General features: G+C 62.9%; 47 protein-coding genes and 2 pseudogenes (2 of these 49 cut by a window edge). 24 read left to right on the forward strand and 25 right to left on the reverse strand.

Annotated features, from left to right (window positions below; translation table 11 throughout):
- The 4 genes from ACHMW6_RS35525 to ACHMW6_RS35540 all read left to right on the forward strand — a co-directional run.
- A protein-coding gene (locus tag ACHMW6_RS35525) for an MFS transporter (protein WP_395404361.1) crosses the window boundary here: on the forward strand, window positions 1-1024 show its 3' portion. Its footprint begins 245 nt before the window's first position; 1024 of the gene's 1269 nt are visible here — the last part of the coding sequence; the start codon falls outside the window, past its left edge; the stop codon is at window positions 1022-1024.
- Between the two features lie 73 nt (window positions 1025-1097).
- Window positions 1098-1460 carry a nuclear transport factor 2 family protein gene (locus ACHMW6_RS35530; protein ID WP_395404364.1) on the forward strand — a complete coding sequence of 121 codons (363 nt, stop codon included), beginning with the start codon at window positions 1098-1100 and terminating at the stop codon, window positions 1458-1460.
- 10 nt (window positions 1461-1470) lie between these two features.
- Window positions 1471-2298 (forward strand): alpha/beta fold hydrolase, encoded by an 828-nt coding sequence (locus tag ACHMW6_RS35535; RefSeq protein WP_395404366.1) that lies wholly within the window; start codon window positions 1471-1473, stop codon window positions 2296-2298.
- Window positions 2295-3107, forward strand: coding sequence for a helix-turn-helix domain-containing protein (locus ACHMW6_RS35540; protein WP_395404368.1), 813 nt, complete (start codon window positions 2295-2297; stop codon window positions 3105-3107). The genes ACHMW6_RS35535 and ACHMW6_RS35540 overlap by 4 nt, the downstream gene beginning before the upstream one ends.
- A 17-nt stretch (window positions 3108-3124) precedes the next feature.
- Here ACHMW6_RS35540 and ACHMW6_RS35545 read toward each other — a convergent pair whose 3' ends face one another.
- Window positions 3125-4909, reverse strand: a complete 1785-nt coding sequence (locus ACHMW6_RS35545) for a methyl-accepting chemotaxis protein (RefSeq protein ID WP_395404370.1) — start codon at window positions 4907-4909, stop codon at window positions 3125-3127.
- A gap of 108 nt (window positions 4910-5017) precedes the next feature.
- On the opposite strand from ACHMW6_RS35545, the gene dinB reads away from it, so the two are divergent.
- The 3 genes from dinB to ACHMW6_RS35560 are packed head-to-tail and all read left to right on the forward strand — an operon-like array spanning window position 5018 to window position 7861.
- The gene (gene dinB / locus ACHMW6_RS35550) at window positions 5018-6172 is read left to right on the forward strand and encodes a DNA polymerase IV (protein ID WP_395404372.1); all 1155 of its coding nucleotides are present in this window, start codon (window positions 5018-5020) and stop codon (window positions 6170-6172) included.
- Window positions 6173-6178: 6 nt separating this feature from the next.
- Window positions 6179-6913, forward strand: a complete 735-nt coding sequence (locus ACHMW6_RS35555; RefSeq protein ID WP_395404374.1) for a hypothetical protein — start codon at window positions 6179-6181, stop codon at window positions 6911-6913.
- A 51-nt stretch (window positions 6914-6964) separates the two neighbouring features.
- A complete protein-coding gene (locus ACHMW6_RS35560; RefSeq protein WP_395404376.1) occupies window positions 6965-7861 on the forward strand; it encodes a recombination-associated protein RdgC in 897 nt (298 codons plus the stop codon).
- A 42-nt stretch (window positions 7862-7903) separates the two neighbouring features.
- On the opposite strand, the gene ACHMW6_RS35565 is transcribed toward ACHMW6_RS35560, so the two are convergent.
- Window positions 7904-9442 carry a class I SAM-dependent methyltransferase gene (locus ACHMW6_RS35565; protein ID WP_395404378.1) on the reverse strand — a complete coding sequence of 513 codons (1539 nt, stop codon included), beginning with the start codon at window positions 9440-9442 and terminating at the stop codon, window positions 7904-7906.
- Window positions 9443-9532: 90 nt separating this feature from the next.
- Window positions 9533-10018 carry an asparaginase domain-containing protein gene (locus ACHMW6_RS35570; protein ID WP_395404380.1) on the reverse strand — a complete coding sequence of 162 codons (486 nt, stop codon included), beginning with the start codon at window positions 10016-10018 and terminating at the stop codon, window positions 9533-9535.
- Between the two features lie 101 nt (window positions 10019-10119).
- On the opposite strand from ACHMW6_RS35570, the gene ACHMW6_RS35575 reads away from it, so the two are divergent.
- On the forward strand, window positions 10120-10872 hold the full coding sequence (locus ACHMW6_RS35575) for an L-asparaginase (protein WP_395404382.1): 753 nt from the start codon (window positions 10120-10122) through the stop codon (window positions 10870-10872).
- Here ACHMW6_RS35575 and ACHMW6_RS35580 read toward each other — a convergent pair.
- Window positions 10869-11822 (reverse strand): D-2-hydroxyacid dehydrogenase family protein, encoded by a 954-nt coding sequence (locus ACHMW6_RS35580; protein ID WP_395404384.1) that lies wholly within the window; start codon window positions 11820-11822, stop codon window positions 10869-10871. The genes ACHMW6_RS35575 and ACHMW6_RS35580 overlap by 4 nt on opposite strands.
- A 355-nt stretch (window positions 11823-12177) precedes the next feature.
- On the opposite strand from ACHMW6_RS35580, the gene ACHMW6_RS35585 reads away from it, so the two are divergent.
- Window positions 12178-14037 carry a phosphoenolpyruvate carboxykinase (GTP) gene (locus tag ACHMW6_RS35585; protein ID WP_395404386.1) on the forward strand — a complete coding sequence of 620 codons (1860 nt, stop codon included), beginning with the start codon at window positions 12178-12180 and terminating at the stop codon, window positions 14035-14037.
- 464 nt (window positions 14038-14501) lie between these two features.
- Here ACHMW6_RS35585 and ACHMW6_RS35590 read toward each other — a convergent pair whose 3' ends face one another.
- Window positions 14502-14915 (reverse strand): organic hydroperoxide resistance protein, encoded by a 414-nt coding sequence (locus ACHMW6_RS35590; RefSeq protein WP_395404387.1) that lies wholly within the window; start codon window positions 14913-14915, stop codon window positions 14502-14504.
- 162 nt (window positions 14916-15077) lie between these two features.
- Between ACHMW6_RS35590 and ACHMW6_RS35595 the strand changes: the two genes are divergently transcribed.
- A complete protein-coding gene (locus ACHMW6_RS35595) occupies window positions 15078-15692 on the forward strand; it encodes a TetR/AcrR family transcriptional regulator (RefSeq protein WP_395404389.1) in 615 nt (204 codons plus the stop codon).
- A gap of 200 nt (window positions 15693-15892) precedes the next feature.
- Window positions 15893-16498 (forward strand): 2-hydroxychromene-2-carboxylate isomerase, encoded by a 606-nt coding sequence (locus tag ACHMW6_RS35600; RefSeq protein ID WP_395404391.1) that lies wholly within the window; start codon window positions 15893-15895, stop codon window positions 16496-16498.
- 67 nt (window positions 16499-16565) lie between these two features.
- On the opposite strand, the gene uvrA is transcribed toward ACHMW6_RS35600, so the two are convergent.
- A complete protein-coding gene (gene uvrA / locus ACHMW6_RS35605) occupies window positions 16566-19415 on the reverse strand; it encodes an excinuclease ABC subunit UvrA (RefSeq protein ID WP_395404393.1) in 2850 nt (949 codons plus the stop codon).
- A 160-nt stretch (window positions 19416-19575) separates the two neighbouring features.
- Between uvrA and ssb the strand changes: the two genes are divergently transcribed.
- The 7 genes from ssb (at window position 19576) to ACHMW6_RS35640 (ending at window position 28740) form a co-directional block, all read left to right on the forward strand.
- On the forward strand, window positions 19576-20082 hold the full coding sequence (gene ssb / locus ACHMW6_RS35610) for a single-stranded DNA-binding protein (protein ID WP_395404395.1): 507 nt from the start codon (window positions 19576-19578) through the stop codon (window positions 20080-20082).
- A gap of 290 nt (window positions 20083-20372) precedes the next feature.
- Window positions 20373-21860, forward strand: coding sequence for a PKD domain-containing protein (locus ACHMW6_RS35615; protein ID WP_395404397.1), 1488 nt, complete (start codon window positions 20373-20375; stop codon window positions 21858-21860).
- Between the two features lie 651 nt (window positions 21861-22511).
- Window positions 22512-23756 carry an IS110 family transposase gene (locus tag ACHMW6_RS35620; RefSeq protein WP_395404399.1) on the forward strand — a complete coding sequence of 415 codons (1245 nt, stop codon included), beginning with the start codon at window positions 22512-22514 and terminating at the stop codon, window positions 23754-23756.
- 108 nt (window positions 23757-23864) lie between these two features.
- On the forward strand, window positions 23865-25061 hold the full coding sequence (locus tag ACHMW6_RS35625) for an IS256 family transposase (RefSeq protein ID WP_395404401.1): 1197 nt from the start codon (window positions 23865-23867) through the stop codon (window positions 25059-25061).
- A gap of 243 nt (window positions 25062-25304) precedes the next feature.
- The gene (locus ACHMW6_RS35630) at window positions 25305-25889 is read left to right on the forward strand and encodes a TetR/AcrR family transcriptional regulator (RefSeq protein ID WP_395404403.1); all 585 of its coding nucleotides are present in this window, start codon (window positions 25305-25307) and stop codon (window positions 25887-25889) included.
- Window positions 25890-25954: 65 nt separating this feature from the next.
- Entirely contained in the window at window positions 25955-26524 is a 570-nt protein-coding gene (locus ACHMW6_RS35635; protein ID WP_395404405.1) for a DUF308 domain-containing protein, read from the forward strand.
- A 335-nt stretch (window positions 26525-26859) separates the two neighbouring features.
- Entirely contained in the window at window positions 26860-28740 is a 1881-nt protein-coding gene (locus ACHMW6_RS35640; RefSeq protein ID WP_395404406.1) for an SPFH domain-containing protein, read from the forward strand.
- A 54-nt stretch (window positions 28741-28794) separates the two neighbouring features.
- Here ACHMW6_RS35640 and ACHMW6_RS35645 read toward each other — a convergent pair whose 3' ends face one another.
- Window positions 28795-29496 (reverse strand): PEP-CTERM sorting domain-containing protein, encoded by a 702-nt coding sequence (locus tag ACHMW6_RS35645; protein WP_395404408.1) that lies wholly within the window; start codon window positions 29494-29496, stop codon window positions 28795-28797.
- A 190-nt stretch (window positions 29497-29686) separates the two neighbouring features.
- The gene (locus ACHMW6_RS35650; protein ID WP_395404410.1) at window positions 29687-30079 is read right to left on the reverse strand and encodes a RidA family protein; all 393 of its coding nucleotides are present in this window, start codon (window positions 30077-30079) and stop codon (window positions 29687-29689) included.
- A gap of 97 nt (window positions 30080-30176) precedes the next feature.
- Here ACHMW6_RS35650 and ACHMW6_RS35655 point away from each other — a divergent pair, with 97 nt between their 5' ends.
- The 3 genes from ACHMW6_RS35655 (at window position 30177) to dmeF (ending at window position 32372) form a co-directional block, all read left to right on the forward strand.
- Window positions 30177-31091 carry a LysR substrate-binding domain-containing protein gene (locus ACHMW6_RS35655; RefSeq protein WP_395404412.1) on the forward strand — a complete coding sequence of 305 codons (915 nt, stop codon included), beginning with the start codon at window positions 30177-30179 and terminating at the stop codon, window positions 31089-31091.
- A 73-nt stretch (window positions 31092-31164) separates the two neighbouring features.
- Window positions 31165-31440 (forward strand): metal/formaldehyde-sensitive transcriptional repressor, encoded by a 276-nt coding sequence (locus tag ACHMW6_RS35660; protein WP_395404414.1) that lies wholly within the window; start codon window positions 31165-31167, stop codon window positions 31438-31440.
- Window positions 31437-32372, forward strand: a complete 936-nt coding sequence (dmeF, locus tag ACHMW6_RS35665) for a CDF family Co(II)/Ni(II) efflux transporter DmeF (RefSeq protein WP_395404416.1) — start codon at window positions 31437-31439, stop codon at window positions 32370-32372. Before ACHMW6_RS35660 ends, dmeF begins: the two co-directional genes overlap by 4 nt.
- Here dmeF and ACHMW6_RS35670 read toward each other — a convergent pair.
- The 17 genes from ACHMW6_RS35670 to ACHMW6_RS35750 all read right to left on the reverse strand — a co-directional run bounded on the left by ACHMW6_RS35670 (window position 32347) and on the right by ACHMW6_RS35750 (window position 50555).
- Window positions 32347-33108, reverse strand: coding sequence for a ThuA domain-containing protein (locus ACHMW6_RS35670; RefSeq protein WP_395404418.1), 762 nt, complete (start codon window positions 33106-33108; stop codon window positions 32347-32349). The genes dmeF and ACHMW6_RS35670 overlap by 26 nt on opposite strands.
- Window positions 33109-33118: 10 nt before the next feature.
- Window positions 33119-34039 carry an alpha/beta hydrolase gene (locus ACHMW6_RS35675; RefSeq protein WP_395404420.1) on the reverse strand — a complete coding sequence of 307 codons (921 nt, stop codon included), beginning with the start codon at window positions 34037-34039 and terminating at the stop codon, window positions 33119-33121.
- Entirely contained in the window at window positions 34023-37022 is a 3000-nt protein-coding gene (locus ACHMW6_RS35680; RefSeq protein ID WP_395404422.1) for a glycosyl hydrolase family 28-related protein, read from the reverse strand. The genes ACHMW6_RS35675 and ACHMW6_RS35680 overlap by 17 nt, the downstream gene beginning before the upstream one ends.
- A 7-nt stretch (window positions 37023-37029) precedes the next feature.
- On the reverse strand, window positions 37030-38346 hold the full coding sequence (locus ACHMW6_RS35685) for a gluconate:H+ symporter (protein WP_395404424.1): 1317 nt from the start codon (window positions 38344-38346) through the stop codon (window positions 37030-37032).
- A gap of 15 nt (window positions 38347-38361) precedes the next feature.
- Window positions 38362-41349: a TonB-dependent receptor plug domain-containing protein gene (locus ACHMW6_RS35690; RefSeq protein WP_395404426.1), complete on the reverse strand. Its 2988-nt coding sequence runs from the start codon at window positions 41347-41349 to the stop codon at window positions 38362-38364.
- 42 nt (window positions 41350-41391) lie between these two features.
- Entirely contained in the window at window positions 41392-41889 is a 498-nt protein-coding gene (locus ACHMW6_RS35695) for a gluconokinase (protein WP_395404428.1), read from the reverse strand.
- A 255-nt stretch (window positions 41890-42144) separates the two neighbouring features.
- Window positions 42145-42579 (reverse strand): DoxX family protein, encoded by a 435-nt coding sequence (locus ACHMW6_RS35700; protein WP_395404430.1) that lies wholly within the window; start codon window positions 42577-42579, stop codon window positions 42145-42147.
- Window positions 42580-42588: 9 nt separating this feature from the next.
- Window positions 42589-43884, reverse strand: coding sequence for an acetamidase/formamidase family protein (locus tag ACHMW6_RS35705; protein ID WP_395404431.1), 1296 nt, complete (start codon window positions 43882-43884; stop codon window positions 42589-42591).
- A gap of 17 nt (window positions 43885-43901) precedes the next feature.
- Entirely contained in the window at window positions 43902-44753 is an 852-nt protein-coding gene (locus ACHMW6_RS35710) for an alpha/beta fold hydrolase (RefSeq protein ID WP_395404432.1), read from the reverse strand.
- The gene (locus tag ACHMW6_RS35715) at window positions 44750-45499 is read right to left on the reverse strand and encodes a putative DNA-binding domain-containing protein (RefSeq protein ID WP_395404434.1); all 750 of its coding nucleotides are present in this window, start codon (window positions 45497-45499) and stop codon (window positions 44750-44752) included. Before ACHMW6_RS35715 ends, ACHMW6_RS35710 begins: the two co-directional genes overlap by 4 nt.
- Window positions 45496-46335, reverse strand: a complete 840-nt coding sequence (locus tag ACHMW6_RS35720) for a DUF692 domain-containing protein (protein WP_395404436.1) — start codon at window positions 46333-46335, stop codon at window positions 45496-45498. Before ACHMW6_RS35720 ends, ACHMW6_RS35715 begins: the two co-directional genes overlap by 4 nt.
- Window positions 46336-46389: 54 nt before the next feature.
- On the reverse strand, window positions 46390-46650 hold the full coding sequence (locus ACHMW6_RS35725) for a hypothetical protein (RefSeq protein WP_395404438.1): 261 nt from the start codon (window positions 46648-46650) through the stop codon (window positions 46390-46392).
- Window positions 46651-46682: 32 nt separating this feature from the next.
- Complete coding sequence (locus tag ACHMW6_RS35730) at window positions 46683-47459, reverse strand: alpha/beta hydrolase (protein WP_395404440.1); 777 nt, start codon at window positions 47457-47459, stop codon at window positions 46683-46685.
- Window positions 47460-47476: 17 nt separating this feature from the next.
- On the reverse strand, window positions 47477-47746 hold the full coding sequence (locus tag ACHMW6_RS35735) for a DUF2282 domain-containing protein (protein ID WP_395404442.1): 270 nt from the start codon (window positions 47744-47746) through the stop codon (window positions 47477-47479).
- A gap of 176 nt (window positions 47747-47922) precedes the next feature.
- Window positions 47923-48390 carry a MarR family winged helix-turn-helix transcriptional regulator gene (locus ACHMW6_RS35740; RefSeq protein WP_395404444.1) on the reverse strand — a complete coding sequence of 156 codons (468 nt, stop codon included), beginning with the start codon at window positions 48388-48390 and terminating at the stop codon, window positions 47923-47925.
- A 32-nt stretch (window positions 48391-48422) separates the two neighbouring features.
- Window positions 48423-49148, reverse strand: coding sequence for a substrate-binding periplasmic protein (locus ACHMW6_RS35745; RefSeq protein WP_395404446.1), 726 nt, complete (start codon window positions 49146-49148; stop codon window positions 48423-48425).
- Window positions 49149-49157: 9 nt separating this feature from the next.
- Window positions 49158-50555: a DHA2 family efflux MFS transporter permease subunit gene (locus ACHMW6_RS35750; RefSeq protein WP_395404448.1), complete on the reverse strand. Its 1398-nt coding sequence runs from the start codon at window positions 50553-50555 to the stop codon at window positions 49158-49160.
- 662 nt (window positions 50556-51217) lie between these two features.
- Here ACHMW6_RS35750 and ACHMW6_RS35755 point away from each other — a divergent pair.
- The 3 genes and pseudogenes from ACHMW6_RS35755 to ACHMW6_RS35765 form a co-directional block, all read left to right on the forward strand.
- Window positions 51218-55780: pseudogene (locus ACHMW6_RS35755) on the forward strand (beta strand repeat-containing protein); the annotation flags it as partial.
- Window positions 55781-55946: 166 nt separating this feature from the next.
- Window positions 55947-56048, forward strand: a pseudogene (locus ACHMW6_RS35760) (hypothetical protein); the annotation flags it as partial.
- A gap of 18 nt (window positions 56049-56066) precedes the next feature.
- Window positions 56067-57671: the 5' portion of a hypothetical protein gene (locus tag ACHMW6_RS35765; RefSeq protein ID WP_395408791.1), read on the forward strand. Its footprint extends 120 nt past the window's final position; only the first 1605 of its 1725 coding nucleotides appear in the window; the start codon lies at window positions 56067-56069; its stop codon lies beyond the right edge, outside the window.

The following is a 57671-nucleotide window of genomic DNA, read 5'->3' on the forward strand; positions in this document are numbered from 1 at the left end:
CGCGCGCATCATGGTGAGCTGGGGCGTGATCTCATCCTGCATGCTGTTCACGAAAGATGCGCACAGCTTCTACCTGCTGCGCTTCCTGCTCGGCGTGGCGGAAGCGGGCTTCTTCCCCGGCGTGATTCTCTACCTGACCTACTGGTATCCGGCGCGCCGGCGCGCGCGCATCGTGGCCATGTTCATGAGCGCGATCGCGGTGGCGGGCGTGCTGGGCGGGCCCCTTTCCGGCTGGATCATGAGCACGCTGGCGGGCCATTCCGGGCTCACCGGCTGGCAGTGGCTGTTCCTGCTGGAGGGCTTGCCTTCCGTGGTGGTGGGGGTGTGGGCGCTGTGGTACCTGGATGACTCGATCCGCGACTCGTCCTGGCTGGATGACGATGAAGTGGCCTTGCTGGAAGCGGAGCTGGCGGCCGACCCCGAGCCGCGCGCGCAATGGTCGCTGCGCCATGTGTTCGGCAGCAGCCGCGTGTGGATGCTGTGCCTGATCTACTTCCTGTTCGTGATGGGCCTTTATGGCGTGGGCTTCTGGCTGCCGCAGCTGATTCGCAACGCCGGCGTGCAGGATGTGTTGAACGTTGGCCTGCTGACGGCCATCCCCTACGGTATTGCCGCCGTCGTGATGATCGTGGTGGCGCGCAGTTCCGACCGCAGCGGTGAGCGCCGCTGGCATGCCGCCATTGCCGCTTTTGCCGGCGCTGCGGGCCTGGCGGTCACCACCCAGGTCCACGATCCCGTGACGGCGATGGTGGCGCTGAGCGTGGCCACGGCGGGAATCCTCGCCACCTTCCCCGTTTTCTGGAGCCTGCCAACCGCCATGCTGGGCGGCACGGCGGCAGCGGCAGGCATTGCCATGATCAATTCCGTCGGCAACCTGGCGGGCTTCGTCAGCCCTTATCTGGTGGGGGCGATCAAGGACATCACCCACAGCACCTCCCACGGCATGATGGTGCTGGCGGCGAGCCTGCTGGCCGGCGGCGTGCTGGTGCTCGCCTGCGTGAACCGGCAGAACGAGGTGCTTTGATTACCTGGCGGGTAATCGCCGGGACGTGCTGATTTTCCGAGAATGAAGTCACCAACTTCACAAGGAGATCACCATGAGCCAAGCCCTCAACATTGCCGAACAATACCTGGCTGCCTGGAATGAACGTGACGCCGCCGCGCGCCGCGCCAGGGTCGCGCAGTTGTTCACGCTGGAAGCGGACTACAAGGACCCCCTGATGAAAGGCACCGGCCACGGCGGCATCGATGCCATGATCGCCGGCGCCCAGGAGCATTTTCCCGGCCACCGCTTCGCGCTGAGCGGCACGCCGGACAGCCATAACGATGTAGTCCGTTTCTCCTGGAGCCTGTCCGCGCCGGGCGCCGCGCCAGTGGCGAAAGGCACGGATGTCGCCACCGTGCACGCGGACGGCCGCCTGTCCAGCGTGACCGGATTCATCGACTATTTCGCGCAATAAGGGGGCCGCCATGACCGCGTATGCAGCGTCGGGCGCCCGCATTGTGGAGCCAAATATCATCCGTACCTGCGATGGCGTGAACCTGTTCTACCGCGACTGGGGCGAGGGCAAGCCGGTGGTCTTTGTGGCCGGCTGGTCGCTGCCGTCAGACCAGTGGAATTACCAGATGCTGGCGCTGCTGGAACAGGGCTTGCGCGTGATCGCCTTCGACCGCCGCGGCCATGGCCGCTCCAACGATCCGGGTCGCGGCTACACGCTGGATACGTTGGCCGATGATCTCTCCGCCGTGCTGGAGGCGCTGGACCTGCACGAAGTCACACTGGTGGCGCACTCGATGGGCTGCAATGAGGTAATGCGCTACCTGAGCCGCCACGGCAGCGGGCGCGTGGAAGCGGCCGCGCTGCTGGGCACGATGACACCCGACTTCCGCGCTGCAGGCGACTTGATGGAGCACTTCCGCCGCGAGCAGTTGTCCCGGGACTTCCCGCTGTGGATCGCGGAAAACATCGACCCCTTCGTCCCCGGCGTAACGCCCGGCATGAAGGACTGGCTGCGCGGGCTGGCGCTGCAAACCTCGGCCCAGGCGCTGTACGAATGCAATCGCGTCATCCAGCATGCGGACATGCGCGACGAGATGCGTGGCATCGATATCCCCGTGCTGCTGATTGCCGGCACGCAGGACGCCAGCGCGCCCTTCGAACTGACTGCCCAGCCCAGCGCGCAACTTCTGCCCAATGCGCGGCTGCGCGTGTATGAAGGCGCCGCGCATGGTATGTTCCTCACGCATATGCAGCGCGTGAATGGCGACCTGATTGAGTTCATCAAGGGGAGAGAATGACGGAACAGTATTTCAGCGACTACGCAGCGGCCATGAAGTACTGGCGCACCAAGCGGGGCTTCAGTCAGCTTCGGCTGTCGGCGGAAAGCGGCGTGTCGCAGCGGCATATCAGCTTCCTGGAAAGCGGGCGCTCGCAGCCGAGCCGTGACCTGATCCTGAAGCTGGGCATGACGCTCGATATCCCGCTGCGCCAGCGTAATGTGATGCTGCTGGCGGCGGGCTTCGCGCCGGCCTATCAGGAGCGCAGCCTGTCCGATCCCGAAATGATGGCCGTGCGGCAGGCGCTGGATTTCATGCTGGAGCAGCAGTCGCCGTATCCCGCACTGGTGGTGGGCCGCTTGTGGAACCTGCAGATGAACAATGGCCCGGCGGCGACGATGATGGCATGGCTGCTTGGCCTGCCCGCCAATACTCCGCTACCCAGCGTGAACGTGATCAGGCTGACGCTGGACCCGAACGGCTTGCGCCCCTATATCGCCAACTGGGAAGATGTGGCGACCGACCTGCTGCAATGGATACAGCGCGAAGCGATGGGCGATGGCCCGGGCAGCGAAGCCACGCGCCTGCTGGAGGAATTGCTGTCCATGCCCGGCGTGCGCGCCGCGGCCGCGGCGCCCAATCTGGAACGCCGCGCGCTGCCCTTTCTGCCCTTCACTGTGCGCAAGGACGGCACGGAGCTGAACCTGTTCACCACCATCACCACGCTTGGCACGCCGCATGACGTCACGGTGCACGAGCTGCGGCTGGAGGCGTTCTTCCCGGCCGATGAAGCGACGGCTGAATGGTTCCGGGCGCGGGCGAAGCGGTGAGGCAGCCCGGCCCCGGCTCAGAATTCCTCCCATTCGTCGCCGTCCGGCATGGTCGCGTTGCGGCGGGCGGTTTCCACGTTGACGGCATCGCGAACACGTTCGCCATCGCGCTGCCGCCGCTCCTTCGCCACGCCGGTCGGCAGCCGGCTCGCCGCAGGTGAGCGGGGCAGGGCGGGCTTCGCGGCGGTGTGGACCGGCGCAGCCACGGCCGGCACGGTAGGCACGGACGCACGCGGCGCCTGGTCTGCGCCATGGCCGGCTTCCACTTTGAACACAGCCACTGCCTGCTGCAGGCGCACGGCCTCTTCCTGCATGCTGCGGGCCGCCGCAGCGGCCTGCTCGACCAGCGCCGCATTCTGCTGCGTCACCGAATCCATGTCCGTAATAGCGGTATTGATTTGTTCGATGCCGGAAGTCTGTTCGGCGCTGGCGGAGGCAATCTCGGTCATGTAAGCCGCCACCTGCTGCACCGATTCGACAATGCGCTGCATGGTGACGCCCGCCTGGTCCACCAGCCTGCCGCCGGCATCGACCTTCTGCACCGAATCGTCGATCAGTTCCTTGATCTCGCGGGCGGCCTGCGCCGAACGCTGCGCCAGCGTGCGCACCTCGCCCGCCACCACGGCAAAGCCACGTCCCTGTTCCCCTGCGCGGGCCGCTTCCACTGCGGCGTTCAGGGCCAGGATATTGGTCTGGAAAGCGATGCCGTCGATGACGCCGATGATGTCCTTGATGCGCGCCGAGCTGTCCTTGATGGCCCCCATGGTCTGCACCACTTCGCCCACCACCTGGCCGCCTTCGCCCGCATAGCTTGCGGCGGATTCCACCAGCTGGTTGGCCTGCTTCGCATGGTCGGCGTTCTGGCGCACGGTGGAAGTCAGCTGCTCCATCGACGATGCCGTTTCCTCCAGCGACGCTGCCTGCTGCTCGGTGCGGCGCGACAGGTTCAGGTTGCCGGCGGCGATTTCCGCCGACCCGGTGGTGATGGTATCGGTACTGCTGCGCACCGCGCCCACGGTACGGGTGAGGGAGGCCATCATATCTTTCAGCGCATTCAGCAGCCGCCCCGTTTCATCGCTGCGCTGCACGTCGATGCGCGCGGTCAGGTCGCCTTGCGCCACGGTTTCGGCCAGGTCCACCGCCTGGTTGATCGGCGCGGTGACGGAGCGGGTGATCAGCCAGCCCGCCAGCGCGGACAACGCCGTGGCCAGCACCAGCAGGCCGGCCATCAGCCACGTCGCATCGCTGGCCGCCTGCTCCGCGTGCGCGCCATCCTGGCTCATCAGGCGACCCTGGTAGGCGAGGATGGCATCGAGCTTCCCGAAGAAGGCGTTCTGCGCCGGGATCACGTCGCTGAACAGGCGCTGTACCGCCGCCTCGCGCTCGCCGGCCTGGAACTGGCGCAGCACGTCGTCGCGCTTTGCCTGGAATTCCGTATAAGCCTGGCGCTGGTCGGTGAACAGCTGCTTTGCTTCCGGCCGCACAAGAATCTTCTCGAGTTTCGAGGCGGCCTCGCTGCTCGTGCGCTCAGCTTCCGACATCGCCGTGAGGAAGGGCGCGGCGGCGGCAGCCTCGGGCGCCAGCATGGCATTGCGCAGCGCCTGAGCCGAGCGGTTGGCGTAGCTGCGCATATCGTTGGTGAGCGTCACCTTCAGGTAGCGGTCATTGACCAGGTTGTGCGTAAGGTTCGCGATCTGTTCGATGCGGCTGATGCCGGTGAGCGACATGGCCAGCATGATGGAAATCGTCAGCGCAAAGCCGAGGGCGAGACGGGCGCCGATTTTCAGGTTTGAAAGGGTCATGGTTATCCTCCCGGAGCGCCCCATCGTATGCCTTTTCGCGTGGGGCTGGCTCTCTCTTGAATACTGGATATAATTACAGTATTTCAACATCACTCCGACCACCCGCACATGAGCAGGCCGCGCCGCATCGCCCACCTCGACATGGATGCGTTTTACGCGTCGGTGGAATTGCTGCGCTATCCGGAATTACGCGGCCAGCCGGTGGTGATCGGCGGTGGCTCCAGGCATCAGCCGCGCATGAAAGAGGATGGCACGCGCGAGTTTTCCCGGCTACGGGACTATGTCGGCCGTGGCGTGGTGACCACATCCACCTATGAAGCGCGCGCGCTCGGCGTGTTTTCGGCGATGGGCACGATGAAAGCCGCTGCCCTCGCGCCGGACGCGATCCTGCTGCCGACCGACTTCGATTCCTATCGCAAGTATTCGCGCCTGTTCAAGGCGGCGGTCGCCAGCATCGCGCCGCAGATCGAGGACCGCGGCATCGACGAGATCTATATCGACCTGACCGACCTGCCCGAAGAAACTCGCGATCTGGGTATGCGGCTGAAGGCGGCCGTGAAGGAAGCCACGGGCCTGAGCTGCTCGATCGGCATCGCGCCCAACAAGCTGCTGGCCAAGATCTGTTCCGACCTGGAGAAGCCGAACGGGCTGACCATCATTTCCTATGACGATGTGCCGGCGCGGATCTGGCCGCTGGCCGTGCGCAAGGTGAACGGCATTGGCCCCAAGGCGGAGGCCAAGCTGATTGCGCTGGGCATCGAGACGGTGGGCCAGGTCGCGGCGGCCGATGCGCGCCTGCTGCAGGAGCATTTCGGGCTGAATTATGCGGAGTGGCTGCAGCGGATTTCGCATGGCCACGATGAGCGCGAGGTGGCCACGCGTTCCGATCCGAAGGGCATCAGCCGCGAGACGACTTTCGAGCGCGACCTGCACGCGAAGCAGGACCGCGCAGAGTTGTCCGAAATATTCACGCGCCTGTGCACCAAGCTGGCGGATGACCTGGCGCGCAAGCGCTATGCGGGGCGTACCATCGGCATCAAGCTGCGCTACAGCGATTTCCGCACGGTGACGCGCGATGTGACCTTGCCGCTGCCGACCTCGGACGCGGCTGCGATTCGCCGCGCTGCCGGCGAGTGCCTGCGCCGCGTGCCGCTGGAGTTGCGCCTGCGCCTGCTGGGCGTGCGCGTATCGGCCCTGACGCCACTCGATGAATTGGTCGCCGCGCCGTCGCCGAAGCAGGGCGATCTTTTTGCCGGGCTGTGAGTTTGCGTGAGTTTTCCAGCGTGGCCGCGACCGCATAATGCGGGCGCGAGCCGGGGCTTCCTGCCGCCGGTTGCGAACGTGGACTCGTCGATGGATCGAAAGCTGTCTTTGCCGCGCGGCGCGCTGCTGTTCGCGCTGGCTTTGTTGCACCTTGTGGTGCAGCTGATGTGGCGGCCCGTGCAGCGTCCAGCCGCCGACTGGCTGCCCCGGCGCGAGGGGGAGCTGGTATTCCTGCTGCCACCGCCGCCGCGCCCTCAAACGCCCAGCGCGCCCCCAGCCGAACGTGTCCGACGCGCCCCGGAGCGCGCGCGTCCGCCGCAGGCCGAACGGGACGCGGAAACGGGCCGCCCGACGCGGGGTGATGGCGTCGCGCAGGAGGCGTTGCCGCAGCGCGGGGATGATCCGTTTGCGGTACCGGAGGCGCCAGCGGGTGGGGCGTCGGCTGAATCGCTGCTCGCCCGCGCCCGCAGCGCAGCAGGCAAAGCCGACCGCGACCTGCGCAAGGAGCGTCGCGAAACGCTCGCCCTGCGGGAGCCCGAGCTGGCGCGCAAGATGGCCGCCGCCTACATTGACCGCAGCCACAAGATCACCGAGACGGTGTTGTCAAATGGCGACGCCATCATGAAGGTGCAATCGCCCTTCGGCACCTACTGCTGGATCAAGTGGGGCAGCCAGCCGGGCCCTGGCCGCGACCCTATCCGCGACGCCGGAAAACAATTCGCTGTGCCATGTCCCAAATGAGCAATGTAAAATGTCGTTCCTTTTAAATGCTCCGTAAGGCACACACCAAGTATGTGGTTCAAGAATCTCCAGATCTACCGTCTGCCCGCCCCGTGGGCATTTACTCCAGAACAACTCGAAGAAGCACTGCAATCGCAGGCGTTTACTCCTGCCAGCAGCAATGAGCTGATGCGCCAGGGCTGGGACAAGCCGCGTCCGAACGGCGGCCTGGTCCACGTGGTCAATAAGCAAATGCTGATCGTGCTGGGTACCGAGAAAAAACTGCTGCCGTCGACCGTGGTGAACCAGGTCGCCAAGGCGCGCGCCGCCGAATTGGAAGAACAGCAAGGTTTCGCTCCTGGCAAAAAAGCCATGAAAGAATTGAAAGAGCGCGTGCACGATGAACTGCTGCCGCGCGCGTTCACGATCCGCAGCAACGTCTGGACCTGGATCGACCCGGTCAATGGCTGGCTGGTGGTCGATGCGGCCAGCCCGGCCAAGGCCGACGATGTGATCAAGCTGCTGCTGAAGGCCGTGGACCGCATGCCGATCGAATCGCTGCGCGTGCAGCGCTCGCCGGTGTCGGTGATGACCGGCTGGCTGCACGAGGATGAAGCGCCGAACGGCTTCACCGTCGACATGGACACCGAATTGCGCGCCACCGGCGAAAGCAAGGCCGCCGTGCGCTACGTGCGCCACACGCTGGAGCCGGACGAAGTGCGCCGCCATATCGCCGCCGGCAAGCAGTGCACCCGCCTGGCCATGACCTGGGACAGCAAGATTTCCTTCGTGCTGACCGAAGCCCTGGCCATCAAGGGCGTGAAGCCGCTGGACGTGATCAAGGAAAACGAATCGTCGACTCGCAACGACGAGGAGCGTTTCGACGGCGATTTCATGTTGATGACGGGCGAGTTGTCGAAGTTGATGCAGGACGTGGTCGAAGCCCTCGGCGGCGAAGCCACCGCATAAGGTCGCGGCGGTGGCCCACCCCGGGCCACCGCTCCGCCTCGCTTAAAACGTCACCCCCAACGCCGTCAAAATCGGCAACTCCCTCTCCGCGAACTCCCGCGCCATGCGGTTCAGCTCGCGCAGCTGCTCCTCCTCCGATTCCACCGCCTTACCCTGCAGCGCCAGGCGTGTCCCCGTGCGCGACAGTATGGCGCTGGCGAAGGCCGCCCACTGCTCCGGCCTCTGGGCGCCATTAGCCTGCGACAGCAGGAACAGCTGCGGGAAACGCGGCACGATAATCGCCCCGCCAGTGGCCGGCGAGGCGAGATAAGCGACATCCGTGCTGTCCTTGGCCATTTCGCAGATATGGCGGTTCAGCCGGTCTGTCTGCGGCTTCGCAAGCGCAATGGCATCGGAAGGCTGCACAGCCTGTGCATAGCCCAGGCCTACCAGCAGGAACACTGCCTGAATCACCTGTGCCGCGTTGACACCGCGCGCCAGGCACACTTCTGCAATCTGGCCGATGGTGCGCGCCTGATGCCCGGCCAGGAATTCCACCACGGGCTTGTAAATGTTCTCCTGCAGCTGCAACTCGCCCAACTGCGTGGTGAGCTTGTACTGCACCTTGTCCGGCGTGACAACCAGCATCACGTTCTGCGCCATCAGCAGCTCGTGGCGCTGGAGCGGGCGCAAGGGCCGCGCACCGCGCACCCAATAGTCGCGGCGGAACTGCTGGTTCAGCATGAAATCGCGCACGGTCTGCGCGAAATGCACATCATCGATGTCCTTCAGCAGTGCGGATTGCTCGGGCGTGAAGTTGATCATATCGATCTGGTCCGGATAGTGCGCGGAGCAGGCGAAGCTGAGCTTAGCGGGCGCCAGCCATTTCGCCATCGCCGAGAAGGACATCGGTAGCCAGTCGCGGTTGAAGTATTCATGCGCCACATAGTTGCGGCTCATTTTCTTCATATTGTCCAGGCGCGGCTGCACGCCCGGATTCGCCTTCAGGTAGGCGGGCGAGGTCGCGAACAGGCGGTCAAGAAAATTCAGCGACTCTTCCACGCGCGGCAGGATGTTCTTGCCCGGCGCCGCCATGACCGAACTGTGCTCGGTCATCATCTCGCGCACCGGCACCATGCTGGCCCAGCCCTGCATCGTGTTGTAGGAGATGTAGAGCACGCCGCCCACTTTCAGCTTGCGCCGTACAAAGTCGACGATGATGCTGCGATTCTCGTCCGAGATCCAGCTCCAGATGCCGTGCAGGCCGATGAAGTCGAATTCCGGCAGGTCGTCGCGCTCGCAGAACTGCTCGAAAGACTGGTCGTACAGTTGCGCATTGGCGCCGGACGCCCTGGCCAACTCCTGCGCGAAGCCGGCCTGGGTGGGATTGAAATCGGTGCCGTGCCACTCGGTGACGGTGGCGGCAGCGTGGATGTTGACGCTCATGCCCTGGCCGAAGCCCAGTTCGCATGCCACGCCGTTTTCCGGAAACGCCAGGCCGGCGTGCAGGAAAGCGAGCTTCAGCCGCAGTGGGTTCAGCTCGCTATAGGTACCAAAGGTGTAGCCAATGTCGGCGACATAGCCGGAAGTCCAGTCTGTCATGTGCGCTCCAGATGAGAATTGGAAATTCTGTCCGGCGCCAGATATATATCAGTTTGACAAGCTTCGGCACACCGTTGGCATTGATCTACCTCAAAGAGGCTGGAATACGCCGGCGGCGCGGTTCTTCTGCACGTTATCCCAGGTGAAAACCTGGCCATTCATGGCAACGTACACGCCTGGCGGCAGCACTTGCGCCACGCCGCAGGCGAAACCGAGGTTGAAGAAGGCATCCGAATTGTCGATCGCGTAGGGGATCATGGCGCCGGTGAAGACGATGGTCTTGTCCGTCAAAACGGAGCCGAGCACGGCGGCGGTTTCCTTCATCGTATCGGTGCCGTGCACGATCACGATGCCACGTTCGGTCGCAGCCTTGCACGAAGCAAGTACACGCTCACGGTCCGCATCGACCATATCGAGCGAGTCCAGCAGCGGCAGCACTTCCAGCGCGCAGGGCGAGGTGATGCGGGCGCGGGCGATAGCGGCGGGCAGGTGGCTTTCGGCGAAACCGAGGGTGCCGTTCAGTTCATTGTAGTGCTTGTCAAAAGTGCCGCCGGTGGCGATGATACGCAGGGTCATGATGAAATAAAATGAGTATTCGGACGGCGTGAATGATAGCCGAATTTACCTGGAAATCCGTCCAATCGTTGAGTACACTGGCTTCTTTGCCTGGCACCACCATGAAAGCGCTCGCACCCGGAACCGTGATCTTCCACCGCTACCGCGGCTACGGAGTCATCACTGCTGTCAACCTGCTCACAGGCTGGATCTCTGCACGTTTCGGCAGCGAGTCGCGCACGCTCGACCTGAATCTTTCCACCGACGAAGTTCAGTTCGCCGACGGCGAAGCCATCCTGTTCCGCCGCGCGCCGCCGGACCGTATGCCGCATGCGCGCCTGATGGCCGTGGTGCGAGAACTGCACAAGGCGGGCTATCAGAAGCTGTACCTGTATTCCTGGCCGAAACCGTCCGGATTGCACTGGCGCTGGCATCTGTTTACCGGTCCGCGCGACTGGATGCAGCGTTCGTGGCGCGAAGGCTGGTATGGTTCGGGCGCCGATTACAACGTCAATCCCGTGATGGGCTGGGGCGACCAGCCGGGCGCCTCGACTGAAGAACTGATCCACGCGCTGGCGAAATTCGATCCGCACGGCCTGGCGCAGGCGCTGGGCAAGGATGAAGACCACGCGGCGTGGTTCGCTGCCGTGTGCGAGGCGCTGCTGCCCGGCTATATGTACAGCCTGAACATGGACCGGCCTGCGAATTCACCGCTGATCGACATGCCGCCTGTGCCCGTGATTCCCGTCCGCGCGACCCTCCCGCCATACAATGGCCCGGACATCACCTGGCCGCCGGGCTGGCAGGGCTTGTGGAGCAAGGTGCACGTGATGCCGCAGCCGCGCCCCAACTTCAGCGGCATCCCCGAGACTTAGTTCGAACGGATGTAATCCACGAGATTCTGGAAGGCGTGGGTGAAGTAAAGCTCGTAGCTATCCTTCTCGACGTAGCCCAGATGCGGCGTGGCCAGCACATTCGGCATGCGCAGCAGCGGCGAGTTTTCCGGCAGGGGTTCGATCTCGAAAACATCCAGCGCGGCAAAGCCGGGACGGCCCTGGCGCAGCGCGTTTTCCACCGCGCCTTCCTCCACCAGTTCCGCGCGGCTTGTATTGACGAACAATGCCGTCGGTTTCATGCGCGCCAGGTCTTCCGCGGTGACGATGCCGCGCGTGGCTTCCGCCAGGCGGATATGCAGACTCAGCACATCGGACTCGGCAAAGAACACTTCGCGCGAAGGAGCGGCGCGGAAACCGTCCGCAATGGCGGCGTTGCGGCTGGACTCGCCGCCCCACACCATCACATCCATGCCGAACGCCTTCGCATAGCCGGCCACCAGCTTGCCGATCTTGCCGTAGCTCCAGATGCCCATCGTGCGGCCCTTCAGCACCGTACCGAGCGTGTTGTAAGGCTGGCTCAGCGACACCGTCTGCCACTGTCCTTCCTTCAGACGCGACGCATAGGGCAACAGCTTGCGCTGGGCCGCCATGATCAGGGCCCAGGTCAGCTCGGCCGGAGCGGTGGGCGAGCCGACGCCTTCCAGCACCTTGATGCCGAGCTCCTCGCAAGCCTGCATATCGATGTGGCCACTCACTTTCCCAGTCTGGGAAATCACCTTCAAGTTGGGCAATTTGGACAGCAGCGCACGGTTGAGTACGGTGCGTTCGCGGATCAGGATGAGCGCGTCAAATGGGGTCAGGCGGGCCACCTGCTGGCCCTGGCCTTTGATGGTGTTGTTAAAAACCTTCACATCCTGGCCGTCCATTATCCGGAAGCAATCTAGTTCCCGTACGGCATCTTGATAATCATCGAGAATAGCGATCTTCATGGCAGTTAGCAGATTTTATGATGAAATTGGTAGGGAAATAACGGGTTTGCGAATATCTCGAATAGCCTACTACTTTGGTCGGGCAATTCTCCTACATTTCTGTCGGAAACGCGGGGGCAGGGGTGTACAATCGCCCCAATCCAGGAAGCTCGACAAGCTTCCAGCAGTATGTTTGTTCCCGCGTCCGGCTACCCTCTCCGGACGCACGCGCCCTCGAGAAATCGGGCGCTTCGACAGAACCGCCGTATACGCCGAAGCATCACTTGGTATGCATTTCCGCGCGCAAGCTATCCGCTGACGACGATCCTGCCGTGCCGGGACAAGAGCAGAATTCTTTATTGGCATTGGAGGTACTATGAATCAGCCCGTTATGGGAGGCGTTGCAGCAGTGAACGCACCAGCTTACATTAAACAGCAAAAGCTGATCAATTGGGTGGCCGAGGTCGCCGCCCTGACCAAACCCGACCGCATCTACTGGTGCGATGGTTCGCAGGAAGAGTATGACCGCCTGTGCGCGGAAATGGTTGCCGCCGGCACCATGAAAAAGCTGAATCCGGAAAGGCGTCCGAATTCCTACCTCGCCTGCTCGCACCCGAGCGACGTCGCCCGCGTTGAAGACCGTACCTTCATTTGCTCCAACACCAAGGAAGAAGCCGGCCCGACCAATAACTGGATCGATCCGACTGAAATGCGCGGTACCCTGAACGGCCTGTTCGACGGCTGCATGGTGGGCCGCACCATGTACGTGGTGCCGTTCTCGATGGGCCCGCTGGGCTCGCCGATCGCCCACATTGGCGTGGAACTGTCCGACTCCCCATACGTTGCCGTGAACATGCGCATCATGACCCGCATGGGCAAGGCCGTTTATGACGTGCTGGGTACCGATGGCGAATTCGTTCCTGCTATCCACACCGTCGGCATGCCGCTGGCTGCCGGCCAGAAGGATGTGCCGTGGCCATGCAACGCCACCAAGTATATCGTGCACTTCCCTGAGACCCGCGAAATCTGGTCCTACGGTTCCGGCTACGGCGGCAACGCGCTGCTGGGCAAGAAGTGCTTCGCGCTGCGTATCGCTTCAACTATGGGCCGCGCAGATGCGCTGAACGGCGGCGACGGCTGGCTGGCTGAACACATGCTGATCCTCGGCGTGGAATCGCCTGAAGGCAAAAAGCATTACGTGGCAGCGGCGTTCCCGTCCGCCTGCGGCAAGACCAACTTCGCGATGCTGATCCCGCCGGCGACCTTCAAGGGCTGGAAAGTGACCACCATCGGCGACGACATCGCCTGGATCAAGCCGGGCAAGGATGGCCGCCTGTACGCGATCAATCCGGAAGCCGGCTACTTCGGCGTGGCCCCGGGCACGAACACCAAGACCAACTCGAATTGCATGTCCTGCCTGGACGAGAACACCATCTTCACCAACGTCGCGCTCACCGCGGACGGTGACGTGTGGTGGGAAGGCCTGAGCAAGGAAGTGCCGGCCAATCTGACCGACTGGCAGGGCAAGCCGTACACGCCGGGCAGCAAGGCATCGCACCCGAACGCGCGCTTCACCGTGTCCGCTACGCAGAATCCCGTGATCGATCCAGCCTGGGACGATCCGGCCGGCGTGCCGATCTCGGCCTTCATCTTCGGCGGCCGCCGCTCGACCACCGTGCCGCTGGTGACCGAAGCCCGCAACTGGGTGGAAGGCGTGTACATGGCCGCGACCATGGGTTCCGAAACCACCGCTGCAGCCGCCGGCCAGCAGGGCGTGGTGCGCCGCGATCCGTTCGCCATGCTGCCCTTCATCGGCTACAACATGAGCGACTACTTCCAGCACTGGCTGGACATGGGCAAGCGCCTGGAAGCCAAAGGCGGCGCCGCGCTGCCGAAGATCTTCTGCGTCAACTGGTTCCGCACCGACGAGCAGGGCCACTTCGTATGGCCGGGCTTTGGCGACAATATGCGTGTGCTGAAGTGGATGCTGGAGCGCGTTGAAGGCACCGGCGGCGGCGTCGAAAACATCTTCGGCACCACCCCGCGCTTCGGCGACATCCAGTGGGACGGCTTGCCGTTCACCCCGGAAGAGTTCGAAACCATCACCTCCATCGACAAGGACGCATGGCGCGAAGAGCTCAAGCTGCACGCCGAGCTGTTCGACAAACTGGCCTACCACCTGCCGGCCGAGCTGAAGGAAAACATGGCAAAACTGGAGCAGCGCCTGAACGCTTAAGCCTCGCGCAAAAGCGATTTCGCATCCAGCAAAAGCGCGCCCGTGATGGGCGCGCTTTTTTTATTTAACTGCTTGACAATCGGTTGCTCAAAAGCGCAGAATCGACGCTCATTGATTTTTGATCAACCTGAATTTTTGAGAAAGGACGGCCATGCCACGTACGGCTCATCAGAAGCGAATTCGATAGCCCCCCGTGCATGGAGCTCGGGGGATCTGCACCTCCGAGCCGGCCGTTCATCCAACAGGACCCCGGTGAGGAAACTTGCCGGGGTTTTTTGTTTGCCAGGCCCCGGCGTAACGGAGATTCCTTATGCCTTACAAAGACAAACCGTACCAGCGCTTCTTAAAAATGTGGGCGGCCGGAACCGGCCGCCCAAATCCGCCGTCGAATGTCATTAACCTGGCGGCTAAAAGGCGCACGCGGCAGGAGGAGACGTATGACTGCCGCGCGCACCAGGTAGAAGTTAAATCAGCTTGAGTTCGATGTGGATGTTGTTCTTCAGTGCCTTCGAGTACGGGCACAGGTTGTGCGCGGACGCGATGATCTTGTTGGCCACTTCGGGCGCCAGGCCCGGCAGCGACACATTCAGGCGAGCCTGTAGGGCGTAGCCTTCGCGGATCGTACCCAGGTCAACTTCCGCATTCACGGCCACGTCCGCCGGCAAGGCGACGGATTCCATGGCGCTGGCACGCTTCATGGCGCCGATGAAGCAGGCGGACCAGCCGGCAGCCAGCAACTGCTCAGGGTTGGTGCCCGGACCGTTCGAACCTGGACCGGACAGGGCTACGTTCAGGCGGCCATCATCGCTCTTCGCGCTGCCGTCGCGGCCGCCGGTGACGAGGGTTTTGCCGGTGTAGATAACTTTGTCGAGTTGCATGGTGTGCTCCGTGGTGTGTTGGTTGAAAGTGCTGCCAGTCTAGGCAGCGTGTGTATCCCGCATGTGTCCGTTTGTATAAACCGAAAGGCGGGGTCAGACCCGGCGGGTCTGACCCAGGTGCTACGGTTTGACATTTCGCACATGTGTGCTAAAGTTCCGTCCATGGATGCAATGACAGCAAAAAGCGAGGCCACCTACGCCACCATCATCGACGCCGGCTGCGAGATGGCGGCGAGCGAGGGCATAGGCAAGCTCTCGCTGGGCGAGATTTCCAAGCGCACCGGCATCAGCAAGAGCGGCGTGTTTTCCCGCGTCGGCTCGCTGGAAGCGCTGCAGATCGCCGTGCTGGACGAATACGACCGCCGCTTTGCGGAAGAAGTCTTCCTGCCTACCTTGCAGCTGCCGCGTGGCTTGCCGCGGCTGGTGGCCCAGGTGACGAACTGGATTCGCCGCGTCAGCGATGAAGCGGTACGCAATGCCTGCCTTTACACGGCGGGCGCATTTGAGTTCGACGACCAGCCGGGCCCCGTACGAGACCGGCTGGAACAGGGGGCCGTACGTTGGCGTGCGTCGATGCGCAAGACCATCCTGCAAGCCATGGAAGCCGGCCATCTGCGGCCGGATACCGATCCGGAGCAGCTGATGTACGAGATCTACAGCCTGATCGTGGGCCTGGTGCACGATGTGCGCTTCCTGCGCGATGCGAATGCGCCGCGCCACATGCAGCGCGCCTTCAACCGTCTGATTTCGACGTACAAGAGTTTCAACGAGGTTTGATTTCTTTGGGGTTGCCGCCGTAGTCTGGCGGCACTTTTTTCAAACATATTTCGCACATGTGTGCGAAATTGGAGGCTGAAATGAGATTCCTGCTGCTCCTGGTGCCGGTTGGCATCTATTACATCTATCGTTCCGACCTGATGGGCCTGCTGCGCGGCCTGCCGAGCAGTAACGACGACTTCGAATTCTGAGACACGGCCATGGTGCTCGATTTCTACTTCGATTTCGCGTCCGGCTATTCTTACTTCGCGTCGCGGCGCATCGACCGGCTCGCTGCGGATCACGGCTGCGTCGTGCGCTGGCATCCGCTGATGCTGACGGCGCTGACCACCAGCACCGGGGTGCTGCCGTCGCCGATGGTGCCGATCAAATGGCAATATGTGCTGCGCGACATGCATCGCACCGCGCTGGCGGAAGGGATACCTCTGCGCTTGTGTAAGGCCTTTCCCCAGCCGCTGCTGGCGCCTGGGCGCGCGATGCTCTGGCTGCGCGCGCATCACGGCGAGGAGATTGCGCTGGCCTTTGCCCGCACCTGCTTCCAAGCCTACTACGGCGACGCGGTGGATATTGCTGACGTAGCTGTGCTGCAAGGGATCGCGGCGGGACTGGGTGTCGATCGCGTTGCTTTCGCGGCTGGGCTGGCTGAGCCGGCCATCAAAGCACAGTTCAAGCAGGGCAACGAGCTGGCGCTGGCGCGCGGCGTGTTCGGCGTGCCGTTTGTAATGGTAGAGGATGAGCCGTTCTGGGGTTATGACCGGCTTGGGCAACTGGAACAGTGGCTGATATCTGCGCGCCGCGCCGCCTGAGAAAACCAACGGCGCAAATCAGGTGTCTGCCACGATGTGGCAGACACCAGGGTTACGCCGTGGGTTCTTACTTCTTCAACAACGGCGCCAAATACTTGCCTGTGACGGAAGCCGGATTCGCCGCCACTTCCTCCGGCGAACCGGTGGCGATAATCTGACCGCCGCCCGAGCCGCCTTCCGGTCCGAGGTCCACGATCCAGTCCGCGGTCTTGATCACGTCCAGATTGTGCTCGATGATGACCAGCGAGTTGCCCTGGTCGCGCAGGCGGTGGATCACCTTCAGCAGCAGGTCGATATCGTGGAAGTGCAGGCCGGTGGTCGGCTCGTCCAGGATATACAGCGTACGGCCCGTATCACGCTTGGACAGTTCCAGCGACAGCTTCACGCGCTGCGCCTCGCCGCCCGACAGCGTGGTCGCCGACTGGCCCAGCTTGATATAGCCCAAGCCCACATCCAGCAGCGTGTGCAGCTTGCGCGCGATGACCGGCACGGCCTTGAAGAACTCGTGCGCATCTTCCACCGTCATGTCCAGCACTTCGGTGATGCTCTTGCCCTTGTAGTGGACTTCCAGCGTTTCGCGGTTATAGCGCTTGCCGTGGCAGACGTCGCAAGGCACGTACACATCCGGCAGGAAGTGCATCTCGACCTTGATCACGCCATCGCCCTGGCAGGCTTCGCAGCGGCCGCCCTTCACGTTGAAGGAGAAGCGGCCCGCCGAGTAGCCGCGTTCCTTGGCGGTCGGCACCGTCGCGAACAGGTCGCGGATCGGCGTGAACACACCCGTGTAAGTGGCCGGATTCGAACGCGGCGTGCGGCCGATCGGCGCCTGGTCGACCGAGATCACCTTGTCGAAGTGTTCCAGGCCGCTGATCGAATCGTGCGGCGCAGGCTCGGTCTGCGAACCATACAGGTGGCGCGACAGGGCAGGGTAGAGCGTGTCGTTCACCAGCGTGGACTTGCCCGAACCGGAAACGCCCGTCACGCAGGTCAGCAGCCCGACCGGCAGCGACAGGTTCACCTTCTTCAGGTTATTGCCGGTAGCGCCCTTGATCACCAGCTGACGGGTCGCGTCCGCCTGATGGCGCTTCTTCGGCACGTCGATCTTCAGCTTGCCGCTCAGGTATTGCGCGGTCAACGAGTCCTTCGACTTCAGGATTTCCTTCAGCGAGCCGGAAGCGATCACGTCGCCGCCGTGCACGCCGGCGCCCTGGCCCATGTCCACGATGTAGTCCGCGGTGCGGATAGCGTCTTCATCGTGCTCCACCACCAGCACGGAGTTGCCGATGTCGCGCAAGTGCTTCAGCGTGTCGATCAGGCGGTCGTTGTCGCGCTGGTGCAGGCCGATGGACGGCTCGTCCAGCACGTACATCACGCCCGTCAGGCCGGAACCGATCTGCGATGCGAGACGGATACGCTGCGCTTCGCCGCCGGACAGCGTGTCCGCGCTGCGGTCCAGCGACAGATACTCCAGGCCCACGTTGTTCAGGAAGGTCAGGCGCGACACGATCTCCTTGATCACGCGATCCGCGATGTCCTTCTTCGCGCCGCGCAGCTTCAGCTGCTCGAAGAAACTCAGCGTGTCACGCAGCGGCTTCTCGGCAATCTGATAGATCGCGCGTTCCTGCTTGCCGGAGCCGATCTTCACGTGACGCGCTTCCACGCGCAGGCGCGCGCCTTCGCAGCTCGGGCACTTCTTCTCGTTGATGAACTTCGCCAGCTCTTCCTTCACCGCCATCGAATCCGTTTCGCGGTAGCGGCGGGAGAGGTTGTTCACCACGCCTTCGAAGGTGTGCTCTTTCACGACGGTGCGTCCGCGCTCGTTGATGTAGGCGAACGGGATCGCGGTCTTGCCGGAACCGTGCAGGATCACTTCCTGCGCTTTCGCCGGCAACTGCTCGAATGGCGTGTCCAGGTCGAAGTCGTAGTGTGCGCCCAGCGCGGTCAACATCGAGAAGTAGAACTGGTTGCGTCGGTCCCAGCCCTTCACCGCGCCGGAAGCCAGCGACAGGTTGGGGAAGGCCACGATGCGCTTCGGATCGAAGAACTCGATATGGCCCAGGCCATCGCACTCGGGGCAGGCGCCCATCGGGTTGTTGAAGGAGAACAGGCGCGGCTCCAGCTCCTGCAGCGAATAACCGCAAGTAGTGCAGGCGAACTTGTTCGAGTACACGTGCTCGACACCGGTGTCCATTTCATAAGCGACGGCGCGGCCGTCCGCAATGCGCAGCGCGGTCTCGAAGCTTTCGGCCAGGCGCTGCTTGATGTCCGCGTTTACCTTCACGCGGTCGATCACCACGTCGATGGTGTGCTTCTCGGTCTTCTTCAGCTTAGGCAGGTCATCGACTTCATAGATTTTCGCTTCATGCGTGCCGCTCTGCACGCGGAAGCGCACGAAGCCCTGGGCCTGCATCTGCTCGAACAGGTCGACATGCTCGCCCTTGCGGTTCGCGACCACGGGCGCCATGATCATCAGCTTCGTCCCTTCCGGCATGGCCAGCACGGCATCGACCATCTGCGATACCGATTGCGCGGACAGCGCATGGTCCGGATGGTTGATGCAATAAGGCGTGCCGACGCGTGCGTACAGCAGACGCAGGTAGTCGTGGATCTCGGTCACCGTGCCCACGGTCGAACGCGGGTTGTGCGAAGTTGCCTTCTGCTCGATGGAGATCGCCGGGGACAGGCCCTCGATCAGGTCCACGTCCGGCTTTTCCATCAGCTGCAGGAACTGGCGGGCATAGGCGGACAGCGATTCCACATAGCGGCGCTGGCCCTCCGCATACAGCGTGTCGAACGCCAGCGAGGACTTGCCGGAGCCGGAGAGGCCAGTGATCACGATCAGCTTGTTTCGAGGCAGATCGAGGTTGATGTTCTTGAGGTTGTGCGTACGCGCGCCGCGGATGCGGATTTGTTCCATTTAGTAGAGCCTTTTGAGCTGGATCAGGTCGGATGAGGCAAATACTGTATATAATACCAGTGATGAGGGTTTGCTGCTCGCGTGCGCTAAAAAATCGGACGGCGGCTGCCCGCGGCTGTATATAATCCCCGTTTAGCCCATTTCAACGCAGGAGTAATACATGGCATCTGTTAACAAAGTCATCATCGTCGGCAACCTGGGCCGCGACCCGGAGATTCGCTACATGCCAAGCGGTGATGCAATCGCCAACATTGCTGTTGCAACCTCGTACCGCAGCAAAGACCGCAACACCGGCGAGCAGAAAGAGCTGACCGAGTGGCACCGCATTTCCTTCTTCGGCCGCCTGGCCGAGATCGTTGGGCAGTACCTGAAGAAAGGTTCCTCCGTCTACGTCGAAGGCCGCCTGCAGACCCGCAAGTACACGGACAAGGACGGCGTCGAGAAATACGCAACCGACATCATCGCCGAGCAGATGCAAATGCTGGGTGGCCGCCAGGGCATGGGCGGTGACGCCGGCATGGGCGGCGACGACATGGGCGGCTACGACGCGCCTCCATCCCGTCCAGCCCCGCGCCCACAGGCAGCTCCGGCTCCGGCTCCGGCCCCCCGCCCAGCCGCCCGCCCAGCGCCGAACTTCTCGGATATGGACGACGATATTCCGTTCTAAGATCTGTATCATCCAGGATGTAAATAAATCCCTGCAACTCATTCGGTTGCAGGGATTTTTGTTTTTTGGGGCGCTGAGTTTGAATTTTGCCGCGAAACAATTAATTGCCGTTTTACAATTTATAAAAAAGGCAATACAATTCGGCATTTTCCAACCAGGGACCAAGATATGAAACCATTGCTGTCACGCGCCGGAAGGGTGCCGTCGCTGATGTTGCTGGCCTTGCTGGCGTTGGCCGGATGCGGTGGGGAGGTGGCTCGGCGCCTGCGGTCAATGCGGCGCCAAAGGCTGTGCTGGCCTTAGTGGGTGACTCCGGTACGCCGTCGATTGGCGCGGAGGTGTCGCTCACCGGCGCAGGGAGTTCCGATCCTGAGTCGGGTGCGTTGAGCTATAGCTGGACATTGCAGTCCAAGCCTGCCGGCAGCAATGCCACGCTGCCCACATCGAACACTGCTGCCCTCAAATTTACTCCTGATCTCGGCGGCAACTACGTGGTCCGGCTGCGCGTGACTGATCCCGCAGGGGCTGCGTCGGAGCAGGACTTGACGGTGGCTGTCACTAATCACGCACCGGTCGCGCTGCTGGACAAGAAGGCGCTGACTGTGCTGGCCGGCGGGAGCGTCACCGTGTCCGGAGGCCTGAGTTATGACGAAGACGGCGATGCGCTCAGCTACAGCTGGACGCTGGACAGCAGGCCGGTCGGTTCGGCCGCGGTGCTGGACAAGCCCGCTGCCGCCGAACTGGCCTTCACGCCCGACCTGCCTGGCACCTACAGCCTGCTGCTGAAGGTCAGCGACGGCAAGCGTCCGGCCACCACGCGGCTGGACGTAAAAGTGCTCGCGCAGCTCAGCGGCTCCGTCGCGTTGCCGTTCACGCCGCTGGCGGCACGCTACAGCAAGGCGCTCGATAAGGCGGTGATGGTGTCCAGCGGACCGGATGCGCTACGCATCGTGGACCCTTTCAGTGGCCTGATCAAGTCGGTTGTGCTGCCGGGCGCTTACAAGGCGATGAGCCTGAGCGCCGACGGCAAACTTGCCGCCGTGCTGCATGAAGGATCGGTAACGCTGGTGGATCTGCAAACGGCAAGTGTTGTGCGGACCTCCGCCACGAATGGTTCGCAGACGGAGGTGATGCTGACCGACAGCGGCGTTGCCTATCTCGCCGGCCAGACTGGCGGCCAGTGGTATTCGCCATCGGTCTCCGCGCTCAATACGCGTACTGGCGAGGCGATCGCCACTTCGAATGTGACGGGCTTCGGCTACTTCTACGGCACCATGCACGGACTGTATTCACCCGTTAATCACAAGGGCTACGCAGTATCTGAGGGCCTGTCACCCGTCGACATTTCCTATTTCACCACAGATGCAACGAGCAACGCCGTCACTGCCTATGGCGATTCGCCTTACCACGGCGATTATCCGATTGGCTCAACGCTGTTCCTGTCGCCTAAGGAAGACTTGGTGTTCACTTCGGCCGGTACTTACTTCCGTACGGATACCTTGCGCTATGCCGGTAAATTGACGCTCACTGGCACTATTGCTTCACTGAGCCAATCCGATCAGCAAGAGACACTGGTGATCGCGGCGAGCCTGGGTACGTATCCGAGCTATGCCTGGACTTACCCAAGCGTCTACAAGCGCTACACCGGTGAGCTGATGCAATACGCTGCCGACCTGGGCTTTCCTGTCATCGATGGTCAAGCCAGCTATGGCCGCCATATCTTCCACAGTGCCGGCGGCAGTCATGTGGCTGTGGTGCAGACCGGTAGCGCAGTCTAGAATGGCGCTGGCCTGAAGCATTATCTGATTTACCGCTAGGCGGGGGGCGCCCAATGAATATCATCGGGCGTTCACCTTCGCGGACTTCCGGGAAGCCGCCAAGCTGCACAACGCTTGCGGCGTCCAGCTCGTCCGGTGTCCCTCTTGCCGGGCTGGCAAGTGGGCGCTTTGCTCTTCTCTGGCTTGACTCAGGCCGCGCAACTGCGGTTCTTGCCGCCGAAGCGAGCACGCAGCCTGTTCCATTGGTAACGAAGGCCTGCTTCCATTGGTATCCCGCCATCGAAGGCGCCGCGGTTGCGCCTGGTGGCAGGCGCGATTTAGTTCCCCGAATAGCGAAAATTCTGGCGAAATATCGACGACTAGCGTGCAGTAGTAGCTTCTAGCGAGTATTAGTAACAGGCATGGCGGAGCACACCGCCGCCCCGGAGGATGAAAGAAACTAGACTGGGGAGAGAAAGCGGCGGATCGAGATCGTTGTGTTTTTTGGCGGTCAGACCCCGTTAGTAACATGATCCCTTGACCTGATCCGTACCCCGGATTGCTTCCTAGAGAGCGCACGCTAAAAAGGCCGTGGGCGCTTCGGTGCCCTCAGGCAGACTTCAGGCCACATCCGCCGCTTTCCTCCATCAGTGTAAAACAGCGGGAGGTCATGTGGAACTGCAAACACTCTACAAACGCGTGATTGGCCTGGATGTGCACCAGAGCCAAATCACTGCCTGCGCCTTAATTGAGGAAGCCGACGGTACGCAACGGATTGAGCAGCGGCAATTTGGTGCCTTCAAGCGACATCGCCAGGAGCTCGCAGCTTGGGCAGCCGCTCTGAAGCCTGACGAAGTCGTGATGGAAAGTACCGGCATTTACTGGAAGAGCCCTTATGCAGCGCTGGAAATGGTGGGCATTCAGGCCAAAGTGGTCAATGCGCGTCACGTCAAGAATGTCCCTGGGCGAAAAACCGATGTGGCAGACGCGCATTGGCTGGCCATGCTGGCGCGGGCAGGCCTGCTACGCGCCTCTTTCGTGCCACCCACTGCATTGCGCGAATTGCGTCTTATCGCGCGACAACGACAAAAACTGGTTGGCCAACTAGCTTCGGAAAAGAATCGCCTGCATAAAATACTGAGCGATGGCGGCATCCGCCTGAGTGTCGTCGTCAGCGATGTGTTTGGACAATCGGCCCGTGCCATGGTCAAAGCCATTATTGTAGGTAAGGCGCCCCATGAAATACTCGATCTGGCTGGGCGCCGCTTTAAAGCCAGCAGAGAAGAACTGTTCGACGCTGTGCAAGGAGACTTGAGCCGGAGTCACCGCTTTGTACTGGATGAGCTAATGCGACATATCGACGAAATTGAGGCACGCATCGCTCGCTTCGACGCACGCCTGCTCAGCGAACTGGCCAATGAGCAGCCCAAGCTAAAATTGCTGCAGACCATGCCCGGTATCGATCTAATAGGCGCAGCCATGCTGCTGGTAGAAATCGGTACTGACATGTCGCTGTTCAACAGCGCTGACCGCCTTGCCTCCTGGGTGGGTATCTGTCCGGGCAATAACGAATCTGCTGGTAAGCGGAAAACTGGCAAGGCCGGCAAAGGCAACAACTACATCCGTCGCCTGCTGTGCGAGTTTGCACATGCTGCCAGCCGCACCAAATGCGTCTTCAAATTGAAGTTCCAAGCCATGAAATTGCGACGAGGGTATAAGCGCGCTATCGTCGCCGTCGCTCACAAGATGCTGCGCACCATCTATTACATCCTCAGGCGCGAACAACCTTATCGCGATAGCAGTGCCGATTATGAGGCCATGTCGGTGCAGCGCAATGCCCCGCGCTGGTTCAAGGCGCTCAACAAATTTGGATACATCAAGCCAGTTCAAGATGGTGCCCCAGGGTGTGGTGTATGAAGAGGTCGCCGGAGTCGGCGTTTAGGAAGGCTGCTTGAGGGCGGCCATTGTGATTCTTAAGGTAATGTTGGGTTTGCGAAGACCTTAACTCAACCTAAGGGAAACACAATGACCAACGCCACTATCGCACTATCCGAGCTCGCCGAAAAGGGGGCGGATGCAGATTTCATCCGTCAGACCTTGCAACATGCCTTGCAGCGGCTCATGGAAATGGACGTGGAAGCGCTTTGCCAGGCCGCCTATGGCGAGCGCAGTGATGAACGCATCAACAGCCGCAACGGCTATCGCGACCGCGCTTATGAAACCCGGGCCGGCAAAGTCGATCTCAAAATACCCAAGCTGCGCAGCGGCAGTTATTTCCCCGGCTTCCTGGAGCCACGGCGCACAGCCGAAAAGGCGCTAACAGCGGTGATTCAGGAGGCCTATATTCAGGGCATCTCCACCCGCTCAGTCGATGAACTGGTCAAGGCTATGGGCATGACCGGCGTCTCCAAGAGCCAGGTCTCGCGGCTGTGCGAAGAGATCGATGAGCGGGTACAAGCTTTCCTTGGTCGGCCTATCGAAGGCGATTGGCCTTACCTGTGGATCGATGCCACCTACGTTAAATCGCGTCAGGCCGGCCGAGTTGTGTCAGTGGCCGTGATAATCGCGGTGGCCGTCAACACTGACGGCGTGCGCGAAATCCTTGGCGTGGCGACCGGCCCTTCCGAGGCTGAGCCTTTCTGGACCGAGTTTCTGCGCGGCCTGACGCGGCGAGGGCTGCGTGGCGTTAAGCTGGTTATCTCGGGTGCCCATGAAGGGCTGAAGGCGGCCACCAGCAAGGTGTTGAAGACAACTTGGCAGCGTTGCCGTGTGCACTTTATCCGTAACGCCCTGGCGCATGTTGGTAAAGGCCAGCGCCAGGCCGTACTGGCCATGATCAATACCATCTTTGTGCAGGAAAGCGCCGAGGCAGCCAGCGGACAGTGGCGAACAGTGGCCGACCAGCTGCGGGCCAAATTCTCCAAGCTGGCTGCCATGATGGATGACGCCGAATATGAGGTTCTATCCTTCATGAGCTTTCCCAAGGCGCACCGAACCCAGATTCACAGCACCAATCCGTTGGAACGCCTGAACGCCGAGGTCAAACGCCGCACTAACGTTATTGGCATCTTCCCCAATGACCGCGCCATCATCCGGCTCGTGGGCGCCTTGATGCTGGAGCAAAATGACGAGTGGTCACTGCAACGCCGATACATGCAGCTTGAAGGATTGCAGTCCTTGAGCGACAATCAGTCCGCACGGCTCTCTGCCGTGATCAACTGATCGGGACCCAGCCCCTTGAGAATCACTTCTCGTACACCACTCCTGGGGACACCATCCAGTTCAAGCCTGATTGCCGTCCGAGTTAATACCACACTGGCCTTTGGTGAGTCAGGTACTAGCTCGCCCTGATACCTGATTCTTTCACGCTAAAAATCCAAAATCGGCACACCCCCTGAAGAGCCTTCTTTTTCGCTTGCCCGAAATGCTGTTGACTTCTGACCTACTAGAAGGTAGGTTGCGTGCATGAGCAAATTATCGACGACTGCAGACGACATCCTGGCCTGTGCCCGCAAGCTGATTATCGCTGGCGGGTATAACGGTTTCAGTTATGCCGACATCGCGGAAGTGGTGGGAATTCGCAAGGCGAGCATACATCACCACTTCCCGAGCAAGGTCGATCTGGTGAAGGCGCTGGTCATCGGCTATCGCCAGGCGACCGAGGAGGGGCTCAGGAACCTGGAACAGGGGATTCCGGACGCGGTCGAGCAATTGCGCGCCTATGTCCAGTACTGGAAGACGTGCATTGGCGACGCGAGCGCGCCGTTTTGTGTTTGCGCATTGCTGGCCAGTGAATTGCCTATCCTGCCAGACGAAGTCGCCCTGGAAGTACGAAGCTATTTCCGTTATCTCTCGGGCTGGCTGGCGTCGGTGCTGGAGCGCGGCGTGCAGCAAAAGCTTGTTTCGCTGCGCAACGAGCCTCAGGTCGAGGCGGAAGCGTTTATGGCAACGGTACATGGCGCCATGCTGTCCGCGCGTGCTTACGGTGATGCCGGGATCTTCGGCCTCATCATGGACCCACAATTGGAGCGTTTGTCGGCGAAGAGCTGATTGTCTTGGTGGGGCATTTTTTTAATCTTGAAACCTACCAACTGATAGGTAGATAAGGACTGCAAATGGAAAACTCGCAAACTGCACTGGAAGGCGGCAAGGAAAGCTGGCTGAAGAGGTATTACTATGTCCGGGCGGCCTTTTCAGCCGCGTGGGTCGTGTTGGCCCTGAGCGTCGCGGCGCATTCGGCCAGCCTCGCCGCGATCCTGCTGGTGGCTTATCCGCTTTGGGATGCGCTGGCCAACGGTTACGACGGCGCGCAAAGCGGCGGCCTGACGAAAAATAAGACGCAGGCGTTCAATGTTGCCGTCAGCGTGGCGATCGCCGTGGCGCTTTGCATTGCGCTGCCTGACATGAACCGTGTGCTCGGTGTGTTCGGCTTCTGGGCCATCCTGTCCGGATTGCTGCAACTCGGCACGGCACTGCGCCGCTGGAAGGAGTATGGCGCCCAGTGGGCGATGGTGCTGAGCGGTGCGCAGTCGGCGCTTGCCGGCGGCGTGTTCATTTTCCAGGCGCGCACGCCGGCGGTACCATCGATAGCCACTGTCGCCGGCTACGCGGGATTTGGCGCGTTCTACTTCCTCGTGTCGGCCCTGTCGCTCAGTGTTGGCGCATGGCGCCGGAGGAGCGCATAAATTTAGAGGGGCTGCTCCAATCGCGGCGCCGCCCCTTTAACTTTTATCAAACCGTGCCAGAATGATTTCAAGCATTCACTGAAGAGCAACAACAAAAATCGTGTCTGATCCTGCGTTACCTGCGTTACCTGCGCTCAGCGCGCAACCTCTGCCTCGCCTGGCTCCCGCCAGCCATCTCCCTGCCGAATTGCCCGTCACTGCACCGCCGCGTCGCTGACGTTCGCGCGCGCCTATCTGCGTCGCCGTGACGCATCCGTATTTCCAGCTTTATCCACAACCGAAAGGTATGTATGTCAAGCCTGCTATTTGGCCTTATGGTAGTTGCAGCGGCTCTGTTGATTGTCCTGATGCTGTTCCTGGCGTCCGGTGTGATCAAGTACATTCCCAACGATCGCATCGGCGTCGTTGAAAAACTCTGGAGCTCTTCGGGCTCCGTGCAAAGCGGCCTGCTTGCCCTGAACGCGGAAGCGGGCCTGCAACCTGAACTCCTGCGCGGCGGCTTTCATTTCTTCGCGCCCTTCCAATACCGCGTCCACATTCATCCCATGGTGTCCGTCACGCAGGGCACCATCGGCTACGTCTTCGCGCGCGACGGCATCGACCTGCCGGCCGGACAGACGCTTGCCGACAATTCCGGCATCGACGATTTCCGAGACGTGCGCGCTTTCCTGAGCAACGGCGGGCAGAAAGGCCCGCAGCGCATGATCCTGCGCGAAGGTACCCACATCATCAACCCCGCGCTGTTTGTCGTGATGACGGAGGAAGCGACTTACTCGATGTCGCTCGACGCCAAGGAAAAGATCTACTACGAGCAGATGCGCGGCGTGCTCGATGAGCGCGGCGGCTTCACGCCAGTCGTGATCAAGGAAAACACCGGCTCGCACGATTCCGACCAGTTGGCCGTGGTGACGGTGCAGGATGGTCCAGGCCTGCTGCGCGATGAGCTGTTGGCGCCGGATGTTGGCGACACCCACAACGCCTTCCAGGAGCCTGAAAAATTCCTCGCCGCCGGCGGACGCCGCGGCCGTCAGGAACGCGTTCTGGTGGAAGGCACTTACTTCATCAACCGCCTGTTCGCGACGGTGGAGTTCATCAGGAAGACCGTGATCCCGGTCGGCTATGTTGGCGTGGTCGTGTCCTATACCGGCCATAAGGGTACCGACTTGTCCGGCACCGAGTACACGCATGGTGAGTTGGTGGAAAGCGGTTGCCGCGGCGTGTGGCGCGATCCGCTCATGCCTGGCAAGTACGCATTCAACACCTACGCCGGCAAGATCGAACTGGTGCCGACCACGAACTTTGTGCTGATGTGGAAGTCGGGCGAAAGCGGTTCCAGCTTCGACAAGAACCTGCGCGAGATCACGCTCATTACCAAGGACGCGTTTGAACCGCAGCTGCCGCTGTCGGTCGTGGTGCACATCGACTACCGCAAGGCGCCGATGGTGGTGCAGCGCTTCGGCAATGTTGCGCAATTGGTGGAGCAGACGCTGGACCCGATGGTGTCCTCATACTTCAAGAACGTCTCGCAGACCAAGACCTTCATTGAACTGATTCAGTCGCGCAGCGAATTGCAGCTCAATGCGTCGGAAGACATGAAGCAGCGCTTCCAGGCCTACTCGCTGGAATTCCAGGAAGTGCTGATCGGCACGCCGAAGCCGCAGCAGGGCGACAACAAGATCGAGAACATCATGGCCCAGCTGCGCGATCGCCAGATCGCGCGCGAACAGGTGGAGACCTTCGCGCAGAAGCAGATCGCCGCGGATAAGGAGCGTGAACTGAACGAAGCCGAGCAGCGCGCCGCCAAACAGAAAGAGCTGACCGGATCGCTGGTGGATATCTCGATCAAGGAAAACCAGGGTGCGGCCAATGTGAAGGCTGCCGAGAAGCGCCGCCAGGAGATCGAGGCGCTCTCGCAGGCCGAACGCTTCAAGCAGGAGATGGAAGGCGCGGGTCGCGCGTCCGCCATCCGCTCGGTGGGCGAGGCGGAAGCGGCCGCGATCCAGGCCAAGTCCGAAGCGATGCAGGGCGAGGGCGCGGATAAGCAGCTGACGCAAACCGTGATGCTGCGCCTGGCCGAGGCGTTTGAAGCAGCCAAGGTGCCGCTCGTTCCGCAAGTGCAAATGGGCGGCGCCGACAACAACGCTTTCGGCACCTTGCTTGGCTTGATGAGCGCCATCAAGGCGGGCGAGCTGACGGCGAAGCCAGAGAAAGCCTGAGTGTCGCGGCGCCGCGTCATGCGCGCTGCCAATGCAGCGCGTGCGGCGCGGCGATTATTTTTTGGCGGACTTGCGGCGTACCAGGCCGGCGCAAAGCAGGCCCAGTCCGAGCAAGGCGATGCTCGAAGGCTCTGGCACTTCCGCCGTCAGTCGAACGTTGTCGACACCAAATTCCTGGAAATAGCTGTTTTGGCCATTCGCAAAGCGCAGTTGATAGGTGCCTGCTGCCAGGCCGGACAAGTCGAAGCTCGAATGCTGCCACGGGATCGTCGTGCCGTAGCCGGTGACAGAGCCAGCGTTCAGCAGCAGATTTTGCACCACGCCGCCGGTTACGTCCCACGACCCTGCAGCTGCGGTCAGGATGTCAACCCGGCCAACTTGCTGGCTGCCGTTAATTTCCGTGCCATTGAAGGCGGCGTGGGTATTATCGAACCAGTCGAACTCCAGGATCAGAGAGTTGACGTTGGCAGTCTTGGTGAATGTTTGCAGAAGCGCCTGGCCGCTCGGTCCGTTCTGATCGCTGACTGCCACAAAGGTCCCGCCGGTGCTGTTCGCCTGGACAGCGTGGCCGCTATAAGGAACGTTGCCACCGTTAGCGATCGCGTTGAATTGTTGGCCGTTGGTGGTAGCTGAAGTCCAGCCTGCCAGCGAGCCAGTTTCGAAATTGCCATTGCTGATCAACTGGGTCGTGCCCGCCTGTGCGGAAGCCACGGCGGTAACTGCAATTGCGAATACAAAGATGTGCTTGAGAGACATGCTGCTTCCTGTGTGTTAGTGATGGCTATCATTGAGCAAGTAATGTGCCACAAGGAATTAACGGTTTAAAAACAGAAACTTATTAAAGAGTGCCGCACGACAATTAACGTTGTTGTAAAGTTTTCCGACAGCAGCGCGGCCTTAGGTTCTTCTGTGAAAAGGGCCCCCGCCGTGTCAGTTTCGCTGCACGTCAATCCTTGGCTTTCGCGATCACCTTGATCTCGAAGTCGAAGCCGTATAGCCAGGTCACGCCAACGGCGGTCACGGTCGGATGAGGGGCACGGCCCCAGTAATCCTGCACCACGCTCCAGATCTTCTCGAACTTCGATTCCGGGTCCACGATGAAGACGGTCACGTCCACCACGTCGTCGAACGAGCTGTTGGCCGCGTGCAGGATCGCGTTCAGGTTCTCGAATGCACGCCGGACCTGGGCTTCGAGGCCGGGCTCAGGAGAGCCTTCCTCGCGGCTGCCGACCTGGCCGGAAACGAACAGGAATCCGTTGGAGCGGATTGCCGGCGAATAGCGGTTCTGTTCATACAGCGAGTGCCGGCCCGGCGGGAAAACTACGTCACGTTTGCTCATCAAATACCTCCATTGTTTAGATAAGACAAACTGTAGCCACGCAGCCCCCGCAGATAAACAAGCAATTGACTCCAGCACTATTTGTATAATCCAAACAATGGACAGATTCGACGCCATGAAGGCCTTTGTTCGGGTGGTGGAGTCCGGCAGTTTCACGAAAGCGGCCGAAACGCTTCACATGAGCCGGACCAGCGTAACCCAGCTCATCCAGCAGCTGGAGGTCAGGCTGCGCGTCAAGCTGCTGAACCGGACCACGCGCAAGGTCAATGTCACGGCAGATGGCGCCGCGTATTACGATCGCGCGGTCCGTCTGCTGGCCGATCTGGACGACCTGGAAACCGGCCTGCCGAATGCGTCCTCCCTGCCCAAGGGCCTGTTGCGGGTGGACGTGCCGGCGCCGTTGGCGACCTTGATTCTGGTGCCCGCCTTGCCTGCCTTTTATGCGCGCTATCCGGACATTCAACTCGATATGGGCGCCAGCGACCGCAAGGTAGACCTGATCGGCGAAAACGTGGACTGCGTCGTGCGCGGCGGCGAATTTACCGACCAGTCTCTCGTTGCGCGCCACGTCGGCGACCTGGCGCTCGGCGTGTATGCAGCGGCCAGCTATCTTGAGCGCGCCGGCACGCCTGCGCATCCGGCTGAGCTGCAGGATTCGGAGCATCGCATTGTCAGCTTCCGCTGGTCCCGCAGCGGCAAGCCTTTCCCCTACGCGCTGAAACGCGATGGCGAGAGCGTGCGCGTGCAGGGTAGGCATGCGCTGGCGATCGACGACGGCAATGCTTATCTGGCCGCCGCACTGGCGGGCTTGGGCGTGCTCTGGTTACCCGAGTACATGGCCCGGGCCGCTGTCGCGCGCGGCGACCTGGTGCAGCTGTTCCAGGATTGGCACATCGACCCCATGCCGCTTTACCTTGCGTTTCCTGAAAACCGGCATGTAAGCAAGAAGCTGCGCGTATTTATCGATTGGGTGACCGAATTGATGGCGCAGCATGCGCCGGTTCAGGCCTGAATACGCTGGAAGTCCGGTCGTGATCGCGATCGTGTTAGTATACCCCCCTACCCTATATGTTCATGAGGAAGCCGTGTCGCATACGACTAAGGAAAAGGCAAAGCTGCTGGCGCGCGTGAAGCGGATTCGCGGGCAGCTTGAGGCGGTTGAGCGGGCGCTGGACGCGGAGCAGGGATGTTCGGAAGTGCTGCAGCTGCTGGCGGGCGCACGCGGGGCGATGAATGGGCTGATGGCGGAGGTGATCGAGGATCACCTGCTGGAGCATGTTGCCAGCAGTGCGCTGGATGAAGCGGAGCGCGCGGAAGGCGCAAAGGAACTGATCGGCGTTGTGAGGACTTATCTGAAATGAATATCGAGGCTTACAAGCATAGTCACGTCTTCGGCGCAGGCAGCCAGGCGGCAGAGCGCAGCACAAAGCTGGTCATGTGGATCACGGCCGCGATGATGGTCGTTGAAATCGGCGCCGGCTGGGCGTTCAGCTCGATGGCCCTGCTGGCGGACGGCTGGCATATGAGCTCGCACGCACTGGCGATCGGACTGAGCGCATTCGCCTACTCGGCGGCGCGCAAGTATGCGAAGGATGCGCGCTTCGCCTTCGGCACGTGGAAGATGGAGATCCTGGCCGGTTATACGAGTGCGGTCTTCCTGCTTGGGATCGCGGCGCTGATGGCGTTCAGCTCGATCGAGCGCATCTTCGCGCCGCAGCCGATTCATTACCAGGACGCGATTATTATCGGCATCGTGGGACTGGTGGTGAATATCGTTTGCGCGGTGATCCTGGGCGGTGCGCATTCAAATGGGCATGAGCATGGACATCATCATGGTCACGATCACCACGGCGGCCACCATCACGGTCATCATGACTTGAATCTCAAGTCGGCCTATGTGCACGTGATCGCGGATGCGGCAACGTCCGTGCTGGCGATTGCTGCGCTGGCTGGCGGCTGGATGTTTGGCTGGAGCTGGCTGGACCCGGTGATGGGCATTGTCGGCGCGGTGCTGGTGGCCGTGTGGGCGAAGAACCTGATCGCTGAAACGGGCAAGGTGCTGCTGGACCGCGAAATGGATGCGCCGGTGGTGGAAGAGATCCGCGAAGTGGTTGAAGACGGCGCCAGCAAGCTGGCCGACCTGCACGTATGGCGCGTCGGCCGCCAGCATTATGCCTGCGCGCTAAGCGTGGTCACAACGGACGCCGGGCTCACAGCGCAGGAATTGCGTGCGCGCCTCGGCGTCCATGAGGAAATCGTTCACTCCACTATCGAGATACACCGTATCCAGTAGCGGCCCAGTAGATTCCGCCCAGCAGGTGGGTCAGGTACTGCGGGTCGCGATACATTTCGCCGTTGTGACCAAGGGCCGTGACGAAGACGCGGCCCTTTTCGTATTGGTGGTACCAGCTGACGGGGTGGTCGCCATTCATGCCGGTCGAGACTTGCCCCGGCCAGATCTTGGTCACGTCGTAGCTTGATTCGTCCACCTTCAGCACCGCGTTGACCTTGATGTTGAACGGGTTCGTGGTTTCGTACCATTCGTCGCTCCAGATCCAGCGGTCGGGGATGCCGTAGCTGGCCGGAAATTTGCTGTCGGCGACCGTGACCACGCCGGTTTGCAGCATGGGGTGGGTCTTGAAGGTGCGGCCGACCATCTTTTCATACCACACCCACCCGTTCGGCGGCGTGATCAGCGCACGGTGCACGACGACGGCGTTGCCGCCGTTGCGCATGTATTCCTCGAACTTCGCCCGCTGTGCCGGGTTCAGTTCTTCGCCGGGCGTATTGAGGAAGACCACTGCCGCATACTGCTTCAGGTTTTCCTTTTCGAAGACTTCCGGCTTGTTGGTCCAGTTGAAGTCGAAGGAGTGCAGCTTGCCGAGCTTTTCGAAGCTGTCGCGGGCGATCGGAATGTATTCGTAGTGGTACTTGTTCGGGATGGCCAGCACGAGCAGCTTGAACTGGCTGTCGGCGGCGGCGTTCGATGCTGCGAGGGCCACGGCGAGGGCGATGGTTAAGCGTTTCACGGTTTTCTCCTTATGGTGCGGGCACGCCATCGGGCTTGCGGTTGCCGCGCGGGATCAGCCAGCCGCCGTCGCTGAGCCAGTCGGACAGGCGGTCCGGCCAGTGCTGCAGCGAGACGCGCTCGCCGCGCTGGCCGACGTTGAAGGCGTGGTCGGTGTCCGCATAGAGGTGCAGTTCTGCGGAGACGTTGGCGTTCGTCAGCTGCTGGTACAGGGTTAGCGCTGGCGGCATGCAGCATTTGTCGAGCGAGCCGGCAGCGATGAATGCGGGCGGCGCGGATTGCGGCGCTTTTGCCGGCGTGCCGAGGGGACCGGGGTAGATCAGGATCTGGAAATCCGGGCGGGCGCTCACGGCGTCGATGGCGTCGGCGCGCGGGGAGGCGGTGGGCTCGGGGTTGTCGGCGACGAGGGAGACCAGTTCGCCGCCGGCGGAGAAACCCATGATGCCGATGCGCTGCGGATCGATGCCGTAATCCGCCGCGTGGGCGCGCACCCAGCGGACTGCGCGGCGCAGGTCGGAGGCGGCATGGCCTTCGATGGTGTAGCGGGAGCCCTCGTCGCGCGCCAGGCGGTACTTGAGGACGAAGGCGGTCACGCCGACGCGGTTCAGGTTCTTGCCCGCGGCCAGGCCTTCGTTAATGTAGACCAGCATGCGGTGGCCGCCGCCGGGGACGACGATGACGGCAGCGCCGTTGGCGTGGCGAGGATCGGCGCGCAATACGGTCAGCGAAGGATCGTGGATGTTGCTGTAATAGGCGTTGTCCTTCACCGTTTCAGGCTCGCCGTGGCGCTGCTCGGAGCCAGGGGCCCCGTTCGGCCAGAGCTGGACGACGGGTGGCGCGGGTTGCTGGGCCAGCGCGCTGGCGCTGGGGAGCAGGAACAGCGCCGTGGCGGCAATGCCGGCGGCGCGGCGCAGGTCAGATTTGAGTCGCATAGAGGCTGTGGTGAGTGAGGATGAACAGCGTGCGCTTGTCCGGGCCGCCGAAGATCAGCTGCAAGGGACGTTCAGGCACGTCGATGCGGCCCTTTTCCTGTGCGTCCGGGCCGTAGATGAAGACCTGGCCGTTGGCGACGTAGACATTGCCCGCGCCATCGACCGCCGCGCTTTCGCCGCCTCGGTTGGCCGCCAGCTTGAGGTCCGTGATGCCGCCGCCCGCATTCAGCTTGCCGCTGAAGGTGCGGTTTTCCGAGCCGTTGGTGAACACGATGCGCTCGCCAACGCGGCCATACACGAAGCCGTGCGTCTGCAGCGTGTCGGACCAGCGGTAGCCCAGGTGGTCGGCGGGCCCTTGTCGCAATACGCGGTAGGCAGGCAGCACCAGGCTGCCGTCCGGCGATGCGTACTCACGTGCGTTGGCTTGTGCCGCGTCGCGCGCAAACATCTCGGCCAGCGTGGTGAACTGATAAGTCTCGGGATTCAGCTGGTCGCGGAACTCGCCGTTGTTCCAGAAGTTGACAGGGCTTGCCACCAGCGCGTTCGGCCGCGATGCCACAGGCGTCGGCTTGATCATCGTGACCTCCGTGCCTGGCGTGCCGGGCTTGAAGCTGTAGACGGAAGCCTCCGCACCGTAGGAGGACAGCACCATCACATTGCCGCTGGCGTCCACCGCCGTGTTGACCGGATCGAGCGGCGCGTCGCGCACTACGACAAGGCCTTCACCCTTCGCCCAGCTGTAGATGCGCTTGAAGTGGCGGTCGACGAAATACAGTTTGCCCCTTGCATCCACCGAGGCGCCGGCGATGGAATAAAAGCCGGTTTCGAGTTTCGTAACCGCACCGGATGCCGCCGGCGCCGATTTCTGCTGGCCCGTGTAATCGAGCACGGCGAATTCGCGCTCGCGTACCTGGAGTTTGTTGGTCACGTCCACAATCGCGTTCTCGTATGGGTACTTGCTGGCGCGCAGATAGGTGGCGCAGCCATTGTCGTCGCAGGTGGCAAAGCCGCTTTCGCCATTCACATGCACATTGCGGAAGCGGATGTCGCTGGAGTTGGTCAGCATCACGGCGGCTGGCGCTGGCTTGATCGAGCGCGTCACGCGGTAACCGTGATAGTTCGCGAACAGGAGGTTGCGCGAGTTGCGCACTTCGAGCGACACGGAATCCATGCCGTCGCGGACTTCCTCTTCCGTCTGCGGCGCATGGAATTCCCAGTTCTCGACGCCATCCAGCACGATCTCGGCGCGGATGTGGTGCTCGGCCGACAGCTCATACACGCGGCCCGGCGTTTTCGTATTGCTGACGTAGAAGCCCGCCTGCGCATAGCCGCTCGGCGACCAGATGCCGGTGAAAGTGCCGCCGCCGCCATCGGTTACCCATACGCTCGGGTATTGGCGGTCCCAGAACCAGGTCGTGTCCCAATTGGAGGTCTTCTTGTACGGGTCGGAACGGCTGCCGTCATAGAGGCGCGTACCGTGGCCGCCCTGGATGCGCACATCGTCCACCAGCGAGTGCTCGCCGGCCTTCCACAGCAGGGCCACCGCGCGCTGATTCACTTCGCCGGTGGCGAGGCCGATGCCGGTCACGATTGCGTCGCCGCCTTTCGCGCTTTCCAGCAGGGCTTTCGGGCCGTCGACGCCCTGGTATTTTGGCGAGCCGTTCGGCAGCACCAGCTGAGTGAGGCCGGGGTGGAGGCCCACCAGCACGGTGTCCGGCTTGAGGCGGATCGTGTCATTGACCACGTAGAAGCCGAGCGGCAGGTAGACCACGCGGTTGCTGTCGATGGCTTTCTGCAGCGCTGCCGTATCGTCGGCCTTGCCGTCGCCCATCGCGCCGAAGCTGCGGGCATTGGCCCACTGCGAGGTGGGCGGCAGGGCGCGCAGCACGCGTTTCGGATCAGCCTTCGCCGGCGCCGCGCCGGTCTGGAAATTGGTGGCGAACTTGCCGGGCGAGCCGAGGTCGGATAGCGCCATACCGTAGGTGAATTCCTTGACCTGGTAGCTGCGGCCGGAACCTGCCAGCGTCTTGCCGCTGTCGCGGAAGCGCGCCCAGGTCGGCACATTGCGTGCAGTGGTTTTTTCGAAGCCCACCTGGGTGTAGACATTGTCCTCATTGCTGACGATGAGCGCGGCCTTGCTGACGTTCTCGAAGCGCACATCGCTGCCCCACAGCCAGTCGCCGTAGCCGCGGTCGATTTCCACGCCCACCGGGGTGTTGCGGATATCGACGTTGGCCAGCGTGAGGCCCGCCTCGTGCTCGCGGATGGCGGCATCGCGCTGGCCGTCGAAGGTGGCGTCCATCAGCGTGTACTGCCAGGCAGGCGAAGTCTTCTCGCTCAGGATGCCGTAACGGCCGCCGTAGAAGCGCAGGTTGTAGCCGACGTTGCCCACGTTGTAGATGCCGGCCATGCCGGAGCCGATGTGGAAGTCGATGTGGCTCAGGTTCGAGTGCTGGGCGGTGCGCTGGCGTACTGCAGCAGCGGCTGGATTGCCTTCGCCGATTTCAAAGTCCACATTGGACAGCACGGAATAGAAGGTCGAGGAATTCGCGTCGCGCACGTTTTCGCTGAAAGGAACGGCGCTCGCTACGGGCACGGGCACCTTGCCGACCGTGTACTGGTCGCCACCGGTGAACACCACCATCGTGGATACGCCCTTCTGGAAGCCCGGCGTACGCGGTGCCAGCACGAAGACGGGGCGGGTGGGGCCGACGCCGTACACACGCACAGCCAGCGGAATCAGGATGCTGCGCGTGATGCGGTAGCGGCCGGACGGCAGGAAGACCACGCCGCCCTGGCCTCCGTTGGCCACGCTATTGATGGCTTTCTGGATCGCGTCCGTATCGTCGGTTTTGCCGTCGGCTTTGGCTTGCACGGTGGCGGCGCTGGGATCGTCCGGCCTGGTCTGGAAGGCGGAGATCGATGCGGCGGATGCCGGCAGCGCGGCCGCCAGCAGAAGGGTGAGAAGAGGGAGTTTCGACATTTAGTGCTTATCCTTTGCTGACCAGCAGCGACAAGAGCATCACGAAAATCAGACCAAATACGCCGACCAGGGTTTCCATCAGCGTCCATGAGCGGAAAGTGTCTTTCAGCGACAGGCCGAAATATTCCTTGAACATCCAGAAGCCGGAATCGTTGACGTGACTGCACATCAGGCTTCCGGCGCCGATTGCCAGCACCATCAGGTTGGCATCGACGCCCGAGCTTTGCACCAGCGGGCCGACGATGCCGGCCGCCGTGACGCCGGCCACGGTGGCGGAGCCGAGGCAGATGCGGATCAGCGTCGCCACCAGCCAGGCCAGCACCAGAGGCGGCATGGGCAGGCTGCCCAGTTGCGCGCCCAGTTGTGCGCTCACGCCGGATTCGATCAGCACCTGCTTCAGCGCTCCGGCCCCGGCGATGATCAGCAGGATCGGCGCGATGTCACGCAAGGCTTCCTGCGCGCCTTTCATCACGTCGGGCAGCGGCTGTTTGCGGCTTAAGCCCAGCGTGAACACGGCAACGGCGTAGGACAGCAGCATCACGACCATCGGGTTCGCCAGCAGCGAGAGCGTGCCGTTCGCGCCTGGCCATGCCATCTGCAGCAGCGTGGCCGCGGCCAGCAACATGACGGGCAGCAGGGCGGTGAAGAAGCTTCTGGCGGCGCCGGGAAGTTCCGCATCGGGGCGCAACTCAGTGCGGAACATGGGCGCCGGTTCGGCGCGGATGTGGCGCAGCGACATGGCAAACACCGGCCCGGCGATGATCAGCGTCGGCACCGCAACAATCAGGCCGTACACCAGCGTCTTGCCCATGTCGGCATGGAACTGGGCGACGAGGGCGACGGGCGAAGGATGCGGCGGCAGGAAGCCGTGCGCGATCGACAGGCCGGCCAGCAGCGGCACGGCCAGCGCGACGGCAGGACGTCCGGACTGGTAGACCAGCGAAAAAATCAGCGGCACCAGCAACACGAAGCCTACGTTGTAGTAGAGCGGGATGCCGACCACGAAACCGGTGATCGTCAGCGCCACCGGGACGCGCGCAGGGCCAGACGCCTTGATCAGCGTGGTGGCGATGCGCTGGGCGGCGCCGCTGTCGGCAATCAGCTTGCCGAAGACGGCGCCCAGGCAGACGATGACGATCAGGGAGCCCAGGAGATCGCCGACGCCTTTTTCAATGGCGCCGGGGATCTTCTGCAGCGGCATCCCGAGGAGCAGGCCAGCCACCAGCGCCGCAATCACGAACGCTATCAGTGGCTGGACCTTGCCCCAGGCGATGAGGACGGTCAGGAGCCCGACCGCCGCCAGGACGGAGAACAAGGCCAACACGGCGATGTTCCCGGCTTAGTAGGTGTAGCGCAGGCCGAGGCGATAGGTGCGGCCGACCACGTCGTACAGCGTCGGGTTGATACCGAAGCTGGCGTTGGTCTGCGGCGCTGGCGCCGGATCGCGGTCGTTCAGGTTATCGATCTTGAAGTAGGCCGACAGCTGCTTCGAGAACTTGTAGCTACCGCCCAGGTCAACATACAGCGCGCCCTTCATCTTGTTGTCGTAGATGGTCGGATGGATCAGCGTCGAAGTCGGGCAGTTGGTCTGGCACTCGATGTACTCGTTGCTGTACACGCCATCGCTGAACCAGCGCTGGCTCAGGGTTACGCTGGCCTTGTCGTTCTCCCAGGTCTGCTGCGCCAGCACCTTCCACTTCGGCGTGCCGCCCAGGTTGACGCCTGCCCCATCCGTCGGAATCGTGCCGACCACGCCGGATTCGGTGATGAAGTGCAGCGTGCGGGTCGCCAGACCGCGCAGGGTGAACTTGCCGGGCAGGCCCAGTTTATCCAGCGGGGTCTGGTAGGAAGCCTCAACGTCAAAGCCCTTGTTGCGCAGCGAAGCCAGGTTGAATGCCTGCACCGTCACGAAATTGCTGCCTGGCTGGTTCAGGACCATCGCCGAGCAGATTTCCTGGTTGCCGGCCACGCACAGGTCCACTTCCTGCTGCACGGACAGCGCGGAAATCACTTCCTTCACCTTGATGTCGAAGTAGTCGATGGAAGCGCTGAAGCCAGGCGCCCAGCTTGGCTGCGTCATCACCACGCCGAAGATATTGTTGCGGGCGATTTCAGGACGCAGATTGGTATTGCCCACGGTGCGCTGCTGGATCGAGATCGTGTTGCCCTGGTACTGCACCACGTTGTTCACTACCACTGGAGCGGCAAACAGTTCGCTCAGGTTCGGTGCGCGCACGTCCTTCGAAGTCACGGCGCGGAAGCGCAGGCCGTCGATGCCGGTCTTCCAGTTGGCGCCCAGCTTCCAGGTTTCGGTGTGGCCGGAAGTGCTGTACTTGGTGTGGCGGTCGGCCAGATTGATGTTGGCCTCACCCCAGGTGGCGGACTTCAGGACCGGCACGTTCAGCTCCAGGTAAGCCTCGCGTACGTTATAGGAGCCCTGGCCGTTGTGGTAGTTGCCCGCGTACCAGTTGTTGCCGACGGTCGAATTCAGCAGCGGATCGGCCGGATACTCGGCGGTGTTCGGCGAATCCGGGAACACGCCGTTGCCGTAAGGGTCGCCTTTCACGCGGTACTTCTCGCGGCGGTATTCGGCGCCGGTCGCCAGCGCCACCGGGCCGGCCCAGGATTCGAAGGCTTCACCGTTGATGTTGAAGCTGGCCACGTCCTGCTGCTGGCGGGTGCGCTGTACCGGGCCGTTCTCCGGCGCGATATAGCTCCACGCTGCCTGGCTGACCGGGTTGTTGCCGATGATGTTCAGCGGCACGCAGCCGGATGAGCGGGCCACGGTGTTGCGGCAGGCGATGCTGCCGTCTGCCAGGCGCACGGCGTCGATGGCGGCGTTATAGCGCGAGTTCAGCGTGATGTCGTGCACGATGATGTCCGTGCGGTTCTTGCCGTGCTCGATGTAGCTGTCGTAGCTCCAGTCCTTGCCGAAGGCGTTGAAGCGGCCTTCGGCGCCGATCACAAAGCGGTTCTGGATACGGGTCGGGTGGACGTTGATATTCTCGGGGAAGATCGCGTTCGCCGTGCCGTATTGGAAGCTGGTGATGTTGTTGGCCGCGCAAGCTGCAGCGATGGACGCAGGCAGGTAGGGGTTGCTGCACTGGATGGTCAGGTTGGCATTCTTGGCTGCGCCAGGGTTGGGCGAGAAGTGCGAAGCCACGGAACCGAAGTTGAAGGTTGCGTAGATCTCGTTCTCGGGATTCAGTTCCCAGGACAGGCGGGTGTAGCCGACCTTGCGCTTCAGGTTCATCGCCAGGTTGGTGCCGGAGCCCACGCTGCCGCTCAAGTCACCACCCACGCAGAAGGGATTGATACAGTTGGTGACGGCGCCGGTGCCGGTCGGCACGCCGTTCGAGCCGTACTGGAACTGGTAAGGAACGCCGCCATCGCCGAAGGCCGTGCCCTGCAGCGGGCCGCTGGTGATCAGGCCATATTTCGAGTACTGGTACTGCTGCGCGTGCTCGATAAAGCGGTACTGCGGCTTGCCGTCGTTGGTCTGGGCCAGCGGGCGGACCTGGAAGGCCGGGTTCTTGTACCAGGTGCGGCCGTTCGGACCCACTTCGCCGAAGCCCGGCGAATCGATGCCGTTTTCCTTGCCCAGTTCACCGCTCACCACCACGCGCAGCCTGTCGTCCAGGAAGGCCTTGCCGAAGGCCGCCTGCAGCGTGCCGTGCTGGTCGTCGCCATAGGTAGTGGCGCCGCCTTCCACATTGGCCTTGAAGCCTTCGAACTTCTTGTCGGTGATGAAGTTGACCACGCCGGAGACGGCGTCCGAGCCGTAGGAAGCGGAGGCGCCGCCGGTCACCACGTCCACGCGCTTGACCAGTAGTTGCGGGAACTGGCTCACGTCCGTCACGCCGGTCACGTTCGCGCCGACCACGCGCTGGCCATCCAGCAGGGTCAGGGTGCGGATCGGACCCAGGCCGCGCAGGCTCAGGGAGCTCAGGCCCTGAATGCCGGAGCTGGTGCTGTTGGTGCTGGTGGCGCGGCCCGTGCTGCCCTGCAGGGCCGGCAGTTCGGCGATGGTGTTGAACAGGTTGGGCTTCGCTGCTTTTTCCAGGTCGGCCGTGCCAAGGCTGGTGGTCGGCGTCGGCTGGGTGAAGCCACGGGCTGCAATGCGCGAGCCGGAGATTTTCACGACGGTCGTTTCAGCGACTGGTTCGGCGGCTTCCGGCGCGGCCTGGGCGGCGGGAGCGGCTGCGGCGCTGTTGTCGGCCGCCGCTGCTTCGGCCTGCGCCTGCTGGGCGTAGCCGGGAAGGGCCATCAGCGCGCAGGCGCTGGCGACGGCGAGATTGATCAGGGTTCTTTGAGCTGGGTTACGCATTTTCTGTCTCCGTTGTTTCTTGTAATGTGATCGGCAGGACGGCTAAGCGATGCGCGCTAGCAGCGCATCGGGGGGTAGTGCGATATCGAGGCTGACGCCCCCCTCGTCGGGCTGCAGCGGTTCCAGGTCGCGCAGCTGGCTGTCCAGCAGCGAGAGCGGCATGTAGTGGCCCTGGCGCGACTGCATGCGGTTCGCGATCAGGTCGCGCGGGCCCTGCAGGTGAACGAACTGCAGTTCCGGGTCGCCCTGGCGCAGCAAGTCGCGGTAGCGGCGCTTCAGCGCTGAACACGACACCACCAGCCCCACATTCTTTTCCCGAGCGGCGCGGATCTCGGCCTGCAATGTAAGCAGCCATTCGGCGCGGTCCTCGTCGGTCAGCGGCATGCCGGCCGACATTTTGGCCACATTGGCCTCCGGGTGAAATTTGTCTCCTTCGATGAAGTTCACGCCCCTGGCTTGTGCCAGTGCCGTTCCTACCGTGCTCTTGCCGCACCCGCATACGCCCATCACGACATATCGGCGGCTTTCCGGTTGTTTCATTTGATCTCCACAGTTAGCGCTACCATTTATCGCAAGTCTAGAGCACTTGTGGAATTTGTAAAGATCTATCAATGGTGCACGGCATCAGAAGCGCGCCATAGGAGGGTATCCCTTCATAGTAGAAAGTACTAAAATTTGGTAGCGATATCAGTTGCCACCCCTGTTGCGTTTCACGATACGGCCGGAAAAAGCAAAGCCCCGCAAGGGATGCGGGGCCCGGGAGTGTAGGGCGGATCATTGATCCGCCGTGCATGATCAACGACGGCGCTTGATCAAGCTATCGACAGAAAACGCCCCGCCACCATAAGCAACCAGCGGCAACAACAACCCCGCCCAGCTCAAATGAGTCGGCCACGCCGCCGGATAAACGAAGATCTCGATCACCACCGTCATCCCCAGCAGCGCCAGGGCCGAGGAGCGGGTGAACAGGCCAACAACCAGCAGCAACGGCAGGAAATGCTCCGCATAAGTCGCCAGCTGTGCTGCGATATCGGACGGCAGCAGCGGCAGCGCATATTCGTATTCGAACAGGTCATAGGTCGACTGCTTCAGCGTGAGCAGGCCTTCGACCTTGGTGCGGCCGGACAGGAAGAAGATCGCGGCGATGGCGATGCGCGCCACCAGCAGCTGCACGGCGGGTGGGATAAGGCGCGGCAGCGCCGTTGCGTAAGTTTCGTTCTGGGTAGTCATGATGGATCCTTAGAGATGGTATTTTTCGCGCACCAGGTGGCCGATGCCCATGCGGTCCAGGATGGGCATGGGGCACAGGAAGGTGACGCGCACGGTGCCGGGCAGGCGGCTGATTTCAATGGAACCGTTGATCGTGGCGCGGTTCAGCACCTCGTCATACGGCAGGCCCGTGACTTCGGCGGCGCGCGACAGGCCGTTGCGGGTGGCTTCGTTCAGGTTCTTGCCGCTGCCGATAAAGGTGATCGGGCCGTTCTGCTCGATGTCGCGCTGGCCCCAGCGATCGGCGAGCGCGCGCACTTTCTGGCGCTGTTCGGCCGTCATCGGGCGCGCCATCGGCGGCAGGTCGTCCTCGTTCTGCAGCAGGATGGGGCCGGGAATGGTCAGGTTCTTGATCACCTCCACCGTCAGTTCGGTCACGCCGCTGACATCCGTGGCGTGACCGGCGATTTCGCCGTTGCCCTGCTGCGCGTGCATGTCGCCGAGGTAGACGCCGGCGCCCGGCACTTTCACTGGGCAGATCAGGATGGCGCCTTGGCGCACCGAGTTGGTGTCCATATGGCCGTCGGTACGGGCCTCGTCCAGTTCTTCCTGGGTCATACCATAACGATGCGGCGCGCCGACCAGGTGCTGGCCGAAGTCGGCACAGTTGTGCGAGTCCGGCAGGTCGCGTGATGGCGTGGTGCCGATATTTCCGAGGAAGGGACGCATATGCGCCGCCAGTCCAGGGATGTCCGCGCGCGCCAGCGCCAGGATGGAATGCTGGGCTGCGAATTCCGGCAGCGCAGAGGCTTCAGGCGCCTTGCCCGCCAGCTGGTTGGCGATCTCCTGGTTCACCGTCAGGCTGACCTGGTTCTCCTGGTCGAACACGATCACATAGCCGTGGCCGAAACGAAAGGCGTTTACTTCGGCGCCGCAATGGCTGCAGCGGATCGCTTCCTCGCCGATGCCCTGCACATGGCTGGCCGGATGTTCGGTGCCGCAGGCGGAACACAGCTTCGACACGAAGGGGTCGCCGTTGTAGCGGCCCTCGACGAATTCCATCACGCCGGACGAAGTGGCGATCGAGGTTACGCGCATGCGGTCGATTTTCAGCGCCACGGCGTCCCCCACTTCAGCGCCTTCGATGGCGACCGGCTGCGTCACTTCATGGCCGCCCTGGAAGGCGGGCGTGATCATCGGTCCCCAGCATCCGGGGGGCGTGCCGGCAAACAGCTTGCCGCCATCGGCCAGCGGGCCAAGCATCTTCTGGCTCGGACCGATGATGCCCTGGGTGTAGGTAACGACTGCGAGTTCTTTTACTGCCATGTTCATCTCTCCTATGTTCAGGTGCGCCATTTGGCGTTGCGGACCATTTCCGCGATTGCGTCGGCGAAGGCTTGCGGAGCTTCCAGCGGCAGGTTGTGGCCGGCGCCTTCGATCATGCGCGCCGTCGGATCGTCGACCGGTATGCCGCTGGCGCTTCCGCGCAGCGTGAGCACGGGCGCAGAGACGGTGGGAACGGCGGCGTTGGACGGCGTGTCGGTCAGAATGGCGGCGAAGTCCGGGTTGTCGAAGCTCACGGCGGCGCGGGCGAAAACAGCTTCATCGAAGCGCCAGTCCGGCGAATTGGCCGTCCACAGCTTGCGGGCGAAACCGCGCCGATCCTTTTGCAGTGCGGCGCGTTCGGGCACCGGCCGCCAAAGGCCATCGACAGCAACGATGCCCTTGCAGCGCGTGGGCTTCAGCTGCGCAAAAGCGCGGGCGGCGACGGCGCCCTGGCCGAAGCCCGCCACCACGGCCTCCGGATGGTGCAGCGAGTCGATCACGGTCAGCGTGTCGGCGCCGAGCGCTTCGGGCTGGGCGGAGCGGGCGATCGACTTGTCCTTGAAGCGCGTGCTGCCGTGACCGCGCATATACGGCACGAGCACGCGGAAGCCCTGCTCCGCCAGCAGGGGAATGACTTCGGTGAAGCTGTGGATGTCGTAACCGAAGTCGTGTAGCAGGACCACCGGCCTGCCCTCTTCAGGGCCGGCCGAGTGGTATCCGAAATTGATATCGCCGGAGCCGACTTGCTGGGTCTTCAGCCGCGGCAGGGCCTTGCGGACAGGCGCAGCGAAGGCGGCGCCCGGCGCTTGTGCGAGCGCGAAGCCGGCAGCGGCGGCGCTGGCCGTCATCAAAAAGCCGCGGCGGTTCATGGCTCGACTCCTGTCACAAGCTCACTGCCGATCCAATCGGCCAGCAGCTCGCCGGCTTTCGCCACGCCTTGCTCTTCACCGAGGCGCGTGATCAGCATTTCGCACAGGCTGGGGAAGCTGCCGTTGGACTGGGCATGCATCAGCGCGTCATACTCCAGCGGATCGAGCGTGCGCAGGCAGGACGTGAAGCCGCGGCGCCAAACTTGCAGGCCTCGCGATTCCGGCAGCATCTCGCCGTCGGGATGTTGCGTGCCTTCCTGCATGGCCCACCAGATATCGGCGGCATTGGTGCTGGCCTGGGTGGTCAGCAGGGTCGGCGTGAATTGCAGGCGCGCGGTGTCCCAGTTGACGTTGGCCAGGTCGGCGGCGGTAATGGGCTGGGCATCGCCGGCGACGAAGGCAGTGCCCAGCGACTGCTCGATCCAGGCCAGATCGTGCACATCGGGGTTCAGGGGGAATTCGGTACGCAAGGTTTCTCCAAAATGGGCGGCATAGGCGTCCAGCGTCCAGGCGTAAGGCGGACGCGCATCGATATGGGCCACGGCCGCATGCAGGAAGGCTTCCTCGCCCATGAAGGCGCGCGTTTGCGGGAAGGACGATTGCAGGCAGGCGACAAGTTGGCCGCGGTAGTTGTTCTGGTAGACGAAGAGGCCGGGATCGGAATCGCCGGTCAGCTCGCGCGCTGCGTCGTCGGAGGCTTCCACCAGCCAGGTGCGGAAGCCGCGTTGCAGTTCTGCGAGATTCATGCTGCCTCCTTATGGGCGGCGCGGGCGATGGCGCGCGCCAGGTCCAGCTCCGCCATCAGTTCCGGCAGTGGCGGGATCTTGTCGTCGCGCTCGATCATGGTCACGGCGTGCGGGAAGCGCGCGGACGCAATCGCGTACAAGCTCCATACGCCATCGGGTACAGGGCTGTCGTGGGTGTCGATCAGCAGGTGCTCGCCTTGGCTGTGGCCCGCAAGATGCATCTGGCGCACGCGGTCGGCGGGAATACTGTTCAGGAAGGCATGCGCATCGAAGCCGTGGTTGCTGGCGCTGACGAAGACATTGTTCACGTCCAGCAGCAGGCCGCAGCCGGTGCGCCTGCTCATCTCGGCCAGGAACTCCCATTCCGACATCGAGGCGCCGTCAAAGGCGATATAGCTGGAAGGGTTCTCGAACAGCATGGCGCGGCCGAGGGCGTTCTGCGCCTGGTCGATATTGTTGCAGACGATGTCCAGCGCTTCCCCGGTATAGGGCAGCGGCAGCAGGTCGTGCGAGTTGAAGCCGTCGATGCGCGACCAGCTCAGGTGGTCGGACACGATCACCGGCTCGATCTCATCGACCAGCGCTTTCAGGCGCTGCAGATAGTCGGCGCGCAAACCGTCGGCCGAACCGATGGACATGGACACGCCATGCAGCGCAACCGGATAGCGCTCGCGCACCTGGCGCAGGATATGGCGCGGCTGGCCGCCTGCCACCATGAAATTCTCGGAAATGACCTCCACAAAATCGACGGGAACGTCGGTTTCCAGGAAGTCCCGGTAGTGTTCCTTGCGCAGGCCCAGGCCATGGCCGGAGATGCTGGGTAGGGATCGTGACATCGCTGTACTCTCTTCAGAAATGGCCCGGCGCGATGGCCGGGCCGTAATGCTTGATTACTTCGGTTCGGTCAGGGTGCCGCCCAGCTTCTTGCACTCGGTCGGGGTTTTCACCAGGACGCCCTGGCCCTTGCACTCGTTCAGGCCCTTGCAGTCGTTGTGGGCGGTGGCGCACAGGCTGGTGCCCTTGCAGGTGTTCACGCCGTAGCAGCGGCCTGGTTGTTCTTTCTGCGCGCCGGCGGCGTAGGCAGGGGTGGAAGCCATGGTGGCCAGTGCGAGCATGGCAGCGGCGGCGGCGAAGGATGCGGTCTTGATCATGATGTTTACTCCGTTGGATAAATTAAATGGATTTACTTGGCGGCCAGTGCGGCCTCTTCGATCACCCTGGCGACGGCTTCCGGCTGGGAGATATACACAGCGTGGCTGGCCTTCACTTCGGTGACTTTGCTACCGGCGCGCTGGTACATCCAGCGCTGCAGGTCGGGGGTGATGGTGCGGTCTTCCGTGGCCACGATGCCGTAGCTCGGAATGCCGCGCCATGCGACGGTGCGCGATTGGCCGCCGAGGGCGCCGATGGTCGCGAATGGCTGGGACGCCGCCATATAGTTGGTGCGGTTCTCCGACAGGTCGCCCGCCCAGTCGCGGCCGAAGTTGGCCGGGTCGTAGTAGGCGAAGCCGTCGAAGGTGTACTTGATGTTGTCGACTTCAGGCGGCATCGAGTTGGTCAGCTGGTTGGCGGATTCCGCCACGTCCGGCGCGAAGCCGGCCACATAGACCAGGGCCTTGATCTTGCTGATCTTGCCGGCGGCCGTAATGACGTTGCCGCCATAGCCGTGGCCCACCAGGACTGTCGGGCCATTCGCGGCGAACATTTTTTTGTCCAGCAAGCCGCCGTCTTCCTGCACTGAGTGATAGCCCGGCTGCAGCACGGTGACGTTGTAGCCTTTCCAGTACAGGATGTCGTGCACCACGCGCCAGCCGGAACCATCGACGAAGGCGTCCTGTACGATGATGACGTTCTTTGCGCCAGCCGGGGTGGGGCGCTGCGGTGCGTCCGCGGCGTGGGCGGCGGAAGCGGCGGCTGCCAGCATGGCGGCGGCGAGGGCGATTTGGGAATACTTCTTCATGGCTTGTGCTTTCCTGATCAGCGCTTGACCGGGGCCAGGGAGCCGAAGCCTTTCGGGGTCTTGATGGTGGTGCAGGTGCCTTTGTCCACCAGGGTCCAGGCGTCGCCTTGGTAATCGCGGGTGGAGGTGGCGGCGCAGGAGGTGCCTGGGCCGGCGGCGCAGTCGTTCTGGCCGGCTTTGGACACGCCATAGCACTTTTCCATCTGTTTCTTCGGGGCGTCGGCGGCGTGGGCGCCGGTGGCGATGGTGGCGAAAGCCAGGGCGGCTGCAATTGCTGCGTGCTTCATTTGAAATCTCCTAACGTGATTGAAAGTGCATGCAGTTTGCGCACCCCACGTATCTCCCATGTGTCCGTTTGTATCTTGTTTAGCGCTTCCGATGAAAGCGCATGCGATTTTTCTGGTCAGGGCGAAAAAAAACCGCGGCGCAAGGGCCGCGGCTTTCCGATTGGGGCGGGACGGGGTTACTTTTTGATGGACGTCAGCAGATTGTCGCGCAAGGTGGCGACGGCGTTCTGTACCTTGGCGAAGTCCTCCGGACCCAGGCCTGTTTCCTTCACCAGGCTCATGGTCAGCGCCTCTTCGCGCAGGCGGAAGCCCGCTTCGGTCAGGCCGATGCGCACCTGGCGCTCGTCCTCCGGATCGCGCTGGCGGCGCAGATAGCCCATCGATTCGAGTTTTTTCAGGATGGGCGTGAGCGTGTTCGACTCGAGGAAGAGTTTTTCACCCAGGCCGCTGACGGTCTGGTTATTTTCTTCCCACAGGGCGATGATGGTGATGTATTGCGTATATGTTAAGCCCAGCTTGTCGAGGATGGGCTTGTAGGCCTTGCCGAAGGCGAGGTTGGCCGAATAGACGGCAAAGCACAGGTAGTCGGACAGCTTGGCGATGTCCGGATCCTTGGGGGTAGGGCGGTTGGCGTTCTTGTTCATGGGGCCTCTAAGTCGAATGCGATTTAATCGTATTATAGACCATGTTTCGCCATAATGCTCTTTACAGTACCGTCCGCAACCATGGCGTCCATGGCCTGGCGGAAGCGGTCCGCTTCGGATTCGCTGAAGTCCAGGGTGCCGGCCAGCCAGGCCGTCGAGGTGCGCTGTGGTGCGCTCAGCTCGAACTGGCTTTCGCCGGCGCGCGCCTTCAGCGAGGCGCGGATGATGGCGTGCTCGCCGAAGGCCGCGTCGGCCATGCCGCCCAGCAGGAAGCGATGCACTTCATGCACGGATGCCGCCTCCACGATGTGGTCGAAGCCCATTTCATGCAGCATGGCGCCCTGGCCCGCGCCGCGGATCAGGGCGATGCGCCTGTCCTTCATATTCTCCGGGTGCTGCAGGTCGAAACTGCCGCCGCGCGGGGCCAGGAAGAGATAGCGTTCCTCATATAGCGGCGCCAGCCAGCGGAATTTGTCTTCGCGTTCCGGCTGGCGCGTCAGCGGGAAGATGGCCGTGGACGGCATCGTGGTGGCGAGGAAGATGGCGCGGCGCCAGGGGACAAATTCCAGGGCCGGTGTCTGCTGCGTCCGGCGGCACAGTTCGGCGACCAGTTCGCGCAGGACCCCGCCGCCCTGTTCCGTCACCAGCGGCGGCAGGTCGGTGGTGACGATGCGCAGGCGACGCGGCTGGGCGGCGGCCAGGATGGGCAAGGGGAGAGTGGCGAGCGCGGCCGTGGCAAGAAGCTGTCGTCGTTTCATGCGCCTATTCTAGCCGCGGCTGATGCTTTCTCCGTCATTTGGACGCAAGCGCCAGAACACGGCCGAGGAAACCACGGTCAGCACGGCCAGCGCAATGAAGGCGTGGTGCAGGGCCGAAACGAGGGCCGGCCGGTCGGTTTGCGGTAGTCCGCCCAGGAACCATCCCGTGACCAGCGAGCCGCAAGCCAGGCCAAAGCTCATCGACAGCTGCTGCATCGAACTGGCCATGGTGCTGGCCATGCTGGAATCGCGGCCTTCGACGTCCGCATAGCCCAGGCTGTTCATGCTGGAGAACTGCAGGGAGTTGAAAAAGCCCTGGCACAGGCCGATCGGCACAATGGCCCACCACGGCGTGCCCGGCTTCACCAGCGCGTAGGTCGCGATGGTCACGCCGATCAGCACAGTGTTGACGATCAGCACCTGGCGGTAGCCGAAACGCCGCAGCACCCTGGCCGAGATCGCTTTCATGCCCATCGCGGCGGCGGCGGACGGCATCATCAGCAGACCGGACTGCCAGGCCGGGAAACCCAGGCCGAGCTGGTAGAGCAGAGGCAGCAGGAAAGGCAGGCCGCCCACCCCGAGCCGTGTCAGCGCGCCGCCCAGCACGGAGACGCTGAACGTGCGCACCCTGTACAATTGCAATTTGAGCAAAGGATGGGGCTCGCGCTGCGCGTGCCAGGCATAGGCGCCCAGCAGGGCGCAGGATATCAGGAGCAACACGATTGCCGAGGTGGCGTCGACCTGGTGCTCGCCGAACACTTCCAGCAGCCAGGACAGTAGCGCGACGCCTGTCCCGAACAGCACCAGCCCCATCACATCGAGTGGACGCCTTTCCTCGCCGTAATAGTCCGGCATGAATTTGTGCGCCAGCCACCAGGCTGCCATCCCCACCGGCACATTAATAAAGAAGATCTCGCGCCAGGACATCCAGTGCACGATGAGCCCGCCCACCGTCGGCCCCAGCAAAGGACCGATCAGGGCCGGAATGATGACGAAGTTCATGGCCGTCAACAGTTCGGACTTCGGATAGGTCCGCACGATCGTCAGCCGCCCCACCGGCATCATCATGGCCGCGCCAAAGCCCTGCAGCAGGCGCGCCGCCACCAGCATCGGCGAGTTCAGCGCCAGGCCGCACATGATGGACGCAATGGTGAAAATGCCAACAGCCGTCTTGAATACGCGCCGTGTGCCGAAGCGGTCCGCCATCCAGCCGCTGACAGGAATCGCCACCGCCAAGCTGAGGATATAGCTGGTGACCACCGCTTTCAGGCTGAGCGGCGTCACGTGCAGGCTTTCCGCCATCGTGGGAATTGCAGTATTAACAATGGTCGAGTCCAGCTGCTCCATGAACAGGGCGGTGGCGACGACCCAGGGCAGGAAACGGTTCGGGGATGCTCCGCCTGTCATATATAAAGAGCCCTCTGCTTATACAGGATGAAAACAAAAGTCTCTAATTTTGCCACGCCCGTGCCGGTGAGTGCGTCACGCGCGGGTCACATTTTTCCAGCAGATATGCGGCTGATATTCTTGTCTATTTCTTCGATGAAAGTAGCTGCTAAGCCATTAAGATGGAATCGAAGCGAAATAGCAAGTTTGCAAAAGGGATAGTTGCAGGGCAACGACGAACCGGGTTTTTTGGTGCCCGGAGGCAATAAACTGCGATATACTTGCCGTTGGGAATCTCGGCTCAGGTCGTCATTGGGTGTTGGCCTCGAGTCATCGAAACGCTTTTTGTGGTTGGCGGCAGCGAAGTTTACTTAATGAAACTATGGCGCCGGTCGCTTTGCACTAAAGCCTGCCGGAAAGTTGCCGGCAGGGATGAAAGTGCTAAGTCTTTGATAAATAGTCACTATTGAGCGCTTTTTGCCGTTTAATTGAGGCAACAGTTGCTCTAAAGTTTTGGTCTGAAGTTGACGTTAAGAACGAAAACAGAAGTCCACAGGGTAGGTTTCCGGTCGCGCAATCAGCGAGACGCGACCAGGAACAGTCAGAAGCGGAGCCGCCAGGCGTCAGGAGCCTCGGCGTTGCTCTATAAAAATTGCAGTGTGTAGTCCCAAGGAGAATGGAAAATGTCTAGCAACCTGATCGGCCTTAACTCAGCGCAAATACGTGCCTTATCAACGGCATACATTGCCGGGCTGACTACCGACGATGTGGCTTCGCTGACCTCTGACCAGGTCTCCTACCTCACCACGCAGCAAGTGCAGGCGCTGAGCACGGCAAACATCGCCGTAGCGCTGAACACCGCACAGGTGGTAGCCCTGACCACGGCCCAGGCCTCGGCCCTGAAGTCGCAGCAGATCTCGGCGCTGGCCACGTCCAGCCTTGCCGCACTGGAAACGGCGGATGTGGTGGCACTGAAGACGGCCGGCATCGCGGCGCTGAGCACCGCCCAGTTCGCAAATCTGCGCACCGATCAGGTAGGCGCCCTGACCAGCAGCCAGATGGGCGCGCTGAGCACTGCCACCATCGCGACCGCGCTGACCACGGCGCAAGTTACTGCACTGTCCACAACTCAGGCCGCAGGCCTGACTTCCGCCCAGATCAGCGCCCTCTCCACCGCGAATCTGGCTGCCATGGAAACCGCGGACTTTGCCTCGCTGAAATCCACTTCGATCGCGGCCCTGTCGACTGCGCAGATGGGCGCCCTGACGTCCACCCAGATTATTGGTTTGACCACCACCCAGGCTGGCGCGCTGAGCTCCAGCCAGATCGCGGCTCTCTCCACCGCAAGCGTGGCTAACCTGGAAACCGCCGACCTGGTATCCCTGAAGACCAGTGGCATCGCCGGGATGTCGAGCGCCAACATCGCTGCCCTGACCACCAGCCAGTTCGGCAACCTCAAATCGGCCCAGGTCGCTGCCCTGACCACTGCGCTAGTATCCACCCTCAGCACCGCACAGGTTGCGAGCCTGACCACCGCGCAAGCTTCGGCCCTCGGTTCGGCCCAGATCGCCGCGATGAGCACCTCTTCCTTAGCTTCGCTGACCACTGCCGATTTCGTAGCGCTGAAGACGTCCGGCATCGCCGGCCTGTCCACCGCCCAGTTCGCATCGCTGACGACCTCCCAGATCGGCGCCATGACCAGCGCCCAGATCGGCGGCCTGAGCACTGCCGTGATCAACGCTGGCCTGACCACTGCCCAGGTGGCCGCGCTGACCACCAGCCAGGCATCCGGCCTGACCTCGCGCCAGATCGTGGCCCTGTCCACGGCCAACCTGGCGGCGATGGAAACCGCCGACTTTGCATCCCTGGGCACCAATACTGTCAGCGCCCTGACCACCGCGCAGGTGGCAACGCTGACCTCGGCACAGGTGATGGGCCTGACCACCCAGCAGGCTGCAGCGCTGGATTCGGACCAGGTGGCTGCGCTGTCGACCGCCAATGTGGCCGCGCTGGAAACCGCTGACCTGTTGGCAGTGAAGACTTCCGGCATCGCCGCGCTGTCCACCGCCAGTGTGGCCGCACTGAGCACCACCCAGATCGGCGCCCTGAAGACTTCGCAGATCGCTGCCCTGAGCACCGCTGCAATGGCGAACCTGAGCACCACCCAGGTGGCGAACCTGAGCACCGCACAGGCCGCATCGCTGGGCTCGGCACAGGTAGCGGCCATGAGCACCGCATCGCTGGCTTCGCTGACCACCGCCGACTTCGTGGCACTGAAGACGTCCGGCATTGCCGGCCTGTCGACCGCCCAGTTCGCGTCGCTGACCACGCTGCAGATCGGCGCCATGACCAGCGCCCAGATCGGCGGCCTGAGCACGGCCGTGATCAACGCCGGCCTGACGACCGCCCAGGTGGCCGCGCTGACCACCAGCCAGGCATCCGGCCTGACCTCGCGCCAGATCGTGGCCCTGTCCACGGCTAACCTGGCCGCGATGGAAACCGTCGACTTCGCATCGCTGAAGACCAGCACCGTCGCTGCCCTGACCACCGACCAGGTGGCGGCACTGGCCACCAGCCAGGTGATCGGCCTGACCACCCAGCAAGCCGCTTCGCTCGGTTCGGCCCAAGTGGCCGCCATGAGCACGGCGCAGCTGGCGGCGATGGAAACCGCCGACTTCGTGGCGCTGAAGACGTCCGGCATCGCCGGCCTGTCGACCGCCCAGTTCGCGGCCCTGACGACCACGGAAATCGGCGCCATGACCAGCAGCCAGCTGGGCGCGCTGAGCACCGCCGTGATCGCCACCGGCCTGACGACGGCCCAGGTGACTGCGCTGACCACCAGCCAGGCATCCGGCCTGACTTCGCGCCAGATCGTGGCCCTGTCCACGGCCAACCTGGCGGCGATGGTCACCGCCGACTTCGCTGCGCTGAAGACCAACACTGTCAACGCGCTGACCACCGCGCAGGTGGCAACGCTGACCTCGGCACAGGTGATGGGCCTGACCACCCAGCAGGCTGCAGCGCTGGATTCGGACCAGGTGGCTGCGCTGTCGACCGCCAATGTGGCCGCGCTGGAAACCGCTGACCTGATCTCGTTGAAGACGTCCGGCATCGCCGCGCTGTCCACCGCGAGTGTGGCCGCACTGAACAGCACCCAGATCGGCGCGCTGAAGACTTCGCAGATCGCTGCCCTGAGCACCGCTGCAATGGCAAACCTGAGCACCACCCAGGTGGCGAACCTGAGCACCGCACAGGCCGCATCGCTGGGCTCGGCACAGGTAGCGGCCATGAGCACCGCATCGCTGGCTTCGCTGACCACCGCCGACTTCGTGGCACTGAAGACGTCCGGCATTGCCGGCCTGTCGACCGCCCAGTTCGCGTCGCTGACCACGCTGCAGATCGGCGCCATGACCAGCGCCCAGATCGGCGGCCTGAGCACGGCCGTGATCAACGCCGGCCTGACGACCGCCCAGGTGGCCGCGCTGACCACCAGCCAGGCATCCGGCCTGACCTCGCGCCAGATCGTGGCCCTGTCCACGGCTAACCTGGCCGCGATGGAAACCGTCGACTTCGCATCGCTGAAGACCAGCACCGTCGCTGCCCTGACCACCGACCAGGTGGCGGCACTGGCCACCAGCCAGGTGATCGGCCTGACCACCCAGCAAGCCGCTTCGCTCGGTTCGGCCCAAGTGGCCGCCATGAGCACGGCGCAGCTGGCGGCGATGGAAACCGCCGACTTCGTGGCGCTGAAGACGTCCGGCATCGCCGGCCTGTCGACCGCCCAGTTCGCGGCCCTGACGACCACGGAAATCGGCGCCATGACCAGCAGCCAGCTGGGCGCGCTGAGCACCGCCGTGATCGCCACCGGCCTGACGACGGCCCAGGTGACTGCGCTGACCACCAGCCAGGCATCCGGCCTGACTTCGCGCCAGATCGTGGCCCTGTCCACGGCCAACCTGGCGGCGATGGTCACCGCCGACTTCGCTGCGCTGAAGACCAACACTGTCAACGCGCTGACCACCGCGCAGGTGGCAACGCTGACCTCGGCACAGGTGATGGGCCTGACCACCCAGCAGGCTGCAGCGCTGGATTCGGACCAGGTGGCTGCGCTGTCGACCGCCAATGTGGCCGCGCTGGAAACCGCTGACCTGATCTCGTTGAAGACGTCCGGTATCGCCGCGCTGTCCACCGCGAGTGTGGCCGCACTGAACAGCACCCAGATCGGCGCGCTGAAGACTTCGCAGATCGCTGCCCTGAGCACCGCTGCAATGGCAAACCTGAGCACCACCCAGGTGGCGAACCTGAGCACCGCACAGGCCGCATCGCTGGGCTCGGCACAGGTAGCGGCCATGAGCACCGCATCGCTGGCTTCGCTGACCACCGCCGACTTCGTGGCACTGAAGACGTCCGGCATTGCCGGCCTGTCGACCGCCCAGTTCGCGTCGCTGACCACGCTGCAGATCGGCGCCATGACCAGCGCCCAGATCGGCGGCCTGAGCACGGCCGTGATCAACGCCGGCCTGACGACCGCCCAGGTGGCCGCGCTGACCACCAGCCAGGCATCCGGCCTGACCTCGCGCCAGATCGTGGCCCTGTCCACGGCTAACCTGGCCGCGATGGAAACCGTCGACTTCGCATCGCTGAAGACCAGCACCGTCGCTGCCCTGACCACCGACCAGGTGGCGGCACTGGCCACCAGCCAGGTGATCGGCCTGACCACCCAGCAAGCCGCTTCGCTCGGTTCGGCCCAAGTGGCCGCCATGAGCACGGCGCAGCTGGCGGCGATGGAAACCGCCGACTTCGTGGCGCTGAAGACGTCCGGCATCGCCGGCCTGTCGACCGCCCAGTTCGCGGCCCTGACGACCACGGAAATCGGCGCCATGACCAGCAGCCAGCTGGGCGCGCTGAGCACCGCCGTGATCGCCACCGGCCTGACGACGGCCCAGGTGACTGCGCTGACCACCAGCCAGGCATTCGGCCTGACTTCGCGCCAGATCGTGGCCCTGTCCACGGCCAACCTGGCGGCGATGGTCACCGCCGACTTCGCTGCGCTGAAGACCAACACTGTCAACGCGCTGACCACCGCGCAGGTGGCAACGCTGACCTCGGCACAGGTGATGGGCCTGACCACCCAGCAGGCTGCAGCGCTGGATTCGGACCAGGTGGCTGCGCTGTCGACCGCCAATGTGGCCGCGCTGGAAACCGCTGACCTGATCTCGTTGAAGACGTCCGGTATCGCCGCGCTGTCCACCGCGAGTGTGGCCGCACTGAACAGCACCCAGATCGGCGCGCTGAAGACTTCGCAGATCGCTGCCCTGAGCACCGCTGCAATGGCAAACCTGAGCACCACCCCAGGTGGCGAACCTGAGCACCGCACAGGCCGCATCGCTGGGCTCGGCACAGGTAGCGGCCATGAGCACCGCATCGCTGGCTTCGCTGACCACCGCCGACTTCGTGGCACTGAAGACGTCCGGCATTGCCGGCCTGTCGACCGCCCAGTTCGCGTCGCTGACCACGCTGCAGATCGGCGCCATGACCAGCGCCCAGATCGGCGGCCTGAGCACGGCCGTGATCAACGCCGGCCTGACGACCGCCCAGGTGGCCGCGCTGACCACCAGCCAGGCATCCGGCCTGACCTCGCGCCAGATCACGGCCCTGTCTACGGCCAGCGTGGCGTCGCTGGAAACGGCAGACCTGCAAGCGCTGAAGAGCAGTGTCATCAGTGCCCTCAGCACCACTCAGGTGGCCGCCCTGACCACCGCGCAAGTGGCGGCACTGACCACCGCGCAGGCTTCGGCGATCGTCTCGGCCCAGGTGGCCGGCCTGTCGACCGCCAGCGTGGCTTCGCTGGAGACGGCTGACCTGATCGCACTGAAGACCAGCGCCATCGCCGCCCTGAGCTCGGCCCAGGTGGCATCGCTGACGACGGTACAAATCGGTGCACTGACGACGGCCCAACTGGGCGCCCTGTCGACCTCCGCGTTCGCCGCGGCGCTGACTTCGACTACCGCGGTGGTCGCGCTGACGACCTCGCAGGCAGCGGCTCTCAGCTCCGGCTTCGTGTCGGCCCTGAGCACCGCCAGCCTGGCAGCGCTGGAAACCGCTGACCTGGCGGTGCTGAAGACTGCGGCGGTAGCGGCGCTGAGCTCCAGCCAGCTGGGCGCCCTGGGCAGCACGCAAGTGCAGGCCCTGACCACGGCCCAGGCTACGGCCCTGAGCAGCAGCCAGATCGGCGGCCTGTCGACCGCCAACGTGGCTTCGCTGGAAACCCAGGACTTGGCCGCGCTGAAGACCAGCGGCATCACGGCTCTGAGCACCACGCAATTGGCCGCCCTGAGCACGACGCAGCTGCCGGCGATGACGACGGCGCAGATTGCAGCGCTGTCGACCGCGCAGGCTGATTCGCTGAGCAGCACGCAGCTGGCATCGTTGACGACCGCGCAGCTGGCTGCCCTGCACCCGTCCACGCCAATCATCCTGGATCTGAACGGCGACGGCGTGCAGACCCTGAGCGTAGCTTCCGGTGTCCAGTTCGACATCTTCGCTCAAGGCAGCAAGGTCAGCACCGGCTGGGTTGGCGGTGGCGACGCCCTGCTGGTCCGCGATCTGAACGGCAACGGCAGCATCGACAACGGTAGCGAACTGTTCGGTAGCTCGGCAACCCTGAAGGATGGCAGCAAGGCATCCGACGGTTACCAGGCGCTGTCCGAGCTGGACGAGAACGGCGATGGCGTGATTGACAAGAAGGACAGCGGCTTCGCTTCGCTGAAGGTATGGGTCGACGGCAATGCCGACGGTGTCAGCCAGGCGAACGAGCTGAAGAGCCTGACCGATGCCGGTGTGGCCAAGCTGAACCTGAATGCCGAGACCAGCAAGGTCAACAACAACGGCAACTGGGTTGGCCTGACCTCCAGCTTCGAGACCGTCGATGGCACCACGCACGAGATGGCCGACGTCTGGTTCAAGACTGGCGCACCGGAACTGCGCAATGCTGTTACCGGCCTGGCGCAGGGAATTGCCGCCTTCAACGGCACCGAGCAGGCGGTGACGGCCGGCGCCAAGCTGGAAATGCCGGCTTCCGCCCAGGAAGCAAGCAAGCTGGCTGCGGTAGGCTCGATGGTGGACGCCCTGAAGCAG

The organism is Pseudoduganella sp. UC29_106 (assembly GCF_044055365.1).
Lineage (GTDB): Bacteria > Pseudomonadota > Gammaproteobacteria > Burkholderiales > Burkholderiaceae_D > Rugamonas.

Excerpts from the sequence above, each read along its gene's own strand:
- ACHMW6_RS35530 (WP_395404364.1), top strand. The coding sequence starts at position 1,098 with ATGAGCCAAGCCCTCAACATTGCCGAACAATACCTGGCTGCCTGGAAT.
- ACHMW6_RS35535 (WP_395404366.1), top strand. The coding sequence starts at position 1,471 with ATGACCGCGTATGCAGCGTCGGGCGCCCGCATTGTGGAGCCAAATATC.
- ACHMW6_RS35540 (WP_395404368.1), top strand. The coding sequence starts at position 2,295 with ATGACGGAACAGTATTTCAGCGACTACGCAGCGGCCATGAAGTACTGG.
- ACHMW6_RS35545 (WP_395404370.1), bottom strand. The coding sequence starts at position 4,909 with ATGACCCTTTCAAACCTGAAAATCGGCGCCCGTCTCGCCCTCGGCTTT.
- dinB (WP_395404372.1), top strand. The coding sequence starts at position 5,018 with ATGAGCAGGCCGCGCCGCATCGCCCACCTCGACATGGATGCGTTTTAC.
- ACHMW6_RS35560 (WP_395404376.1), top strand. The coding sequence starts at position 6,965 with ATGTGGTTCAAGAATCTCCAGATCTACCGTCTGCCCGCCCCGTGGGCA.
- ACHMW6_RS35565 (WP_395404378.1), bottom strand. The coding sequence starts at position 9,442 with ATGACAGACTGGACTTCCGGCTATGTCGCCGACATTGGCTACACCTTT.
- ACHMW6_RS35570 (WP_395404380.1), bottom strand. The coding sequence starts at position 10,018 with ATGACCCTGCGTATCATCGCCACCGGCGGCACTTTTGACAAGCACTAC.
- ACHMW6_RS35575 (WP_395404382.1), top strand. The coding sequence starts at position 10,120 with ATGAAAGCGCTCGCACCCGGAACCGTGATCTTCCACCGCTACCGCGGC.
- ACHMW6_RS35580 (WP_395404384.1), bottom strand. The coding sequence starts at position 11,822 with ATGAAGATCGCTATTCTCGATGATTATCAAGATGCCGTACGGGAACTA.
- ACHMW6_RS35585 (WP_395404386.1), top strand. The coding sequence starts at position 12,178 with ATGAATCAGCCCGTTATGGGAGGCGTTGCAGCAGTGAACGCACCAGCT.
- ACHMW6_RS35590 (WP_395404387.1), bottom strand. The coding sequence starts at position 14,915 with ATGCAACTCGACAAAGTTATCTACACCGGCAAAACCCTCGTCACCGGC.
- ACHMW6_RS35595 (WP_395404389.1), top strand. The coding sequence starts at position 15,078 with ATGGATGCAATGACAGCAAAAAGCGAGGCCACCTACGCCACCATCATC.
- ACHMW6_RS35600 (WP_395404391.1), top strand. The coding sequence starts at position 15,893 with ATGGTGCTCGATTTCTACTTCGATTTCGCGTCCGGCTATTCTTACTTC.
- uvrA (WP_395404393.1), bottom strand. The coding sequence starts at position 19,415 with ATGGAACAAATCCGCATCCGCGGCGCGCGTACGCACAACCTCAAGAAC.
- ssb (WP_395404395.1), top strand. The coding sequence starts at position 19,576 with ATGGCATCTGTTAACAAAGTCATCATCGTCGGCAACCTGGGCCGCGAC.
- ACHMW6_RS35625 (WP_395404401.1), top strand. The coding sequence starts at position 23,865 with ATGACCAACGCCACTATCGCACTATCCGAGCTCGCCGAAAAGGGGGCG.
- ACHMW6_RS35630 (WP_395404403.1), top strand. The coding sequence starts at position 25,305 with ATGAGCAAATTATCGACGACTGCAGACGACATCCTGGCCTGTGCCCGC.
- ACHMW6_RS35635 (WP_395404405.1), top strand. The coding sequence starts at position 25,955 with ATGGAAAACTCGCAAACTGCACTGGAAGGCGGCAAGGAAAGCTGGCTG.
- ACHMW6_RS35645 (WP_395404408.1), bottom strand. The coding sequence starts at position 29,496 with ATGTCTCTCAAGCACATCTTTGTATTCGCAATTGCAGTTACCGCCGTG.
- ACHMW6_RS35650 (WP_395404410.1), bottom strand. The coding sequence starts at position 30,079 with ATGAGCAAACGTGACGTAGTTTTCCCGCCGGGCCGGCACTCGCTGTAT.
- ACHMW6_RS35655 (WP_395404412.1), top strand. The coding sequence starts at position 30,177 with ATGGACAGATTCGACGCCATGAAGGCCTTTGTTCGGGTGGTGGAGTCC.
- dmeF (WP_395404416.1), top strand. The coding sequence starts at position 31,437 with ATGAATATCGAGGCTTACAAGCATAGTCACGTCTTCGGCGCAGGCAGC.
- ACHMW6_RS35675 (WP_395404420.1), bottom strand. The coding sequence starts at position 34,039 with ATGCGACTCAAATCTGACCTGCGCCGCGCCGCCGGCATTGCCGCCACG.
- ACHMW6_RS35680 (WP_395404422.1), bottom strand. The coding sequence starts at position 37,022 with ATGTCGAAACTCCCTCTTCTCACCCTTCTGCTGGCGGCCGCGCTGCCG.
- ACHMW6_RS35690 (WP_395404426.1), bottom strand. The coding sequence starts at position 41,349 with ATGCGTAACCCAGCTCAAAGAACCCTGATCAATCTCGCCGTCGCCAGC.
- ACHMW6_RS35695 (WP_395404428.1), bottom strand. The coding sequence starts at position 41,889 with ATGAAACAACCGGAAAGCCGCCGATATGTCGTGATGGGCGTATGCGGG.
- ACHMW6_RS35700 (WP_395404430.1), bottom strand. The coding sequence starts at position 42,579 with ATGACTACCCAGAACGAAACTTACGCAACGGCGCTGCCGCGCCTTATC.
- ACHMW6_RS35705 (WP_395404431.1), bottom strand. The coding sequence starts at position 43,884 with ATGGCAGTAAAAGAACTCGCAGTCGTTACCTACACCCAGGGCATCATC.
- ACHMW6_RS35710 (WP_395404432.1), bottom strand. The coding sequence starts at position 44,753 with ATGAACCGCCGCGGCTTTTTGATGACGGCCAGCGCCGCCGCTGCCGGC.
- ACHMW6_RS35715 (WP_395404434.1), bottom strand. The coding sequence starts at position 45,499 with ATGAATCTCGCAGAACTGCAACGCGGCTTCCGCACCTGGCTGGTGGAA.
- ACHMW6_RS35720 (WP_395404436.1), bottom strand. The coding sequence starts at position 46,335 with ATGTCACGATCCCTACCCAGCATCTCCGGCCATGGCCTGGGCCTGCGC.
- ACHMW6_RS35725 (WP_395404438.1), bottom strand. The coding sequence starts at position 46,650 with ATGATCAAGACCGCATCCTTCGCCGCCGCCGCTGCCATGCTCGCACTG.
- ACHMW6_RS35730 (WP_395404440.1), bottom strand. The coding sequence starts at position 47,459 with ATGAAGAAGTATTCCCAAATCGCCCTCGCCGCCGCCATGCTGGCAGCC.
- ACHMW6_RS35735 (WP_395404442.1), bottom strand. The coding sequence starts at position 47,746 with ATGAAGCACGCAGCAATTGCAGCCGCCCTGGCTTTCGCCACCATCGCC.
- ACHMW6_RS35740 (WP_395404444.1), bottom strand. The coding sequence starts at position 48,390 with ATGAACAAGAACGCCAACCGCCCTACCCCCAAGGATCCGGACATCGCC.
- ACHMW6_RS35745 (WP_395404446.1), bottom strand. The coding sequence starts at position 49,148 with ATGAAACGACGACAGCTTCTTGCCACGGCCGCGCTCGCCACTCTCCCC.
- ACHMW6_RS35750 (WP_395404448.1), bottom strand. The coding sequence starts at position 50,555 with ATGACAGGCGGAGCATCCCCGAACCGTTTCCTGCCCTGGGTCGTCGCC.